Origin of the sequence: Enterococcus sp. (assembly GCF_022711995.1) — a bacterium.
GTDB lineage: Bacteria > Bacillota > Bacilli > Lactobacillales > Enterococcaceae > Enterococcus_D.
The window spans coordinates 1-43450 of the sequence record NZ_JALAHI010000139.1 but is presented as its reverse complement, the minus strand read 5'-3'; the positions used below and the strand labels follow the sequence as shown (position 1 = coordinate 43450).

The window sequence follows — 43450 nt, the reverse complement described above, 5'->3', positions numbered from 1 at the left end:
TAATAATTGTATACGTTCTTCTATAGAATCGAGGGATAATATGAAAATGCAAATACCTTTAGAAACCGAATATATGACGTTAGGACAAATGTTGAAAGAAGTCAGCGTAATCAGCAGTGGTGGACAAGCAAAATGGTTCCTGGCTGAACATACGGTACTTGTAGATGGAGAACCAGAGAATAGACGAGGCCGCAAATTGTATGCGGGAATGAGGATTGAGATACCTGATGAGGGTACTTTTTTTATGGTAAAGAAGGAAGCCTCAGATGCGTCTGAATAATCTTCAGCTAAAGAACTATCGTAACTATGAATCTTTGGAATTATCTTTCGATAAAAATCTTGTCATTTTTCTAGGCGAGAATGCTCAAGGAAAAACCAACGTTTTAGAAAGTATTTATGTTTTAGCAATGACGAAAAGTCATCGCACCACAAATGAGCAAGAGTTGATTCGTTGGGAAACGGCTGGAGCTCAAGTTAGCGGAGCTGTGTCTCGCGGGCATTCTACCATACCTTTAGAGTTATTTTTGACCAAAAAAGGTCGGAAAACAAAAGTCAATCACATTGAGCAAAAAAAACTTAGTAGCTACATAGGGCAATTAAATGTCATACTTTTTGCCCCCGAAGATCTCTCACTTGTTAAAGGAAGTCCTCAAGTAAGAAGAAAATTTATCGATATGGAAATTGGGCAGATTGATCCGGTATATTTGTATGACCTTGTGCAATATCAAGGCATTTTGAAACAGCGAAATCAGTATTTGAAGCAGTTATTTGAAAAAAAGCAAAAAGATGAACTTTATTTAGCAGTGTTGACTGAACAACTAATTGAATTTGGTAGCAAAATCATTTTTGCACGACAGCGTTTTGTAAAACGATTAGCATTTTGGGCTAATCAACTTCATCAAAAAATTAGTGATGAAAAAGAAGTTTTACAAATAGATTACCTATCTAGTATTGGTGCTGTAGGTGAATCTCTAGAGCAAATCCAGCAGCAATTCAAAGATGCGTTGGAACAAGTAAAAACGCGGGAAAAAATGAGACAAATTTCTCTAGTTGGGCCACATCGAGATGACCTGAATTTTTTGATCAATGATAGGAATGTTCAAACATTCGGGTCCCAAGGCCAACAGCGAACCACTGCATTAAGTGTAAAATTAGCAGAAATTGATTTGATGAAAGAAGAAACTGGGGAATATCCGGTTCTTTTGTTAGATGATGTGATGAGTGAATTAGATGATTCTCGTCAGTTACACTTACTAGAGACGATCGAAGGAAAAGTTCAAACATTTATTACGACAACCACGCTTGAACATGTAAAAGATAAAATGTCTGTTGAAGCAGAGATTTTTTACGTAGACCAAGGACACATAAAAGGAGAATAGACTGAATGACAGAAGAAGAAAAAAGTTTAGTTGAACGTGCCAAAGAATATGATGCCAGTCAGATTCAAGTCTTAGAAGGCTTAGAAGCAGTACGTAAGCGCCCAGGTATGTATATCGGATCGACCAGTTCAGAAGGGCTCCATCACCTTGTATGGGAAATCGTTGATAACTCGATTGATGAAGCACTTGCTGGCTTCGCCACAACGATTCAGGTGATTATTGAAGAGGATAATAGTATTACCGTTGTAGATGACGGAAGGGGAATTCCTGTAGACATCCAAGCAAAAACTGGCAGACCAGCTGTTGAAACAGTATTTACTATTCTTCATGCAGGAGGAAAATTCGGCGGTGGCGGATATAAAGTTTCCGGTGGTTTGCATGGTGTAGGTTCCTCAGTAGTAAATGCACTATCAACCACATTGGATGTCAAAGTATACAAAGAAGGTAAAGTTTATTATCAAGAATACCATCGTGGTGCTGTTATTGAAGATTTAAAAGTAATTGGCGAAACAGATCGCCATGGGACAACAGTCCACTTTGTACCAGATCCTGAAATTTTTACAGAAACTACTGTTTTTAATTTTGATAAGTTAGCTACACGTGTTCGAGAACTAGCTTTTTTGAATCGTGGCTTAAAAATTTCAATTGAAGATAAACGAGAAGAACAAACTCTTCTGAAGGAATACCATTATGATGGCGGGATTAAAAGTTACGTTGAACACTTAAATGCAAGTAAGACAGTTATTTTTCCTGAACCAATCTATCTTGAAGGAGAACAACAGGGTATCACTGTAGAAGTTTCTCTGCAGTACACAGATAGTTACCATAACAATTTGTTAAGCTTTGCCAACAATATTCATACCTATGAAGGTGGTACGCATGAGTCTGGATTTAAAACAGCTTTGACCCGTGTTATCAACGATTATGCACGTAAATCTAAGCTAATGAAAGAAAATGATGAGAATTTAACAGGTGAAGATGTTCGAGAAGGTCTGACAGCCGTTATTTCCATTAAACATCCAGATCCTCAATTTGAAGGTCAAACAAAAACAAAATTAGGAAATTCAGAAGTACGTACTGTGACTGACCGTTTGTTTTCGGAACATTTCACAAAATTTTTAATGGAAAATCCATCGGTTGGTCGTCAAGTAGTTGAAAAAGGACTGCTAGCCTCTAAGGCTCGTCAAGCCGCTAAGCGCGCTCGCGAGATGACTCGACGAAAAGGAGCTCTTGAAATTAGTAATTTGCCAGGAAAATTAGCAGATTGTTCAAGTAATGATCCTGAGAAATGCGAATTATTTATTGTCGAAGGGGACTCGGCTGGAGGATCAGCTAAACAAGGACGGAGTCGTGAATTCCAAGCAATTCTGCCTATTCGAGGAAAAATCTTAAATGTCGAAAAAGCAAGTATGGATAAAATTTTGGCAAATGAAGAAATCCGTTCACTATTTACAGCGATGGGTACAGGTTTTGGAGCAGATTTTGATGTTTCTAAGGCACGTTATCATAAATTAGTAATTATGACGGATGCCGACGTCGATGGGGCGCATATTCGAACATTACTATTAACTTTATTCTATCGTTATATGCGACCAATTGTTGAAGCTGGATATGTTTATATTGCTCAACCACCGCTTTATGGGGTGAAACAAGGAAAAAATATCCATTATATTCAACCAGGTAAAAATGCTGAGCAAGATTTGAAGAATACAATCGAATCTTTACCTGCGACACCTAAACCAAGTGTTCAACGATACAAAGGGCTAGGCGAAATGGATGATCATCAGCTTTGGGAAACAACGATGGATCCAGATAACCGGATGATGCTCCGTGTAAGTGTAGACGATGCAATTGAAGCAGATCAAATTTTTGAAATGCTAATGGGCGATCGTGTAGAACCAAGGCGTGCCTTTATTGAAGAGAATGCACATTATGTTAAAAATCTTGATATCTAGCCAATCGTAAAGGAGGAAATAGCTTGAGTGAAGCAAAACAAAATATTCATGATGTCAATCTGACAAGTGAAATGCGTGAGTCCTTTATCGATTATGCGATGAGTGTTATTGTTGCAAGGGCCTTGCCAGATGTTCGAGATGGACTAAAACCAGTTCATCGTAGAATTTTATATGGAATGAATGAATTAGGGGTTACACCAGACAAACCCCATAAAAAATCAGCCCGTATCGTCGGTGATGTAATGGGTAAATATCACCCTCATGGTGATAGTGCGATTTACGAATCAATGGTGCGGATGGCGCAACCGTTTAGTTATCGTTATATGTTAGTGGATGGCCATGGTAACTTTGGTTCAGTCGATGGTGATGGTGCTGCCGCGATGCGGTATACTGAAGCCCGCATGAGCAAATTAGCCATGGAGATGCTAAGAGACATTAATAAAGATACCGTCGATTTTCAAAGTAATTACGATGATACTGAAAGAGAACCTGCAGTATTGCCTGCTCGTTTTCCTAATCTGCTAGTCAATGGTACAACAGGTATCGCGGTTGGTATGGCAACGAACATTCCACCACATAACTTAAACGAAGTAATTGCGGCTATTGAGCTGTTAATGGAAAATCCTGAAGTAACAACGAATGAATTGATGGAAGTTTTACCTGGACCTGATTTCCCAACAGGCGGATTAGTTATGGGTAAATCTGGTATTCGACGAGCCTACGAGACAGGGAAAGGATCCATTACAGTACGAGGAAAAGTTGAAGTTACTGAGATGCCTAATGGTAAAGAAAGAATTCTAGTCACTGAATTGCCGTACATGGTTAATAAAGCAAAGTTGATTGAGCGGATTTCAGAACTTCATCGAGACAAACGAATCGAAGGTATTACTGATTTACGTGATGAATCTTCTCGAGAAGGTATGCGTATTGTGATCGATGTTCGTCGTGATGTTAGTGCTTCTGTTATTTTGAACAATCTTTATAAAATGACGGCTCTCCAATCGTCCTTTGGCTTTAATATGCTAGCGATTGAAAAAGGCGTACCAAAAATTTTAAGCTTGAAACGAATTTTAGAAAATTATATTGAGCATCAACAAGAGGTAGTAACGCGCCGCACTCAATTTGATAAAAATAAAGCAGAAGCACGGGCTCACATCTTAGAAGGTCTACGAATTGCTCTTGATCATATTGACGAAATCATTGCATTGATTAGAGCGTCTAATTCGGATGATGAAGCAAAAAATACGATGATGGAACGCTTTAAATTATCAGACCGTCAAGCACAGGCTATTCTAGATATGCGTTTGCGTCGTTTAACAGGATTAGAAAGAGATAAGATTGAAAATGAATATCAAAGCTTGTTGGAATTGATTACTGACTTAAAAGATATTTTAGCTAATCCTCATCGGGTCTTAGAAATTATTCAAACGGAATTACAAGAATTAGGTCAACGTTTTGGTGATAAACGCCGAACAGAATTACTTGTCGGAGAAGTTTTGAGTCTTGAAGATGAAGACTTGATTGAAGAAGAAGAAATCGTCATTACTCTGACAAATAATGGTTATATCAAACGTGTGGCAAATTCTGAATTTCGGGCTCAACGTCGCGGAGGACGTGGGGTTCAAGGAATGGGGATTCACGATGAAGATTTTGTTAAAACGCTGATTTCTTGTTCAACCCATGATAATTTACTTTTCTTTACTAATATGGGAAAAGTTTATAAAGCCAAAGGATACGAAATTCCTGAATATGGACGAACGGCTAAAGGAATTCCTGTAATTAATCTTTTGGGTATCGATTCAAATGAGCGAATTGAAGCCATTATCCCAGCTTCTGTAGAATCACAAGAAGGTCGTTATCTATTCTTTACGACAAAGCTAGGCATAGTAAAACGTACTTCCATCACTGCTTTTTCAAATATTCGTGCTAATGGATTAATTGCTATTGGCTTACGTGAGAACGATGAGTTAGTGAATGTAGTGGAAACTAATGGTCAAGATGTGATGATTATTGGTACACATAATGGTTATTCTGTTACATTTAAAGAAGAGTTAGTTCGGGACATGGGAAGAACTGCTGCTGGTGTAAGAGGTATCCGTCTAAGAGAAGATGACTATGTTGTAGGTGCTTCTGTAATCAAAGAAGATAGTGAAGTATTAGTCATTACAGAAAATGGCTATGGCAAGCGCACTAAAGGTTCCGAGTATCCTATAAAAGGACGCGGTGGTAAAGGAATAAAAACAGCGAATATTACTGCAAAAAATGGACCGTTAGCTGGATTGACTACAGTTTCAGGGAAAGAAGACATCATGCTTATTACAGATAAAGGTGTCATTATTCGGTTTAATGTTGAAACAGTGTCACAAACTGGGCGTGCAACTTTAGGTGTTCGCTTAATGAAGATGGAAAACGGAGCGAAAGTAGTTACGATGGCTACTGTAGATCCAGAAGTTTCTGAAGCAGAAGATGACTTGACCTCGGAAAGCCAAAGTGAAGAATAAGAAATAGAGTTAACTCCAACACGATGTTGTTGGAGTTTTTTCTACAAATGACCTATTTTTTGCGTACTTATTATTGCAAGCAAATTTACTGTCAAAAGTCAAAAATTAATCTTGTATTATGGATAGAAAAAATGTATAATTAGTATTTGTGAGTAGTCTAATCAGGCGACTCTCTCTGCTCCTAGAATACACTAGGGGCCTAAGACCACAGGGAGGTGAATAATCAATGGAAAATACGAAATATGAGATCTTATACATCATTCGTCCAAACATTGATGAAGAAGCAAAATCTGCATTGATCGCACGTTTTGACACGATCTTGACAGATAACGGAGCTGAAGTTATCGAGTCTAAAGATTGGCAAAAGCGCCGTCTAGCGTATGAAATGGATGGATTCCGTGAGGGTATCTATCACATCGTTAAAGTTTCTTCTCCATCAACTGCAAGTGCAATCAATGAATTTGACCGTCTTGCTAAAATCAATGATGACATTATCCGTCACATGATTGTTAAAGAAGAAGAATAAAATTGTTTCACATGAAACAAAGCGATGAGGAGATGATGAACTTTGATTAATAATGTTGTACTAGTAGGAAGATTAACCAAAGATCCTGATTTACGATACACTTCTAACGGCACTGGCGTTGCGTCTTTTACATTGGCTGTAAATCGTAATTTTACGAACCAAAGTGGAGAGCGTGAAGCTGATTTCATCAATTGTGTGATTTGGAGAAAGCCTGCAGAAACACTGGCTAACTATGCTCGTAAAGGTACATTACTTGGTGTGACTGGACGTATCCAAACACGTTCTTATGACAATCAGCAAGGGCAACGTGTATATGTAACTGAAGTTGTAGCAGACAATTTTCAATTGTTAGAATCTCGTAATGCTTCTGAACAACGTCGTACTAGCGATAACAGTGGAAACACTTCTTACAATACTAGTGGCTCTGCTGGATTCGGAAACAATAGCACAAATCAAAATCAATCCTCTCAACCATCAGGAATGCCTAACTTTGATCGAGATAATTCTGATCCGTTCGGAAACTCATCAATTGACATTTCAGACGATGATTTACCATTCTAATAAATTGATAGGAGGGAAATAGAATGGCACAACAAAGAAGAGGCGGACGCAAACGTCGCAAAGTGGACTATATTGCTGCAAATCATATCGAACATATCGATTATAAAGATACAGAACTGTTGAAACGTTTCATTTCAGAACGTGGAAAAATTTTACCACGTCGTGTAACTGGAACTGGAGCTAAAAACCAACGTAAACTAACTGTTGCAATTAAACGCGCACGCATCATGGGATTACTACCATTTGTAGGCGAAGAATAAGATATATTCAAAAGTTGACAAACGTCTTTGACATTTGTCAACTTTTTTTGTCATTTATGTTTGTTGTTTATTTTCTCTTATATGTTATTTAATCGCGATTTTAAATAACAATAAATTCATTTCTTTATTTGATTTATGATTTCCTGAAAAAAGTTTCACGTGAAACTTTTTTCAGGAAATCGCTTATTCGTATAAGATGTGGTAAAATATAAAAGTGTTTAATTTTCTATAGCAGTTTATTGAGGAGTTAAATTATGTCAGCAATCGGACTTATTTCAATTGATAACTATGATGATCTAATTGACAAAAAAGATGACAAGCAAATATCCTACTTGAACTCATTGATCACGACACTAATTTCAGATTGGGCCAGTGAAAATCATATCTTTTATAAGCGAATTAATTCTGAGCGCTTTCTTTTTGTTGCCAAAATTGAAGATATTGATAAGATGAAACAGGGAAATTTTGAGTTTTTGACACGTGTTCGCAATATTGCTGAAAAGAATGATTTAGCCTTAACTATCAGTATGGGAATTTCTTATGGGAAGGAATCTTTGGAGACAATAGGCGAAGTAGCTCAGAATAATTTAGATATTGCTTTAGTACGTGGTGGGGATCAAGTAGTATTGAAAAAAGCAGATGAAGAAGCAAAGCCTCAGTTTTTTGGTGGTAATACAGATGGTACTCCTAAAAGAACGCGTGTTCGCTCTCGTGCGATGAGTACTACATTAAAAAAAATATTTGCTGACAACAAAAAGGTGTTTATTATGGGACACAGGTATCCAGATATGGATGCTTTAGGTGCGGCCTTTGGAGTTGCTTATATGGCAATGATGAGTGAACGAGAATGTTACATTATATTAAATCCTAAAGAAATCACTGCAGATATTGAACGGGTATTAGCGGAATTGAAGAAATATCCTGATTTAGAACGCATTGTTATCTCCGGAGATGAAGCTGTAGCGTTATCCGATGAAGAGAGCGTCTTAGTAATGGTTGACTATCATAAGCCATCTATGTCGATTTCACAAAAAGTCTATGACGTCTTTGATAAAATTGCTGTGATCGATCATCACCGACGAGGGGATGAATTTCCAGATAAACCATTATTGACCTATATTGAATCCACAGCATCTTCAGCTTCAGAATTAGTCGCTGAATTAATACAGTATCGTTCTACTCGCAAGACGCAAATTCCAAAATTTATTACTACTTCTTTATTGGCGGGAATTTATGTTGATACAAAGAATTTTTCTGTTCGAACAACAGCTAGAACCTTTGATATTGCTGGATATCTTAAAAATCAAGGAGCAGATACTTCGCTTGTTCAATATATGCTTAGTACAGATCTGGATTCTTATTTAATGATTAGTGAGTTAGTTTCTAAAAGTAAACATTATAAAGAAGATATAGTTATCGCAGTAGCTGATGACAATAGAGTCTATGATAGTGTGACAGTCGCTAAGGCAGCGGATACTCTTTTATCAATTAATGGGATTCATGCTGCTTTTGTAATCACAAGGCAGCCTAGTAAGTTGATCGGTATTAGTGCTAGAAGCACAGGGAAAATTAACGTGCAAGTATTAATGGAATCGCTAGGCGGAGGTGGCCATTTCACAAATGCGGCGACTCAAATCAAAGATAAAAGCTTGGATGAAGTCAAAAAAATGTTAGTTCAAGAACTTAACAATTTAGAAAACGAATAAGGAGTGACTAATGATGAAAGTTATTTTCTTGCAAGATGTCAAAGGAAAAGGAAAAAAAGGAGACATCAAGGAGGTACCTAATGGTTACGCTCAAAACTTCCTAATTAAAAATAACTTAGCTAAACCTGCTAATAATGAAAGTATGGCCGAACTAAAAGGAAAACAAAAAGCACAAGAAAAACATGAAGCAGAGATATTGGCAGAAGCTGAGGAACTAAAAAAAATTCTTGAAAAAGAAGAAACTGTTGTTAAAATTAAAGCGAAAGCAGGAGAAGATGGTCGCTTATTTGGCTCTATTCCATCTAAACAAATTGCTGATGCATTAAATAAACAATACAGTATTAAGTTAGATAAACGAAAAATTGAGTTGGAACAGCCAATTCGAGCATTAGGGTATACAAAGGTACCCGTCAAATTACATTCTAAAGTAACTGCTACAATCACAGTGCAAACAGTACAAGAATAAAAAGGTTCCCAACAGTAAAATGTTGGGATTTTTTAAGCTGATATTTTTGTTATCGGGGTTCTCTTGTACTTTAATTTGATATCCTGTAGAATAAATGAACACTAGATTAGGAGAACAAGTCATGAATGAAGTATGGCAAAATCAAATTCCACCTCAAGACATTGAAGCTGAGCAGGCAGTTTTAGGCGCAATCTTTTTAGATGCGGATTCAATTATTGATGCGATGGAAATTATTGAACCACAAGATTTTTATCGGCGTAGCCATCAAATAATCTTTCAATCGATGATTCAACTCAATGATCGTAACGAATCCATCGACCTAATCACATTGAAAGCAGAAATAGAAAAAAGTAATAGCCTTGAAGATATTGGTGGATTTACTTATTTAACGGAACTTAGCCAAGCTTCTCCTTCAGCTGCCAGTATTGCTTATTATGCGAAAATCGTGGATGATAAAGCAACTTTGCGTAATCTGATACAAACAGCCAGTCGTATCGTGACAAAAGGGTTTGAACAAGATGAAGATGTTCAATCAATTGTTGATCAAGCAGAGAAAAGCATTTTAGAAGTTTCAGAGAAAAGAAATAGTAACGGATTTCAATCTATTGCTGATGTTTTAAATCGGACAATCGAAAATATTGATCAACTAGCACAAAATAATGAGGAAATTACAGGTTTACCCACCGGTTATGCGGCTTTAGATAAAATGACTGCGGGGCTTCAGAAAGAAGAGTTGATTATCTTAGCAGCCCGACCAGCTGTTGGTAAAACAGCATTCGCATTAAATATAGCACAAAATGTAGGGACAAAAACAGATCGATCAGTTGCCATCTTTAGTTTAGAAATGGGTGCAGAATCATTAGTCAACCGAATGTTATGTGCGGAAGGTTCTATTGAAGCCAGTCATTTGCGTACAGGGCAACTGTCAGAAGAGGAATGGCGTAATCTAATCGTGGCTATGGGTAGTTTATCGAATGCCAGTATTTATATTGATGATACACCTGGGATCAAAATTTCCGAGATTCGAGCAAGATGCCGAAAATTGGCACAAGAAAAAGGAAATTTAGGATTGATATTAATCGACTATTTGCAACTGATTGAAGGTACGGGGCGGGAAAATCGACAACAAGAAGTTTCTGAGATCTCTCGCCAATTGAAGAAATTAGCCAAAGAATTAAAAGTGCCAGTTATTGCACTCTCTCAGTTGTCCCGTGGTGTGGAACAACGTCAAGATAAACGCCCAGTATTAAGTGATATTCGTGAATCCGGATCAATCGAACAAGATGCAGACATTGTGGCATTTCTTTATCGCGATGATTATTATCAACGTGAAGGTGACGATGAAGATGGTGGGGAAGAACCACAAAATAATAATGTCATTGAAGTAATTATTGAAAAAAACAGAAGTGGCGCGCGGGGAACAGTTGAATTATTGTTTATCAAAGAATACAACAAATTTTCCTCCTTATCTCCACGTGTTGAGTTTGAATAAGATAGATTGCGATCGGTAGTATTATCGATCGCTTTTTTTATTCGTATTTAGCTTTCTACTAAAAAAATATTTGAATTATAGTTCGTTTTTTTAGGCTTTTTTTTATTTTATTCATTTGGATTATTCGATTTTAGATTGAATCCACGGTCGAATACTGGTACAATACTCATGGAGTGCAATATATAAAGAAAGAGGTCATTAAATGTCATCTGTAGTAGTAGTAGGTACCCAATGGGGCGATGAAGGAAAAGGGAAAATTACCGACTTTTTGAGTGAAAATGCGGAAGTAATTGCACGTTATCAAGGTGGAGACAATGCAGGACATACTATCAAGTTTGATGGAGTAACATATAAATTACATTTAATTCCGTCTGGTATTTTTTATAAAGATAAAATCAGCGTAATCGGAAATGGTGTAGTTGTGAATCCAAAGTCACTTGTTATGGAACTCGCTTATCTGAAAGAAAACAATATAATAACAGATAATTTGAAAATATCTGACCGTGCTCATGTTATTTTACCTTATCATATTAAATTGGATCAGCTACAAGAAGATGCTAAAGGTGAGAATAAGATTGGAACAACGATTAAAGGAATTGGTCCTGCATACATGGACAAGGCAGCGCGAGTAGGAATACGGATTGCAGATCTTCTAGATAAAGAAATTTTTGAAGAAAGATTACGTATTAATCTTGAAGAAAAGAATCGTCAGTTTGTTAAAATGTTTGATGATGAGCCGATTGCTTTTGAAGAAATTTTTGAAGAGTATTACGAGTATGGTCAACAAATTAAGAAATATGTGACTGATACATCAGTCATTTTAAATGATGCGTTAGATCATGGAAAACGTGTATTGTTTGAAGGGGCTCAAGGAGTTATGTTAGATATTGACCAAGGAACATATCCCTTCGTAACATCCTCGAATCCAGTCGCTGGTGGCGTAACAATTGGGAGTGGGGTTGGTCCTTCTAAAATCAATAAAGTAGTCGGCGTATGTAAAGCGTACACTTCAAGAGTTGGCGACGGTCCATTTCCAACAGAACTTTTTGATGCAACTGGGGATCATATTCGCGAAATTGGTCGTGAATATGGTACAACAACTGGTCGTCCCCGCCGCGTTGGCTGGTTTGACACTGTGGTAATGCGTCATTCAAAACGCGTTTCAGGTATTACAAATCTATCATTGAATTCAATAGATGTTTTGAGTGGTCTTGAAACTGTAAAAATTTGTACCGCATACGAACTAGATGGGGAATTGATTTATCACTACCCAGCAAGTTTGAAAGAACTAAATCGTTGCAAACCAGTTTACGAAGAGTTACCTGGCTGGTCAGAAGATATTACTGGATGTAAGACGTTAGCTGACTTACCTGAAAATGCCCGCAATTATGTGCACCGTATCTCTGAATTAGTTGGGGTTCGCATCTCAACCTTTTCAGTAGGACCGGATCGTAACCAAACGAATATTTTAGAAAGTGTATGGGCACAAATTTAATCTGAAGATTGAGTTTGTTTAAGAAGTATAAATGAAGAATAGATAGAACAAGGCAGAGAGAGTATTTAAGAAGAAAATCGATGGTTTTTTCGACTTCAAGTATGATTTCTTCTGCCTTGTTCTTTTTTTGTTATAATAAAGTTATCAAGGAGGTGTACCTATGTATCAAATCATTACAGATTCATGTTGTGATCTACCAGCAAAAAGATTAGCTGAACTAGGTGTTCAATATATATCTATGACAATTGAACTTGATGGAAAAGAATATATCGATGATATGGGTGAACAATTTGATGCCACATGGTTTTTAGAAAAATTAAAAGAGAACGCACAACCGACAACTTCTCAAATCAACGTAGGACGTTATGTTGAATTTTTTCGTCCATATGTAGAATCGCACACACCAATACTTTATCTAGGTTTTTCATCTGGAATGAGCGGTTCTTTTCAGAGTGCCGTTCAAGCGGTAGCTATTCTGAAAGAAGATTACCCACAAGCAGAAATTTTACTTATTGATACAAAGTCTGCCAGTTTAGGCGAAGGATTTTTAGTAGCGGAAGCGGCGAAAAGACAGCAAGAGGGATGGCCTCTTTATGAAGTCAGTCAATGGGTAGAAGAACACAAATTATCCTTAGACTCTTGGGTGACAGTAGATGATCTTCGCCATCTTGAAAGAGGGGGAAGAATATCTAAAACAGCAGCAATTGGTGGATTACTAAATGTTAAACCAATTATTACTGTTGATACAGAAGGAAAGTTAAAAAATATCGATAAGGTAAGGGGAAGAAATAAATCTATTCAAAAAATTGTCGATAAAACAGTCGCTAATCTGCGAGAATCACAAATAGAGATTGTTTATCTTGCAAATTCCGGTGATGACGAAGCAGCAGAAAAAGTTATAAGACTTTTAAAAGAACAGGTTCCAACGTTAGCTATTTATCACTATCCTTTAGGACCGACGATTGCCAGTCACACAGGATATGGTTGTTTGGCACTCTTCTCATTTGGAAAAATGCGCTTAATTAGTAAGTGATTTTCTCATCTAATCTACAAAAATAATTGAAGCACCTCAAAAGTTAGAATAAAAAATCTAGCTTTTGGGTGCTTCAATTTTTACTTGTAGTTGTCTTTTTTATTTGGAAATCAATTATAGAGTTCGCTCATTCGTTGTTGGACATCCTTGTTATCTAAGAACTCATCATAGGTAGTTTCTGCTCGATCAACAACGCCTTTGTTTGAAACGGCGATGATTCGATTTGCAAGTGTTTGGATAAATTGATGGTCATGAGAAGCAAAAAGTAATGAGCCTGTAAAAGCCATAAGTCCATCATTCAATGCAGTGATCGATTCTAAATCTAAGTGATTCGTTGGGTCATCTAAGACGAGAACATTAGCTTTTGATAGCATTAGTTTTGATAACATACAACGAACTTTTTCGCCTCCAGATAGAACATTAACTGGTTTTAAGACTTCATCACCGGAAAATAGCATCCGACCTAAGAAACTACGTAAGAATGTATTGTCATCTTCTTCTTTACTAGCATATTGACGCAGCCAATCAACGATTGGTGTATCTGTATCAAATTCACTAGTAGTATCTTTTGGCAAGTAAGCGTGTTGTGTAGTAACGCCCCAACGGACGCTACCAGTATCCGGCACGATCTCGCCCATAATGACTTTGAATAGGGTAGTCGTTGTGATGTCATTATTGGCAATAAAGGCAACTTTATCATCTTTGTTCAAAGTAAAAGAGATATTATCTAAAATCTTTTTACCATCAATAGTCACACTGACATTATCTACTTGTAATAAATCATTACCGATTTCACGTTCCGGTTTAAATCCTACAAAAGGATAGCGACGTGAAGAAGGTTGAATATCATCAAGAGTAATTTTATCCAACATTTTCTTTCGAGAAGTGGCTTGCTTTGACTTTGATGCGTTCGCACTAAAGCGTGCGATAAATTCTTGCAATTCTTTGATTTGTTCTTCTTTTTTTGCGTTTGATTGTGATTGTAATTTTGCTGCTAATTGACTTGATTCCAACCAAAAATCATAGTTTCCGACATACAGTTTGATCTTACCAAAATCCAGATCTGCCATATGGGTACATACTTTATTTAAGAAGTGACGGTCATGGGAAACAACGATAACCGTGTTATCAAAGTTGATTAAGAATTCTTCTAACCAGTTAATAGATTGGATATCCAATCCGTTAGTCGGTTCATCTAGGAGCAAGACATCTGGTTTTCCAAAAAGAGCTTGTGCTAATAACACTTTCACACGTTGACCAGCTGTTAATTCTTTCATTTGAACATGATGCAACTCATCAGGAATATTCAATCCTTGCAAAAGAACAGCAGCTTCTGGTTCCGCTTCCCAACCATCCAGTTCAGCGAATTCACCTTCTAGTTCAGCGGCACGGATACCATCTTCATCACTAAAGTCTTCTTTCATATAGATTGCATCTTTTTCTTTCATTACATCATATAATCGTTTATGACCCATGATAACTGTTTCAATAACAGGGTATTCTTCGAAGTCAAAATGATTTTGTTTTAAAACAGCCATCCGTTCATCTGGGCCCAATGAAACATTTCCTGTAGATGGTTGGATTTCTCCAGATAATATTTTTAAGAAAGTTGATTTACCAGCACCATTTGCACCAATCAAACCATAGCAATTGCCAGGCGTAAACTTAATATTAACATCGTCGAACAGTTTGCGATCTGAAAAATGCAAACTTACATCACTTACTGTAATCAATTCTTTTCCTCACTTTATATATATTGACATTGAGTCTCCTAGCATTATAGCGATGAATGTTGAAAGTTTCAAGTAAACTCAAGGATTTCCCTACAATCAAAACAGAAGTTCAAAATTATTTCGGGTAAAACAAAAGGCTAGAATCAAGCGTTTTCCTATGCTAGAGTAAAAGGGAGAAGATAGGAGGAGAGAAATGTTTTGGTTGAATGGTTAATGCAACTGTCCCCGTGGCAGCAGGCTTTGGCTGGTACTTTATTTACATATGCTATGACTGCTCTAGGTGCGGCACTTGTTTATTTTTTTAAAGATATCAATAAAAATGTTCTGAATACAATGTTGGGATTCGCTTCTGGTGTAATGATCGCTGCGAGTTTTTGGTCATTACTAGATCCTGCTATCGCTCGTGCAGAAGAAAATGGGGATATACCATGGCTTGTGGTTAGTATTGGTTTTGGATTAGGTGGACTATTTTTATATGCTGCAGATAAAACATTGCCCCATATGCATTTTGGTCCTAACCACGAAACAGAAGGTTTTCCTAGCCACTTAAAGCGAACGATTCTGCTGGTCTTCTCCATTACATTACACAATATTCCTGAAGGATTGGCTGTGGGTGTGGCTTTTGGAGCAGCAGCCAGCTCGGAAGATCCTCGAGCAGCAGTTTTAGCAGCTATTTCAGTAGCTATTGGTATTGGGATCCAAAATTTCCCCGAAGGAGCTGCTGTATCCATTCCTTTAAGACAGGAAGGATTGAGTCGTAATAAAGCCTTTGTCTATGGACAGGCGTCTGGGATCGTTGAACCGATTGCGGGTGTTATCGGCGCTTTGCTAGTAACAAGCATGAACGCAATTTTGCCATATGCTTTAGCATTTGCAGCAGGAGCGATGATTTATGTTGTTGTAGAGGAACTAATACCGGAAGCACAGCAAACAGCCAGCAGTCGACGACATTTCGCTGTCTTTGGTGTCATGATAGGCTTTATTCTGATGATGGTTTTAGATGTTGCATTGGGCTAATCAAAAAGGAGCTATGACAAAAGTCTTGTCATAGCTCCTTTTTCTGAATAAACGGTTAGAAGTAACTTCTTCGGAAATAAGCCGAAATTTCTTGAAGCTGACCACTTTTGGCATAACCTCTTTTTGTTAGTTATAATATTTTTTGGGTCGTTGTCGAACGTTTGTCAACCATCGAACAATTAGGACAGCTAGTAATAAAGGAATACCAAAACGGAAAATCAAACCGATCAATCCACCAATTAATCCTAAGATGAGAGATAAGAGCAATGAAGCTAAGACTAAAACTGCTACGACAGTTACGATTCTACCTAACAAACTTTGTGTGTTCATAATGAATCCTCCTATGCCTTTTATTAAACTCATCTTATCAAGAAAGAAGAAGAGACACATCCATCTTAAGGCGGAATTTTTCCTCAGTCGGTAGTCAAAGAGCGGTTAGTGAGGTAAACTAGAAAAAAAAGCAGGTGAGAATATGAAAGCAATTATCAAAAGTAAACATTTTATCACGGAAGGAGGCTGTAATGCTTGTCAAGCCTTCGAATTAGAAACATTGACGTTACACTTAGAGAATGGAAAAGAAGTTTCTTTAGAGAACTTGGATGTAGCCTCATTAGTAACGCCATTTATTCAAAATGAACAATGGCGGACAACATTATTATTGGATGAGGATGAAGGCTATCTTTATCAAAAAGGAAACCAAGAAGTGACATTTATCGATAATCATGCTACCCAAGTGTTTGTTTCAGAGGATAAAAAAATTGTTTGTCAAAAAAAAGCTTGTGAACAGGAACTGTTTGTAAAAGCAAATGATGTTTTGCAACAACTCTTTTCTATTGAACCAGTGGAATTTGCAATTGAGCAAGCATAATCAATGAAAGAACTGCTTGAAAAAGAAACCTTTCAATCAAAAGTAAAAGTCACTTAAAGATTGAAGGTTCTATAGTCAAGCAGTTTTTATTTACGTATTTGGCCTTCTCCGTAGATAATGTATTTGATGGAAGTTAATGCTTCGAGCCCCATCGGACCTCTAGCATGCAATTTTTGAGTAGAAATGCCAATTTCTGCTCCAAAACCAAAAACAAACCCATCCGTGAATCTTGTAGATGCATTGACATATACTGCAGCGGCATCAACCTCCTGTAAAAATTTCTGGGAAGCGAAGTAATTGTCAGTAATGATTGCTTCAGAATGTTTCGTGTTATAGCGATTGATGTGAGCAATTGCTTCGTCGATGGAATCTATAACTTTGACGGCTAAAATAAAATCTAAAAATTCTGTCTGCCAATCTTCTTCAGTAGCGGGGTGTGCGTTCATTAAATACTTTCGTGCACTTTCGTCAGCTCGTAGCTCTACGCTATTTTTCAATTCTTTTTCTAACAAAGGTAGAAATTCTGCTGCACAATTTTTATGAACGAGGATCGTTTCGATTGCATTGCAGACGGAAGGACGCTGGGTTTTAGCATTGACCACAATGTCAACAGCCATCGGAAGTTGCGCATCTTTATCAATAAAGATGTGATTGTTGCCAGTTCCTGTTTCAATGACAGGAACGGTTGCGGTTTCTTTGACACGACGAATGAGGTTAGCACCCCCTCGTGGAATCAATACATCCAAGTACTCGTTTAAGCGCATCATTTGCTCAGCAACGGCATGACTGGTGTCATCAACAAATTGAATAGAGTAGGGCGAATAGCCTTTAGCACTTAATGTCTCTTGTAAAAGTTTTACAAGAATTTGATTGGAATAGAAGGCTTCTTTTCCTCCTCGCAGAATAACAGCATTTCCAGACTTAAAGCATAAACTAGCAGCATCTGTTGTCACGTTGGGTCTTGCTTCATAAATGATTCCTATAACGCCTAATGGTACACGTTGTTTGCCAATTAACAGGTTATCACTATTGCGCCACATTTTATCCACGACTCCCAGAGGGTCAGGTAGCTGAACGACTTCTCGAATGCCATTCGCCATCTCATTGATTCGTTCCTCAGTTAATTCCAGGCGATCAATTAAGGAAGGTTTTAAGGCATTTTTTTTGGCAGTATCTAAATCTTTTTTATTTTCTGTTAAAATTAGCGGACGATTTTTTTCCAATGTTTCGGCCATAGCTAAAAGTAATTGATCTTTTTCAGTAGCTGTTAGTAAACTAAGTGAAACAGCACTTTTTTTCGCCTGTTTGCCTATTTTTATTAAGTCGATCATAATGTTTCCTCCTTGTAAAAATAAGTACCAATCTTTTTACCAGCTAAAATATCAAAAATAATTTTAGGCTGTTTCCCATTTGCCAAGATCATTTTGGTATCTGTTTTGAGGATACGATCCGCAGCTTTTAATTTACTAGACATACCACCCGTTCCATAGGGACTACCTTTCCCAGTTGCTTGTTTCATTAAGCCGGGTGTAATCTCAGTAATCTCATCATAGAGTAGCGCAGTTTTATTATGCAACGGATTATCAGTGTAAAAGCCATCGATGTCTGATAGCATAATCAGTAGATCCGCATGAACTAACTGAGCGACAATGGCAGATAATTGATCATTGTCACCAAATTTAGTAAGATGGTCCAACTCATCTATAGCAACGGTATCATTCTCGTTGATTATTGGAATGATCCCCATAGTTAAGAGTTGCTCCAATGTGTTACAGACATTTTGTCGACTTTGAGGAAACTCAATAATATCTCGTGTCAACAATAATTGTGCAGTTTTTTGATTGTAGACTTGAAAACGATGATTGTAAATATTCATTAATTCTGCTTGTCCTACAGCGGCGATTGCTTGTTGTTGGGGGATTTCTACAGGACGCTGTGAAATATTTAGTTTATTCATTCCCACTCCAATAGCTCCAGAAGAAACGAGAATAATCTCTTTTCTTTGATTCCTTAGATCGGATAAAACAAAGGCAAGTTCATCAATACTTGAGAGGTTGATATTTCCATTGGGATAAACGAGGGAACTTGTACCTATTTTGATAACGACTCGATTTGCTTTTTTTAGCTTCTCTCGCATTTTATAACCACCTCTTCTGAATTTCATAATTAATATTTTGTCCATTGTACTAACAAAATAGAGATTCGTCATGCTCTTTTTCTATTTTCTTGCTTTTTTTGACTAAGGAAGCGAAGAAAATATAAAGAGTTTCTGATAATTTTGTTTTCATTAAAGAAAATAGGCGTTACTATGCTAAAATAACTATAAGTTTACCAATTGGAGGAAAAGATGAAAACACGTGGATTTGAAATTGTTTCAGCGTATAAAGATAAAAATATAACTCTTCCCCAACGCGCAACTCATCATGCGGCAGGGTATGATTTTGAAGCGGCTGAAGAAATCGTGATACCTAGTATATGGAAAGCAGGATTGATGAATGGCATTCAAGCATTGACCACTAAAGATGTTCAAAAATTAATTAAACCGACGCTCATTCCGACTGGTATCAAATCATATATGGGAAAAGAAGAGTATTTACAATTAACGAATCGTTCGAGTAATCCGCTCAAACGTTTTTTGTTACTGACAAATGGTGTTGGTATTATTGATAGTGATTATTACAATAATCCAGACAATGAAGGACACATCATGTTTCAATTTACAAATTTTGGCCCTAGCGATTTGATCATCAAAAAAGGAGAGCGAATCGGTCAAGGAATTTTCTTGCCGTTTTTAAAAGCGGATCAAGATACAACGAATCAATCACGCTCTGGAGGATTTGGTTCCTCTGATCAGTGACTGTTCGATGTATAAGCACAGTCAGTTATCCTAGATAGCGAATTGGAGGTTTGCAATGGCTAAGAAAGCGAAGAGTCAGTTTGTCTGCCAAAATTGCGGGTATTCTTCCCCAAAATATTTAGGGAAGTGTCCCAATTGTGGTAGTTGGAATTCGATGGTAGAAGAAGTAATTCAAGAAACAGCAGATCGCCGTGTACGAACTACTCTAACAGGTCAACGAATGCAGCCAACAAAAATTGCTGACGTTATACCTAAGAAAGAACCACGCGTACAAACCAAGTTAGAAGAGCTAAACCGAGTGTTGGGCGGTGGTGTTGTTCCGGGATCATTAATTTTGATTGGTGGCGACCCAGGGATCGGCAAGTCAACTCTTTTGCTACAAGTTTCGCAGCAGCTTGCAGCTATTGGGGGCAAGGTATTGTATGTTTCGGGTGAAGAAAGTGCAGAGCAAATAAAAATGCGCGCCCAGCGCTTAGGGGCAATCGATACGGAATTTTATTTATATCCGGAAACGGATATGGCTGAGATAAGCAAAGCCATCGAAAATCTAACACCGGATTATGTCATCATTGACTCGATACAAACAATGACACAGCCTGATATTACTAGTGTTGCAGGTAGCGTGAGTCAGGTTCGAGAAACAACAGCTGAACTTCTGAAATTGGCTAAAACCAATGGAATTGCTATTTTTATTGTGGGACATGTAACCAAAGAAGGTTCGATTGCTGGTCCAAGAATGCTGGAGCATATGGTAGATACCGTTTTATATTTTGAGGGTGAAAAACATCATAGCTTTCGTATTTTACGTGCCGTCAAAAATCGATTTGGTTCGACAAATGAAATTGGAATTTTTGAGATGGAAGCAGGTGGCTTGAAAGAAGTCGCCAATCCCTCGCAAGTGTTTCTCGAAGAACGATTAGAAGGAGCTACTGGTTCGGCTATTGTTGTGGCAATGGAAGGGAGTCGGCCAATTCTAGTGGAAATCCAAGCTTTGGTGACTCCAACAATGTTTGGTAACGCTAAACGAACAACTACTGGATTGGATTTCAATCGAGTTTCATTGATTATGGCAGTTCTAGAAAAACGTGCGGGATTACTTTTACAGAATCAAGATGCTTATTTGAAAGCAGCTGGTGGTGTGAAATTAAATGAACCTGCAATCGATTTAGCAATTGCAGTCAGCTTAGCTTCAAGTTATAAAGAAAAAGGAACCAGCCCTACAGAATGTTTTATTGGTGAGATTGGTTTAACGGGTGAAATTCGGCGTGTTAATGCGATTGAACAACGGGTAAAAGAAGTGCAGAAATTAGGATTTACTAAAGTATATTTACCTAAAAATAATCTTACTGGGTGGCAACCGCCAAAAGGGATCGAAGTAGAAGGTGTGTCAACTTTATCAGAAACTCTGCGAAAAGTTTTTCGCTAATTCTGATAAGGTGCTAACTACAAAAATTGAATAAATTTGAAGATGAGATGAAATTATCGGAACGAGAATGAAGGCTCTTTATTGGAATCTATATTGAGAAATACTTGCATCAGAAGATGCAATCTTTGATCAACTTTTTCTAAAAGAGATGCTTTCCTTCAATCTCAGCTTCATACTAAATTAGGGTGGAGGAACGTGTATGCAGAAACGAGTCATTACTGCGCTAATGGTCCTTGCTGGAGCAAGCTTGGGTATCTCATTGATGCCTGTTGCGTGGCAAACCATTGGTCAATCAAAAAATGAATGGCTGAACAATAATATCACTAATAGCTTGCTTGGAGCCCTTATTTTCTTTTTATTATCTTTGCTATTAGCGAAATATATTGCAGCTGGAATTCGCAAAATTGAAGAAAAATTAAGTGAATTGAGTCTCACGTATTTGTTATTTGGGGCAATCGGATCAATTATTGGATTGATGATTGGGGTTATTGTATCGATTCCTTTTTATAATTGGGATATTCCTTTTATCAATGGAATCGCGCCAATTCTAGTAATGGCATTATTAGGATATCTTGGCTTTCAAATTGGAACGACTCGAATTGAAGAGTGGAAAAAAATTTTTTCTTCCAAAAATAAGAAAACAGAACCCGTTGAAGAACAACAGATGCTTGATCGTAAAATAGCGGATCATTTTCATAAGTATAAAATTCTCGATACAAGTGTCATTATCGATGGACGGATTTACGACATTGCTAAGACAGGTTTTCTTGAAGGAGTGCTGTTGATTCCCAATTTTGTTTTGTATGAATTACAATATATCGCAGATTCGGGAGATAGCTTGAAACGGGTTCGAGGGCGACGGGGGTTAGATATCTTGAATGCTTTACAAAAAGAAGAAGGTATCGCTGTTGAAATGTATGAAGGGGACTTTGATGAGATTTCTGAAGTTGACAGTAAACTGATCAAATTGGCAAAAATCCTTGATGGTATTGTTGTTACAAATGATTACAATTTAAACAAAGTTTCAGAATTTCAAAATGTTCCTGTGTTGAATATCAATGCTCTTGCGAATGCCGTTAAACCAGTAGTGATTCCTGGAGAAACGATGAATGTATTAGTTGTAAAAGCTGGAACAGAAAGACAGCAAGGTGTAGCTTATTTGGACGACGGAACGATGGTTGTTGTTGAAGACGGTCAGCACTATATGAATGAACATATTCAAGTAGTTGTTACAAGTGCACTGCAAACAGCAGCAGGACGAATGATATTTGCCAAACCGGCTCATTCAAGTCGGGGGATAGATAATCAAGAAAACACAAAAAATTAGTAATAATCAAGGGCAATTGGCGGATTTTATGCCAGTTGCCTTTACTATTTCGCTTAATGATTGTACAATTCTAGCTGAGCGAACTATTTTATTAACGGGGATTTTCCCTTTAAATTTAGAAGGTAAAAACCGAACAACAAAGGATTGTTTGCAAATCAGATGAAGGAAGAGGAAAAAGATGACTAAAGTGCGAGTACGTTATGCTCCAAGTCCAACAGGACATTTACACATCGGAAATGCCCGAACAGCATTGTTTAACTATTTATTTGCACGTCATAATGATGGCGAATTTATTATCCGTATTGAGGATACGGATCAAAAAAGAAACATTGAAGATGGTGAAAAAAGCCAGTTAGAAAATCTTGCATGGTTGGGCATTGATTGGGATGAATCTCCTGCAAATCCTGGAGAATATGGCCCATACCGTCAATCAGAACGCGGAGAACTTTATCAGCCGTTGATTGACCAATTGCTAGCAAGTAATCGTGCCTATAAATGTTACTGCACGGAAGAAGAGTTGGAAGCAGAGCGTGAAGAACAACGTGAACGTGGTGAAATGCCTCACTATGGCGGAAAGTGCGCTAATCTGACACCAGAAGAACAAGCAAAAAAAGAAGCGCAGGGCATCCAGCCAGTTATTCGTTTCCGGGTTCCAAGAAATACTGAGTACAAGTTTCAAGATATCGTAAAAGGCGAGATCGTTTTTGAATCAGATAATGTTGGTGGGGATTTTGTCATTCAAAAACGTGATGGCATGCCTACGTATAACTTTGCAGTAGCAGTCGATGATCATCATATGAAAATCACTCATGTGTTGCGTGGGGACGACCATATCGCCAACACACCGAAACAGTTGATGATCTATGAAGCGTTTGGCTGGCAAGCACCCCAGTTTGGACATATGACACTAATTATCAATAGTGAAACAGGGAAAAAATTAAGTAAGCGCGATGAGTCGATTTTACAATTTATTGAACAATATCGTGAATTAGGATATTTACCAGAAGCAATGTTCAATTTTATCGCACTTCTTGGATGGTCACCTGTAGGAGAAGACGAGTTGTTTTCTCAAGAAGAACTGATCCGAATGTTTGATCCGGAACGCTTAAGCAAATCCCCAGCGGCTTTTGATGCTAAAAAACTAGAGTGGGTCAACAACCACTATATGCGGCAAATGGATCTAGAACAGCTGACAGAAATGTGTCTGCCGTATTTAGTTAAAGCAGGTCGTATTGAGGAAGAGCCTTCCGCAGAAAAAAGAGATTGGCTGAAAAAGATCGTTTCACTATATCAACCACAAATGAGTTATGCTGCACAAATTGTGGAAGTTTCTGAGTTATTCTTTAACGAACATCCTGAATTGGATGCTGCGGCTAAAGAAGTCTTGGCTGGTGAAACTGTTCCAACTGTCCTTCATGCTTTTAAAGAAAAATTGACTGCTATGACTACAGTTGACGCACCGACCGTTAAGGCTGCGATCAAAGAAATTCAAAAAGAAACTGGCATCAAAGGCAAAAACTTGTTTATGCCGATCCGTGTTGCTGTCTCTGGACAAATGCATGGGCCAGAATTACCGGATACAGTAGAATTGCTAGGTAAAGAAAAAGCACTTGATCATTTAAATAATGTATTGTAAACACGAAGAATAGACGAAGTACTTACCTTTTTTTTGAAGAGAGATCACGGGTGGTGAAAGTGATCAAAAAAAGTAAGGAAATGCACCTAGGAGTGGTTTTGGCGCAAGTCAAAAACGGTCGCAGACGTTACCTGCATCAAGGCAGAAAATTCTGTGAACAAAAGTGGGACCACGTGGGTGAGCGTCTTTTGAATAAGGAAACTTATTTGAAAGACGCTTTTTTGTATGTTAAGTAATCAATAGGAGAAGCAGGTGAGAAGATGGCTTGGGTTCAAAAAGCAATTGCAGCAGCGAAAAAAAATGATCCTTCTGCTCGATCAACATTGGAAATCGTATTGTCCTATCCGGGCTTTCACGCGCTATTTTGGCATCGCTGGTCGCATTTTCTATTTCAAAAAAGACTTTTTCTTCTAGCTAGACTCACATCTCAATTTTGGCGGTTCCTAACGGGGATTGAGATCCATCCTGGTGCTCAGATCGGCGAAGGGGTTTTTATCGATCATGGTATGGGTGTCGTGATTGGAGAAACGGCTATTATTGAAGATGACGTCGTATTATTTCATGGCGTCACATTAGGCGGAACAGGCAAAGAAAAGGGAAAACGGCATCCGACGATTAGAACTGGAGCATTTATTTCAGCTCAAGCACAAATTCTTGGTCCAATCACAATAGGAGAGAATGCTAGAATCGGAGCCAGCGCGGTGGTTCTTAATGATATTCCTGATGGAGCGACTGCTGTAGGAATACCGGCTAAAGTTGTAAGAATCAAAGGAAAGAAGGTTAGTCAAGATGATCAAAATTTATAATACACTGACACGTGAAAAAGAGGTTTTTCAACCTATCGAAGAGGGTAAGGTGAAAATGTATGTCTGCGGACCAACTGTTTATAATTATATCCATATCGGCAATGGTCGCAGTGTTGTATCCTTTGACACGATTCGCAGATATTTAGAGTACCGCGGGTATGATGTTGATTATGTTATGAACTTTACTGATGTTGATGATAAAATTATTCGCACAGCAGAAGAATTGCAAACGACAGCTCCAGCGATAGCCAATCGTTTTATCGAAGCATTCAAAGAAGATACAGCGGCATTAAATGTTCAACCAGCTACACTAAATCCTCGAGTGATGGATCATGTTGAAGATATTATAGCCTTTATTCAAGCATTGATAGATAAAGGATACGGATACATAGCGAAAAATGATGTTTATTATCGTACGCGTAAATTCAAACATTATGGTCAGCTGAGTGATCAATCGATCGATGAGTTAGAGATTGGTGCTAGTCAACGAACGGGTGAAGAACAAAAAGTTAAAGAAGATCCGTTAGATTTTGCTTTGTGGAAAGCAGCTAAGGAAAACGAAATTGCTTGGGATTCACCCTGGGGACAAGGGCGTCCGGGCTGGCATATCGAGTGCTCAGTTATGGCGACGAAACATTTAGGAGAAACGATAGATATTCATGGCGGCGGACAGGACCTCACTTTCCCTCATCATGAAAATGAAATTGCACAGAGCGAAGCGAAAACGGGTAAGACGTTTGCGAATTATTGGATGCACAATGGGTATGTCACGATTGGCGAAGAAGAAGAGAAAATGAGTAAATCGTTGGGTAATTTCGTTACCGTCCATGAGATGGTTCAAAAAATTGATCCGCAAGTTCTGCGCTTCTTTTTGGCTACTACCCAATATCGGCGCCCAATCAAATACAGTGAGACGACATTGAAAGAGGCAGAAACAAATCTGCAAAAATTGAGAACAGCCTTGGAGAATGCACAATTTCGTTTGCAAAATAGTAAAGAAGAATCCCAAGAAGGAACGGATCATGCTCTCTTAGCAGAATTTGAAATGCGCTTTATACAAGAGATGGATGACGATTTCAATGCAGCAAATGGCATCACAGTAGTATATGAACTTGCAAAATGGTTGAACACTTACAGTGAAAGTGCATCAATCGACGTAGAATTATTGACTGCTGCAATTGAAAAATTCAAGGAATGGCTAGCCATCTTTGGGATTTACTTTGTGGGTGAGAAACTTTTAGATGAAGAGATCGAACAATTAATCGAAGAACGCATTCAAGCAAGACAAGCAAGAGACTTTGCTCGAAGTGATGAAATTCGGGATGCGTTAAAAGAAAAAGGGATTATCTTGGAAGATACAGCACAAGGTACTCGGTGGAGAAGAGACGCATGAGAGATTATAAACAATTAAATGGCTTAGCTTTGGCCTATATTGGGGATGCTGTTTATGAAGTATACATTCGGGATCACTTGATTGCCCAAGGACAAACAAGGCCTAATCAGCTTCATCATCTGGCAACTCACTATGTATCTGCAAAAGCTCAAGCAGCATTGATCCAAAAAATGCTTGATGAAGAGATAATGACTGAAGAAGAATATGATTTTTATCGTCGTGGACGAAATAGTAAAAGCCATACTAGTGCAAAAAATGCCGATATAACCACCTATCGCATCGCTACAGGCTTTGAATCATTAATCGGGTATCTTCATTTGACAAAACAACAGGATCGTTTAGACACGCTTGTAGCGTGGTGTATCAAGAAAGTAGGGGAAGAAGATGAGAGAAAAGAAACAAAGAAAACCGTCGCGTCAAAACACGCCAAAGAATAAACAGAACACGAGGAAAAATTTTCGTGAAGACCCCATCGAAGTAGCTGATGAGAATTTTGTATTTGGCTATCATGCCGTGATCGAAGCGTTGAAAGAAGGACGTGGAAATAAATTATTTATGGCAGAGGATGCTCGAGGAGAAAAAATCGATGGGTTAAAAGAAGCAGCAAGGATTCAGTCAGTTCCAGTCAAATGGGTGCCAAAACAAAAGCTTGATCAGATGAGTAATCAAGGTGTCCATCAAGGGGTGATTTTAGCTGTCACTCCCTATGAATATCTCTCTCTTGATGAGTTATTAACGCAGACAAAAGAGCAGCCGTTTTATTTGATCTTAGATAACTTAGAAGATCCGCATAACTTCGGTTCAATCCTGCGTACAGCAGACGCTAGCGGTGTAGATGGGATCATTATTCCAAAACACCGTGCGGTAGGAATTACTCCTGTTGTGGTGAAGACATCTACGGGAGCTGTGGAACACATTCCGATTGCCCGTGTCACTAATGTGAACCAAGCGATTCAACAGCTAAAACAAGCGGGTTTTTGGATTTTTGGAACAGATATGAAAGGAACAGATTACCGTGTGTGGAATGCTCAAGGAGCCGTTGGATTGATTATCGGCAATGAAGGACGCGGAATGAGTGAAGGATTGAAAAAAGAAGTTGATGAGATGCTAACGATTCCGATGACTGGTCATGTACAAAGTTTGAATGCTAGTGTGGCAGCTGGTTTATTAATGTATCAAGCATTTACTAGTCGAAATGGGGCGCCGCAATGAAAACGCCCCTGCTGATTGTCGATGGCTATAATATGATTGGAGCCTGGCCTGAATTAGTCTTATTAAAAAAACAAGACCGTTTAGAGGATGCAAGAGAAGCTTTGTTGCATCGTTTATCCAATTACTCAAAGTATGAAGGGATAAAGATCATAGTGGTATTTGACGCACAGTTAGTTCCAGGGATTACTCAAAGCTACAGCAAATACCAGTTACAAGTTATCTTTACTGAAGAGGGTGAAACTGCGGATAGCTATATTGAACGCATCGCTGGACAATTGAATGACCGTTTGACACAAGTAACAGTTGCAACAAGTGACTTGGCCGAACAATGGGTTGTTTTTTCTCAAGGTGCGTTGCGAACTTCTGCTCGGGAGCTCTATAAAAGTATTGAAAAAACAGAAGAAGCAATCCATCAGCATCAAACGGATATCAAATTTGAAAATTTTCGCAGAAACTCCCCATGGACACCTGAACAATTAGCAGAATTAGAAAAAAAACTGCATGATTTGAGTTAGGGACAAAGTTGGCTTGGAAAATGAGAAACTAATGAACGAGAATATGTTACGCTCTTTTTGTACCAAAAATTAATCATAAAAGGAGCGTAACGAAATGAAATCAGAAAAAGAATCGGTCACTAGGAGTTCAGAAGAATTCGAAGCAATGTTTTTTAAGTATCGCCCTGTGGTAGAGATAATGTACAAAAAATATTATCTCAAGGATTATGATTTAGATGACTGGATGCAAGAAGGACGCATTATTTTTGACAAGTGTTTGCAAGCTTATGATGAGAATCGAGGAACGACACTAGGGGTTTTGTTTAAGCGCTCATTTGAAAATCGAATCTGTAGCTTGTTACGGTTGCAGCAAGCGCAAAAAAGAAAGGCGCAACTAAATTCGTCTTCTCTTGAAGAAAAAATTTCTCATGAAGGACCAAACTTTCTTTCGGATCAAAATGAACAGACTGAAAAAGCAGAAAAGTACTTGATGCTTCAAGAAACTATGAACAAATATGACTCTCCATTTTCAAAGTTGGAACAAATTGTTATTATGAATTATTTAAAAGGATTAGAACTTGAGCAAATCGCAGCACAAACGAATCTTCCAATCCAACAAATTAAGAGCGCTTACAATCGTGGGAAAAAGAAAATGAAAGCAATTCTTATGAACACTTAGAGAAAATCTTATTGAAAGAATAATTCTTTTGTGGTAAACTTGAAATTTTCTGTAAATTAGAGTATACTATTGCTTGAGGTGAATGCGATGCCAACAACTTTAGCAACAATCAAAAAAGATCTAGAAGGTCGTATCGGCAGTGAAATTATGCTAGTTGCTCAAACCGGGCGTAAACGTCAAACGGAACGCCGTGGCGTTTTGACAGAAACATACCCTTCTGTATTTGTAGTGGACTTAGATCCAAACGAAAATTCGTTCGAACGTGTTTCCTATAGTTATTCGGATATTCTAACTCGAACGGTTGAGATTGAATTTTTAACAAAAGCTGTTTGATCAGAAAAGGGCTGACAAAATGTTGGCTCTTTTTTTGTTTTTTAAATATTGAATTAGTTAGGAGAGAAAAGAATGATTACTAGGATAAAAGAATTGCATGAGATGTCCGGATTAGAATTTCACCAAATTGCCTCTTTACGAACCCAAGTATTTGTCGTGGAGCAAGATTGCCCTTATCAAGAAGTAGATGCAATTGATTTGATTGCTAAGCATCTTTGTATTTTTGATGACCAGCAACAAATTGTCTCCTATGCTCGAATATTTTATGAGGAAGAAATGGTTCATTTTGGTCGAGTTTTAGTGAATCCTTTGTTTCGAGGTCAAGGGTATGCGGATAAATTACTACAAGAGATTATCAAATACTTAGATCATTTTTATCCAGGCACTTCTATTCAAATCGAAGCTCAAGCGCATTTGCAGAAATTTTACGGAAAATATGGCTTTGTCACTGTTTCCGATCCTTTTGATGAAGATGGAATTTTACATGTGGTTATGAGAAAAGAGAAATAAAAGCAGTCATATTACTTATAAAAAAAGACGAACAAATCATGAATAACTCTTTGCTCTGACATATATTTGTCAGAGCTTTTTTGATTTCAAGAGCTATCCATTATTGTTCGAATCATTCTAGCGAAATATCTAGTTAAAAGGATCGCGATTCACGTCATTAGTTGTGATATTTGTACGGGCTTCTGTTTGTACTTTCAATAAGTCGCGAATTTCTTGAAGATAATCTTCGGCGGTAATTTCTGGTTCTTCTTCAACTGGTTTTTGATGAAGATTGCGCAATTTATTCACAGCTTTAACGATTAAGAATAGAACAAAAGCAGTAATCAAGAATGTAATAATTGCAGTTATCACTTGACCAAAATTAAAGACGACATTTTTTTTAGGTTCCCAAACAAGCCCTGAAAATGTATCTTCGCTGCCGAAAAGTGAAAATACAAGCGTAATTAAAGGTGTTAAGAGCCCTTCTACCAAGCTGGTGACAATCGCCGTAAAAGCACTACCGATGACAACCCCAACAGCCAAGTCAATCACATTTCCGCGCAAAATAAATTCTTTAAATTCTTTGATCATAAATAAGCCTCCTTTAAATTTATTCTTAGTATAACGAATAAACGATGATTTATAAAAATATACGCCCGTAAACTAAGTAATTTTTCTGGAAACATTCTGCATTATGCTATAATTAAAGGGATGATTCTTGAGAGAATAAGGGGTGCATTATGGCAATTGAACTAAAAAAAAATGTTCGACTTACAATTTTACCGACTAAAAAATATAAAACAATCCGCGTTTTTATTCGTTTTACTTCGCAATTAGCTGCTGAAACAATTGCGAAGCGCACACTATTGACGAGTTTATTAGAGACCTCTAGTTTACGTTATCCCACTCAGACAGCCTTTAGTACGCAGCTAGCAGCACTTTATGGGGCAAGCTTTGGCATGAATGTCAATAAAAAGGGTGATCTTCATCAAGTCAATGTAGCGATGTCATTTGTTAATGGCAAGTATGTAGCAGATGAGAAACTATTTGCACAAGCAATTTCTTTTTTAAAAGAAGTCCTATTTTCTCCAAATATCATTCAGAACGAATTTGAGACAAAGAACTTTTTGATAGAAAAAAATAATTTAATTGCTTATATGAGAAGTATCGCAGAGGACAAACAAGCTTTTGCTTCATTAAGTTTACAAGAATTATATTTTTCGCAAAGTAGTAATCAAAAAATTCCAAGTTTTGGTCGTCCTGAAGATCTGGTAGATGTGACGGCAAAAGAATTAGTAGAAACATATACTTCGATGATAAAGGAAGATCCAGTAGATATATTTGTTATTGGAGATGTTGAAGAAGCTCAAGTAGTTGAAGTAATGGAGGGACTGCCGTTTGCAGATCGTCCTGAGAAAGATCTCACTGTTTTTTATCAACAAAAAACTGAAAATGTTATCCGTGAGAAGATTGTCCGAGAACCTGTGACTCAAGCGAAACTAAACTTAGGTTATCACACGGGAATTTATTATAACCAACCGGAACGTTTTTCTCTCATGGTTTTTAATGGACTATTTGGAGGTTTCCCTCATTCAAAACTATTTATGAATGTGAGAGAGAAAGAGAGTTTGGCATACTATGCTTCAAGTAATGTGGATACATTCCGCGGTTATTTGTCTGTTCAAACAGGAATTGATGGCAATAATCGAGATCAAGTCTTTGCTTTAATTGAACAACAACTTCAAAGTTTGCAAAAAGGTGAAATTACAGAAGCTGAATTAGCACAGACAAAAGCCATGCTCAAAAACCAGTTTTTATTATCGCTAGACAGCCCGCAGTCTTTGATAGAAACAGAGTATCTCAATCAATGGGTACCAAATACTGAAATGAGCGAAGAACAGTTTATACAGCGCTTGGAAGAGGTATCTGTGACAGACGTTCAGAAGATCGCTCAAAAGATCGAACTTCAAGCTGTATTCTTTTTAGATAAGGAGCCTGGTCATGAATAAAAAACATTATAACCAAATAAATGAGGTCTTATATAAGGAGACATTACCTAATGGACTGACAGTTTATTTATTACCGAAAGAAGGATTCCATAAAACTTATGGTCTGTTCAGCACAGACTATGGCTCCATTGATAATCATTTTGGCTATGTTGATGGAACGATGCATACTGTACCAGATGGTATTGCACATTTTTTAGAACATAAGCTTTTTGAAAAAGAAGATGGTGATGTCTTTCAAAAATTTGGGCAGCAAGGAGCATCCGCCAATGCTTTTACCAGTTTCACAAAAACAAGTTATCTTTTTTCGGCAACAGATCAAATTAAAAGGAATTTAGAAACTCTTTTAGATTTTGTACAGATGCCATATTTTACGAAAGAAACGGTTGAGAAAGAGAAAGGAATCATCGGACAAGAAATACAAATGTACGATGATGATCCTAATTGGCAACAATTTTTTGGTATCATTAAAAATTTGTATCCAAAACACCCATTGCATATTGATATTGCAGGAACGATTGAAAGTATAGCAGCTATTACAGCAGAAGACCTCTACCTGTGTTATCACACGTTCTATCATCCAAGTAATATGACTTTGTTTATAGTTGGAAATATTGATCCGGAAGAGACCATGAGATGGATTAAAGAAAATCAAGAAGCTAAAGATTTTTCTGTTGCAAAAGAGATTCGACGTGAATTTCCAGAAGAATCAGTGGAAGAGATCATTCCAGAAAGTACCATGAGGATGCCTGTTACGCGACCAAAAGGTGTCTTGGGTATTAAAGGAGATATGGAAAAACGACCGACAGAAGGTCGGGAATTGCTACAATACAAACAATCGTTGAATTTATTGTTCCAACTACTTTTAGGCAACACTTCTGCTAACTACTTACGGTTGTATGATCAAGGGGTAATAGATGATACGTTTGGTTTCGAAGTCAGTCTGGATCGCAGTTTTTATTTTGCAGATTTTTCTGGAGATGCTGAATCCCCTGAAAAAATGCTTCAAGCTGTTGAAGAAATTTTACTCAATTACCAAAATGATCCTGAAATAAACGAAGAAAATCTTGAATTGCTTAAGAAAAAAATGCTTGGAAAATATTTTCAATCTCTCAATTCATTAGAATTTATTGCTAATCAATTTACGCAAAGCTTATTTGGCGAAACTACACTCTTTGATTTGCCAGATGTCATCCGTTCCATTACGTTAGATGATGTTCGATCTGCTGCTAAAGTATTCATCGATCAGAAAGCATTCAGTCGTTTTTACTTGTTGCCAACTAAAACTAGTTAATTTATTGTTGTAGTTTAGGATGCCGTCTATGCATTTTTTGCTAGAGGGCTCTTGTTTTTGCGAAAAAATGAGGGATGAGATCAAAAAGTATTAAATTTTGTTTGCGACTTGCTTGAATGTTATCCTCAGTCAATTTTTTTTATGGTATTCTTTAACTGATACTGATCGAAAAATTTTCATTTCTGCTGAAAAATCAAACATAAAAATGTTATATTTAATAAACACCCCATTAATAAAGCAATCTTAGGATGTAGAGGAGAAAAGAAATAGATTCTTCCATCCAAGTGTTTGCCTACCATAAAATGAATAGTAAAGACTGGAGTAGATGATCGAGTGGCCAACGAAACTACGATTGGAGCAAAATTACGGCAAGCCCGTTTAGATAAACATATTTCATTAGACGAGTTACAACAAATGACAAAAGTCCAAAAAAGATATTTGGAAGCAATTGAAGCAGATCGATTTGAACAATTGCCTGGGACTTTTTATGTTCGTGCATTTATTCGCCAATATGCAGCAGCTGTAGGTGAAAACGGTGATAAGTTAGTTGCAGTATTTGACGGAAAAGATACATTGACTGAACCATTGCCTAAAAGGCCTCAGCCTGAGACCGTAAGCGGATCGCGAAAAGCCATGCATGTGGAAGAAAAAGATGGCTCTTTTCTGTCACGCTATTTACCCATGATCTTATTAGGTTTAGTAGCAGCTACTATTATCTGTATTGTTGGATATATGGCTTGGCAAGACCGACATTCAACCCCAATGATTCAAGGCAGCTCAACTCCAGTTGTTGAGAATTCAGCTTACTCGTCTAGCACAAGCACGAGTGAATCAAAAGAAAGTAAAGAAACCAGCGAGTCAGAAACGCAATCTTCAAGCAGTACTGCATCTAGTGAAAAAGAAATGACTATGACCAAAGGGGAGTCTTCTCAATCAGACATCACTATTTCAATTAAAGATGCAACTGACCCAATCAAATTAGAATTAACAGGACTAGATGCTTCATGTTGGGTAGGTATTCTTGTGAATCATGCTTATGTTTATCAGTATACGTTACAAGCTGGTGAGGTCCAATCAACGACATTACCAGAAAATGCTACAAATGCGACTATCGTTCTTGGTGCAAGTCAAAATATCCAAATTAAAGCAAATGGTCAAAAAATAGATTTTGATGATCCTCAGTATAAATTGCTACAAAAAAATGTGCATTTGGCGATTGAGTATCAAGAAACGAACTAATTAAACGAATCACTAGTTATTAGAAACATAACATTGTTCCTACGGCAAGTGTTGTAGTAGCATGATTTCCGTTTTTTTCGTACAATATTTGTCAGAGAGGAGTATATTTTGTGAATTTACCTAATCAATTAACAGTACTACGTATCATAATGATTCCTATATTTATTTTAGTTTTGGCGTTACCAATCGATTTAGGAACATTAAACGTTGGAGGCGCCGACTTACTCACAACGCATCTGATAGCAGCCATATTATTTGCTGTTGCAAGTATTACGGATTGGCTAGATGGAAAAATTGCTCGTTCCAGAGGATTGGTGACCAACTTTGGGAAGTTTGCAGATCCATTAGCGGATAAAATGCTAGTGATGACTGCATTTATAATGTTAGTCGAATTGGATAAAGCGCCAGCTTGGGTAGTATCTATCATTATTTGTCGCGAATTAGCAGTCACTGGTTTGCGACTGTTGCTGGTTGAGCATAATGGAGAAGTCCTTGCAGCTGCTTGGCCCGGGAAAATCAAGACAGCGACTCAAATGGTTGCCATCATTTTCTTGTTTATTAACAACCTTCCTTTCTCACTCATAGGGATTCCATTTGATCAAATCATGTTGTACTTATGTTTGATCTTTACAATTTATTCCGGAATCGATTATTTCATAAAAAATGCGAGTGTTTTTAAAGGCTCAATGTAATTTCTAAAAAGTTCAGAGAAATTCTGAACTTTTTTTGTAAAAAAAATCAATTATAGCGTAGTTGATAAATGAAGGAGTAATGACATGAAGGCAGAGATTATTGCAGTAGGAACCGAATTACTTTTGGGACAGGTGGTGAATACCAATGCAACTTTCTTATCGGAAGAATTAGCTAGTCTTGGAATCGAAGTATACTACCATAGTGTTGTAGGAGATAACCCACAACGTTTAGAGGAATTAGTAACACTTGCGGAGAACCGCAGTGACTTGATTGTCTTTTGTGGCGGACTCGGACCTACAGAAGACGATTTAACCAAGCAAATTGTCGCAGAGCATGTGGGACAAGAACTAGTTCGTGATGAAGCAGGTTATGAGCAAATGTTGACCTTTTTCAAAAATGGTCAGCGTTTTATGACAGAGAACAATTTGAGACAGACGTTGGTATTTAAAGAAGGTACAGCGTTACCCAATGCAACGGGTTTAGCCATCGGTATCTTCTACCGGACAGCAACAGCAGCATATCTCCTTTTACCTGGACCGCCAAGCGAACTGAAACCAATGTTTGTTCATCAGGCGCGTCCTATTTTACAAAAAGAGTTTCCTTCAGAAGAGCAGTTGATTTCTCGAGTTTTGCGATACTATGGGATCGGAGAATCTGCGTTAGTGACTGAGCTTGCAGATCTCATTGACTCTCAAACCAATCCTACGGTAGCTCCCTATGCTAAACCGAATGAAGTTACCTTACGCTTAACGGTGAAAACGGCTGATGAATTGGAGGGACAAGCCCAATTAGATGAATTAGAACAAAAAATCCAAGCAAGAGTGGGTGAATACTTTTATGGCTATGGGGAACATACATCATTGGCCCAAGTAGTTGTTGATTTGCTGAAAGAAAAGAGAAAGACTGTGACAGCAGCAGAGAGCTTGACAGCGGGGCTCTTTCAAGCAACTTTAGGAGATATCGCAGGCGTATCTCGTATATTTTCTGGCGGATATGTTACGTATTCCAAAGAAACAAAAAGCAAGATGTTAGGCATCAACGAAGATTTGTTGACGACTTATGGAACTGTCAGCAAGGAATGCGCAGAAGCGATGGCGCTCGCTGCAAGAGACAAAGAAAAAACCGATTATGCACTTTCTTTTACAGGAGTTGCCGGCCCTGAAAAGCTTGAAAACCAACGGCCAGGGACGGTCTGGATTGCATTAGCAACTGATGAAGGTGTAAAAAGCAAATGCTATCATTTCACCAGAGACCGAGCATACATTCGTCATAGTACCGTGATGGCAGGATTAGACCTATTACGTAAGGAATTATTAAGGTAATGCGAATGTTTGTTCGTTTTTTCTTGCATTTTTATAAAAGAAGGACTATTATTAATTTAGTAATTGACACACGAAAGTGATGAGAATAAGGAGGATTATCCGTTTGGCAGATGATCGTAAAGCAGCTTTAGATGCTGCACTGAAAAAAATTGAAAAGAACTATGGTAAAGGGGCCATTATGAAACTTGGTGAGAAAGTCGATCAACAAATTTCGACGATTCCAAGTGGTTCATTGGCTTTGGATGTTGCTTTAGGTGTAGGTGGTTACCCACGTGGACGTATTGTTGAAGTATATGGACCAGAAAGTTCTGGTAAAACGACAGTTGCTTTACACGCAATCGCTGAAGTTCAAAAAGGTGGCGGAACAGCAGCCTTTATTGATGCTGAACATGCTCTAGATCCTCAATACGCGCAAAAATTAGGCGTGAATATTGATGATTTGTTGTTATCTCAGCCGGATACAGGTGAACAAGGCCTCGAAATCGCTGATGCCTTAGTATCAAGTGGAGCTGTTGATATCGTTGTTATCGACTCAGTGGCGGCTTTAGTACCACGAGCAGAGATCGATGGTGAAATGGGGGATACCCACGTTGGGTTACAAGCACGGTTAATGTCCCAAGCATTGCGTAAATTATCTGGATCAATCAATAAGACCAAGACGATTGCGATCTTCATCAATCAAATTCGTGAAAAAGTTGGGATTATGTTCGGAAATCCTGAAACAACTCCTGGGGGACGTGCACTTAAGTTCTATTCAACGATCCGTTTAGAAGTTCGTCGTGCAGAACAGTTAAAATCCGGAACTGATATTATCGGAAATCGTACCAAAATAAAAGTTGTAAAAAATAAAGTAGCGCCACCTTTCAAAGTTGCCGAAGTTGATATGATGTATGGACTAGGAATCTCTCAAGAGGGAGAACTACTTGATATGGCAGTAGAACAAGATATCGTTGATAAAAGCGGTGCTTGGTATGCCTATAAAGGTGATCGCATTGGTCAAGGGCGTGAAAACGCAAAGAACTATATGCGTGAGCATCAAGAAATGATGATGGAAGTTTCAGCTCGCGTTCGTGATGCATACGGTATTGGAACAGGAGAAACCGTTGTAGAAACAGAAGAGGCGCAAGAAGAACTACCATTAGACGAATAAGAACTTTTATCGATTTCACAAGGCCAAACATTTTGTTGTTTGGCTTTTTTGTGCGAAAAAACATGGTTTCTTATAAAAATTGCACGTTAAAACGAAACATATAGGGGTTGGTATGCACAGGATTTAAAGTTGACACTCTTGTACACAAACATTAGAATAAACTTATGTGGGTTTCCACATAGCAGTAGGCAACTTGATAATTTATTTTAATTTGTTTATCAAAACTACAAAATATTGTAAAAAGATAGTATGGAGGTGGATTCATTGGAACAACTTTACATTCTCCTCGCTATCATCGGTTTAATTGTCGGTCTTGGATTAGGAGTTTTTGTCACCAAATCTCGCCATGAAAAAGAGATCAATGGTGCAAAAAATTCTGCAACTGGAATTATCGAAAGCGCTAAGAAAGAAGCAGAAACTCTAAAAAAAGAAGCATTGTTAGAAGCTAAGGAAGAAAATCAGCGTTATCGGTCAGAGATTGAAAGTGAGTTGAAAGAAAGCAAACTTGATTTAAAATCACAAGAAAATCGCTTGCTCCAAAGAGAACAAGTACTTGATCGCAAAGATGATTCTTTGGAAAAACGAGAGCGCTCACTGGAAGAAAAAGAAAACAGACTTAGTGAGAAACAACAATTAATTGACGAGCGAGAAAAAGAAGTAGAAAAACTAATCGATGGACAACAACAAGAATTAGAGCGCATTGCAGCTTTGTCTAGAGAGGATGCCAAAGAGTTAATCATGAAATCAACAGAAGAAGAGTTGAATCATGAATTAACGATTATGGTAAAAGAATCAGAACAACGAGCAAAAGAAGAAGCAGATCGTAAAGCGAAAAACTTATTGTCGTTAGCGATTCAACGTTGTGCTGCAGACCAAGTATCAGAAACAACGGTATCTGTTGTGTCATTGCCAAATGATGAGATGAAAGGTCGAATTATTGGGCGAGAAGGACGTAATATTCGGACATTAGAAACATTGACTGGTATTGATTTGATTATTGATGATACTCCAGAAGCAGTTGTTCTATCGGGATTTGACCCAATTCGTCGAGAAATTGCGCGAATGACATTAGAAAAACTGATTCAAGATGGACGAATCCATCCTGCGCGTATTGAAGAGATGGTTGAGAAGTCTCGTAAAGAAATGGATGAACATATCCGTGAATATGGAGAACAAGCAGCCTTTGAAGTTGGTGCACATACCCTACATCCTGATTTGATCAAGATATTAGGACGTTTACGCTTTAGAACCAGCTATGGTCAAAATGTATTGAATCATTCAATCGAGGTGGCAAAACTTTCTGGTATTCTGGCTGCTGAACTAGGTGAAGATATTCAGTTAGCAAAACGGGCCGGACTTCTTCATGATATTGGGAAAGCACTTGATCATGAAATTGAAGGATCCCACGTCGAGATTGGTGCCGAACTTGCTGCCAAATATAAAGAAAATTCTGTAGTCATTAATGCAATTGCCTCCCACCATGGAGATGTAGAAGCCACTTCTGTTATCTCTGTTTTGGTAGCTGCAGCAGATGCTTTATCCGCCGCTAGACCAGGTGCACGTAGTGAGTCTCTAGAAAATTATATTCGTCGATTACAAAACTTAGAAAACATTGCAAATGGATTTAAAGGTGTGGATTCTAGTTTTGCGGTTCAAGCAGGAAGAGAAGTCCGCGTTATGGTTAAACCTGAAGAAATCTCCGATTTAGATGCGGTGCGTTTAGTACGTGATATTCGTAAGAAAATTGAAGATGATCTTGATTATCCAGGACATATTAAAGTGACAGTTATTCGTGAAACGCGAGCAACTGATTACGCGAAATAGCCAAAGAAGCCCCCCAATTCAAAAATCGGGGGGCTTCTTTTTCAAATAAATTAGCGCAGGATACCGAGATACTGGATAATCCTAGATAGAACACTAGATTTTTCTTCTACGAGCAAAATCTACAAATCGAAACTTGTCTAAGCGGTGAATGGATTCAGTGTACTCAAAACAACGAGTATCTTCAAGATAAACCAAACTACGTACTGTGACGACATGTTGATCTTCAGGATGAAGATCCATTAAATCTCTTAATTCTTTATTGACTGGATCTACGGTGATTTCTTTTTGTGCGTAAGCAATTTCCAAACCAAGATCATTCTCAAAATAATCATAGATTGAAACTTGTGCGCGATGCTTAGGCAATTCTTCAATAATCGAGGCGTCTAAATAGTCTTTATCCAGAATGACGACTTCACCATCGATCTTTCTTTGGCGTATCAATTTCCAAGCTTCCGAAGCAACCGGCCAATCAGTAATACCATGCAGTTTCGGTGAAACTGCAATCTTCCGAATTTCGACCACTGTTGTTTCACTAGGAATGCGTTGAGTATCTTGTAATTCTTTAAAACTGGTTAGACCAGAGATAGGAAAATCAAAGCGATTTAAATCTAATACAATCGATCCTTTTCCTTGTTTTTTTTGAATGTAACCGGCATCCTTCAAAAGGTTCAACGCTTTTCGAACAGTTTCGCGAGACACATTGTACATTTTTATCAATTGGTTTTCACTCGGTAAAAGCGAGTGCGGTGGATATTCGTTTGATAGGATCTTTTGTTCAAGATCCAAAAATATCTCTTTGAATTTATTCATGGGATTGCCTCCTCTTGCCTATTATAGCGAGGGCATTTTTGAAAAGCAATCGGCTATTTAGCTAATAATTCATCAATCGAAATATCCGTTAGTTTTTCGACGATTGTATCTGCACCGTGCAATTCTTCACCCGAATAAACACCAACGGCATACATACCAGCAGCTTTAATACCATCAATTCCTGCTTGAGCATCTTCAAAACCAACCGCATCACTAGGTTTAATCGCTAACCCCTTTGCTGCTTGAACAAAGATTTCTGGATCGGGTTTGCCTTTAGAAAGAGTAGCTGGGTCGATGATTATGTCAAAATCTTGCATAACCCCTAATTTATCTAAAATAAAAGGGGCATTCTTAGAAGCCGATGCGATGGCACAAGGAATTCCTTTTTGTTTTGCTTCATCTAGAAAGGTTTTGACACCAGGAAGAAGATCATCCGGAGTTAGACTTTGAAGTAATTGAACATAGTGAGTATTTTTTTTGCTTGCTAACGCTTCTTTTTCTTCTAAGCTATACGCATCATTTTTGTTTCCCAAAGTTAAGATACGCTCTAAGGAATCCATCCGACTAATCCCTTTCAATTGTTCATTGAATTTCAAGTCGATTTCAATACCAATTTCAGCAGCAAGTTCTTTCCAAGCGATGTAGTGATATTTGGCTGTGTCTGTAATTACACCATCTAAATCAAAAACAAATCCTTTTTTCATAATGGTACGCTCCTTTAATAGTTGATAGATTGTTCTTTATTGGCTTCTAATTCATGAGTAGCGCCGGAAAGAATAATCCTTGTATTTTGGTCAGCTGAAACTGTCAATGTTTCATGTGTAACATTAAAATGATAATTAACGCCTCTGACTTGAATAGCAAATTGAATAGCTTGCCATTGTTTAGGCAGATTTGGATTAATACGCATGACATCTTCACGAAAATCAATTCCAGCAAATGTTGTTAATGGAATGTAAAGAGTTGCCGCCATTACACCAGCATGGATTCCTTCGGCAGTGGTGCCACCTTGTATATCTCGGTAATCTGAATAGAGCGCCTCTTGATATAAAGACCAAGCAAGGTCTTGCTGATCCACCATTGCAGCTAATTGGGCATGTACAACTCGAGAGAGGGTGGATCCATGGGAAGTTCTGTCTAGATAGTAATGTAAATTTTTTTCTACATAGTCGTCAGGTAAGCGATAGGCAAGATCATCTAAAATTTGCTGTACTTGCGTGGCTGAGAAATTGTAGAAAATCATTAGACTATCCGCTTGTTTGGCTACTTTATAAGCATCTGCGCTTTTTCCTTCAGCATTTAAGATACGGTCCATACGATAAATGTTTCCATATTTTTCTTTGTAGTGATCCCAATCTAAGTCTTTTAAATCGAAATACCCTTCAAACTGAGCAATAATTCCTTCGGGATTGATTTCCAAACATAGATTTTTGCGAATTTCGGACATTTGAGCAAAATTTTCTTCTGAAAGACCAACCTTAACAGCTACATTTTGGAAGATTTCTGGAGAAATTTGGGTGCGTAATTTTTCCACTTCCTCAAATAACCATACTACCATCATATTGGTATATGCATTATTTTTCAAGCCGCCTTTTGTACTATCAGGATAACTTTCATGAAATTCATCAGGTCCCATTACTCCTTCGATCGAGTAACGCCCAGTATCAAAATCTAAAATAGCTGCACTTTGCCAGAAATGGGCAATCTCTAAAATCAATTCTAAGCCATATTGCTCCATAAATGAGCGGTCGCGAACATTGTGCCAATATTGCCATACATTATAGGCGATTGCTAAGGACACATGACGTTGCAATCGGCTATGGTCTTCCTTCCATTCACCACTAATTGGATTTAAATGAAGTTCTTGAGATTGCTCCGTTCCGTCTAGCCCTGACTGCCATGGGAACATGGCTCCTTGATAACCTACCTCTTTAGCTGCCTTCTTCGCTGCAGCCAAGCGTTGATAACGGTAAAGCAGTATCTCTCTGGCAGTCTCAGGAAAACGAAGAATATAAAAAGGCAAGATGAACAATTCATCCCAAAAAATGTGGCCTCGATAAGCTTCTCCATGTAGTCCACGTGCTGTAATACTAGCGTCAATCGATTGCTCATAAGCATTGGGAGCTGCTGATACTAACAAATGATAGGTGTGAAGATTCAGCATTTTTTGGGACATTAGATCGCCTTCAATGGTAATAGCAGCTTTTTCCCATAATACATCCCAAGCAGCTTTTGATTCGGTATACATATCTTCAAAGCGAGGCAGTGATAGTAGAGCCAAATCGCTCGCAGCTACTTGCTCTTCATGTTGATATTTATCGACAGTAACTGATTTTTCTAAAGAATAAGTTTTGTCCTTCTCAGCAAAAATTATTAATTTTTGAATGACTTTTTCCGCAGTTTTCTCTGATATTAGTGTTTCAAGAGGAAGATCATCAGAAAATAGGGACGAAGCTTGCCAAACTGTGATGTTTGATTGATTGGTTCGAGCAATTAGCAGAGCGATATTTTTGTGAAATTTAGTTTTTTGAATGGTTAAGTGTTTATTCGTCAAGCTTCGATAACGTTCGACATTATAATTAGTGACTGTACCATCGGCTTCACTTACTACTTCAATTTCTCCAGAAAAATTAAGTGGCGTAAATCGATAACGAATGGAATAGTAGTGACTGTTTTGCATATTAGCAATTTTTTCTGTCTCAATTCGTAATTTCTTTTTTGTTTTTGTCTCGATTTCCGCAAAGGCGGTAAATAGGCCAGTTTTTAGATCTAATTGGCGCTTGAAAGACACAAGGGTATTTTGTTCGATATCAATCTTTTCATTGTCAATGACTAAATAAATTTTCTGTAGATTTGGTGCATTGACAAAATCTTCATTTTCAATTGTTCGATTAGAGACATTTGATTGAGTTGTATTGTAGAGACTTGCCAAATAAAGACCTGGATAGTTGGCATCAGAAATTTCCATTTCAGGCGTGGTACCTCGTAATCCAATAAAACCATTTCCTACTGTTAACAAAGATTCGACAGAGTATTCATCTTTACCTGGGGTGTAACCATAATATTCTAATTTCCAAGGGATCTCCAGACTTTTTTCTTCAAAGGTTTCTTCTGTTCCGCATACAAAAGCCCGATTTAATTTTTCGGTTAACCATTGATCTAATGAGAAGGTTCCTTCTTCGTTTGTAAATACGAGTGAAGAAGATAGTACTCCTCCGTATTGATTCTTCTCAAGCTGTTTGATTAAGGCTGTTATTCGTTCACTAATCGTTCCTGTAAACGTAAATGCAGTACCTGTGGGGGTAGTCAAAATCCATTGATCTTTAGAAATCTCAATTTTATTCACAGTATTCTCTCCTTTTTACTTGTCTATACATGCAAGGAGATTATAACTTATATTGTAAGCTTTTTCAATTTAATATGAATGTTTTTTAAAATTTTCCATACAAATTGAGATGTGATTATTTC

Annotated in this window: 41 protein-coding genes and 1 other annotated feature; of the genes, 33 read left to right on the top strand and 8 right to left on the bottom strand. The window is 37.8% G+C overall.

What is annotated here, in order from left to right; genetic code table 11:
• Positions 1–40: 40 nt before the first annotated feature.
• The 12 genes from yaaA to Q0A12_RS13825 all read left to right on the top strand — a co-directional run bounded on the left by yaaA (position 41) and on the right by Q0A12_RS13825 (position 13374).
• Positions 41–280, top strand: coding sequence for a S4 domain-containing protein YaaA (gene yaaA / locus Q0A12_RS13880; RefSeq protein ID WP_003129246.1), 240 nt, complete (start codon positions 41–43; stop codon positions 278–280).
• Positions 267–1379 (top strand): DNA replication/repair protein RecF, encoded by a 1113-nt coding sequence (gene recF, locus Q0A12_RS13875; protein WP_291293221.1) that lies wholly within the window; start codon positions 267–269, stop codon positions 1377–1379. The genes yaaA and recF overlap by 14 nt, the downstream gene beginning before the upstream one ends.
• A gap of 5 nt (positions 1380–1384) precedes the next feature.
• Positions 1385–3334 carry a DNA topoisomerase (ATP-hydrolyzing) subunit B gene (gene gyrB, locus Q0A12_RS13870; RefSeq protein WP_291293220.1) on the top strand — a complete coding sequence of 650 codons (1950 nt, stop codon included), beginning with the start codon at positions 1385–1387 and terminating at the stop codon, positions 3332–3334.
• 23 nt (positions 3335–3357) lie between these two features.
• Positions 3358–5835 (top strand): DNA gyrase subunit A, encoded by a 2478-nt coding sequence (gene gyrA, locus Q0A12_RS13865; RefSeq protein ID WP_291293219.1) that lies wholly within the window; start codon positions 3358–3360, stop codon positions 5833–5835.
• Positions 5836–6061: 226 nt separating this feature from the next.
• Positions 6062–6361, top strand: coding sequence for a 30S ribosomal protein S6 (gene rpsF / locus Q0A12_RS13860; RefSeq protein ID WP_291293218.1), 300 nt, complete (start codon positions 6062–6064; stop codon positions 6359–6361).
• A gap of 42 nt (positions 6362–6403) precedes the next feature.
• The gene (gene ssb / locus Q0A12_RS13855) at positions 6404–6922 is read left to right on the top strand and encodes a single-stranded DNA-binding protein (RefSeq protein WP_291293217.1); all 519 of its coding nucleotides are present in this window, start codon (positions 6404–6406) and stop codon (positions 6920–6922) included.
• 23 nt (positions 6923–6945) lie between these two features.
• Complete coding sequence (rpsR, locus tag Q0A12_RS13850; protein ID WP_003129253.1) at positions 6946–7182, top strand: 30S ribosomal protein S18; 237 nt, start codon at positions 6946–6948, stop codon at positions 7180–7182.
• Between the two features lie 254 nt (positions 7183–7436).
• Entirely contained in the window at positions 7437–8888 is a 1452-nt protein-coding gene (locus Q0A12_RS13845; RefSeq protein ID WP_291293216.1) for a DHH family phosphoesterase, read from the top strand.
• 13 nt (positions 8889–8901) lie between these two features.
• Positions 8902–9354, top strand: coding sequence for a 50S ribosomal protein L9 (rplI, locus tag Q0A12_RS13840; RefSeq protein ID WP_291293215.1), 453 nt, complete (start codon positions 8902–8904; stop codon positions 9352–9354).
• A 121-nt stretch (positions 9355–9475) separates the two neighbouring features.
• A complete protein-coding gene (dnaB, locus tag Q0A12_RS13835) occupies positions 9476–10846 on the top strand; it encodes a replicative DNA helicase (RefSeq protein WP_291293214.1) in 1371 nt (456 codons plus the stop codon).
• A 202-nt stretch (positions 10847–11048) separates the two neighbouring features.
• Entirely contained in the window at positions 11049–12341 is a 1293-nt protein-coding gene (locus Q0A12_RS13830) for an adenylosuccinate synthase (RefSeq protein ID WP_291293213.1), read from the top strand.
• Between the two features lie 160 nt (positions 12342–12501).
• Complete coding sequence (locus Q0A12_RS13825) at positions 12502–13374, top strand: DegV family protein (RefSeq protein WP_291293212.1); 873 nt, start codon at positions 12502–12504, stop codon at positions 13372–13374.
• A gap of 110 nt (positions 13375–13484) precedes the next feature.
• On the opposite strand, the gene Q0A12_RS13820 is transcribed toward Q0A12_RS13825, so the two are convergent.
• A complete protein-coding gene (locus tag Q0A12_RS13820) occupies positions 13485–15107 on the bottom strand; it encodes an ATP-binding cassette domain-containing protein (protein WP_291293211.1) in 1623 nt (540 codons plus the stop codon).
• Positions 15108–15305: 198 nt separating this feature from the next.
• Here Q0A12_RS13820 and Q0A12_RS13815 point away from each other — a divergent pair, with 198 nt between their 5' ends.
• A complete protein-coding gene (locus Q0A12_RS13815; RefSeq protein ID WP_291293210.1) occupies positions 15306–16124 on the top strand; it encodes a ZIP family metal transporter in 819 nt (272 codons plus the stop codon).
• 126 nt (positions 16125–16250) lie between these two features.
• On the opposite strand, the gene Q0A12_RS13810 is transcribed toward Q0A12_RS13815, so the two are convergent.
• Positions 16251–16454: a hypothetical protein gene (locus tag Q0A12_RS13810; protein ID WP_291293209.1), complete on the bottom strand. Its 204-nt coding sequence runs from the start codon at positions 16452–16454 to the stop codon at positions 16251–16253.
• Between the two features lie 142 nt (positions 16455–16596).
• Here Q0A12_RS13810 and Q0A12_RS13805 point away from each other — a divergent pair, with 142 nt between their 5' ends.
• Entirely contained in the window at positions 16597–16992 is a 396-nt protein-coding gene (locus tag Q0A12_RS13805; RefSeq protein WP_291293208.1) for a DUF4809 family protein, read from the top strand.
• Positions 16993–17078: 86 nt separating this feature from the next.
• On the opposite strand, the gene Q0A12_RS13800 is transcribed toward Q0A12_RS13805, so the two are convergent.
• Positions 17079–18323 (bottom strand): glutamate-5-semialdehyde dehydrogenase, encoded by a 1245-nt coding sequence (locus tag Q0A12_RS13800; RefSeq protein ID WP_291293207.1) that lies wholly within the window; start codon positions 18321–18323, stop codon positions 17079–17081.
• Positions 18320–19129: a glutamate 5-kinase gene (proB, locus tag Q0A12_RS13795; protein WP_291293206.1), complete on the bottom strand. Its 810-nt coding sequence runs from the start codon at positions 19127–19129 to the stop codon at positions 18320–18322. The genes Q0A12_RS13800 and proB overlap by 4 nt, the downstream gene beginning before the upstream one ends.
• A gap of 210 nt (positions 19130–19339) precedes the next feature.
• On the opposite strand from proB, the gene Q0A12_RS13790 reads away from it, so the two are divergent.
• From Q0A12_RS13790 to Q0A12_RS13735, 12 genes are all read left to right on the top strand, one after another.
• On the top strand, positions 19340–19849 hold the full coding sequence (locus Q0A12_RS13790) for a dUTP diphosphatase (RefSeq protein WP_291293205.1): 510 nt from the start codon (positions 19340–19342) through the stop codon (positions 19847–19849).
• 55 nt (positions 19850–19904) lie between these two features.
• Positions 19905–21275, top strand: a complete 1371-nt coding sequence (gene radA, locus Q0A12_RS13785) for a DNA repair protein RadA (RefSeq protein ID WP_291293204.1) — start codon at positions 19905–19907, stop codon at positions 21273–21275.
• Positions 21276–21474: 199 nt separating this feature from the next.
• The gene (locus Q0A12_RS13780; protein ID WP_291293203.1) at positions 21475–22602 is read left to right on the top strand and encodes a PIN/TRAM domain-containing protein; all 1128 of its coding nucleotides are present in this window, start codon (positions 21475–21477) and stop codon (positions 22600–22602) included.
• Between the two features lie 178 nt (positions 22603–22780).
• A complete protein-coding gene (gene gltX / locus Q0A12_RS13775; RefSeq protein WP_291293202.1) occupies positions 22781–24238 on the top strand; it encodes a glutamate--tRNA ligase in 1458 nt (485 codons plus the stop codon).
• Positions 24235–24430: a binding site (T-box leader), on the top strand. (Overlaps the previous gene by 4 nt.)
• A 68-nt stretch (positions 24431–24498) precedes the next feature.
• Positions 24499–25044 (top strand): serine O-acetyltransferase EpsC, encoded by a 546-nt coding sequence (gene epsC / locus Q0A12_RS13770; protein ID WP_291293201.1) that lies wholly within the window; start codon positions 24499–24501, stop codon positions 25042–25044.
• Entirely contained in the window at positions 25028–26437 is a 1410-nt protein-coding gene (gene cysS, locus Q0A12_RS13765; RefSeq protein ID WP_291293200.1) for a cysteine--tRNA ligase, read from the top strand. The genes epsC and cysS overlap by 17 nt, the downstream gene beginning before the upstream one ends.
• Entirely contained in the window at positions 26434–26874 is a 441-nt protein-coding gene (locus Q0A12_RS13760; protein WP_291293199.1) for a Mini-ribonuclease 3, read from the top strand. The genes cysS and Q0A12_RS13760 overlap by 4 nt, the downstream gene beginning before the upstream one ends.
• On the top strand, positions 26822–27649 hold the full coding sequence (gene rlmB, locus Q0A12_RS13755; protein WP_291293198.1) for a 23S rRNA (guanosine(2251)-2'-O)-methyltransferase RlmB: 828 nt from the start codon (positions 26822–26824) through the stop codon (positions 27647–27649). The genes Q0A12_RS13760 and rlmB overlap by 53 nt, the downstream gene beginning before the upstream one ends.
• The gene (locus Q0A12_RS13750; protein WP_291293197.1) at positions 27646–28164 is read left to right on the top strand and encodes an NYN domain-containing protein; all 519 of its coding nucleotides are present in this window, start codon (positions 27646–27648) and stop codon (positions 28162–28164) included. The genes rlmB and Q0A12_RS13750 overlap by 4 nt, the downstream gene beginning before the upstream one ends.
• A 94-nt stretch (positions 28165–28258) precedes the next feature.
• Positions 28259–28822, top strand: coding sequence for a sigma-70 family RNA polymerase sigma factor (locus Q0A12_RS13745; protein WP_291293196.1), 564 nt, complete (start codon positions 28259–28261; stop codon positions 28820–28822).
• Positions 28823–28909: 87 nt separating this feature from the next.
• Positions 28910–29155: a Veg family protein gene (locus tag Q0A12_RS13740; RefSeq protein ID WP_003128972.1), complete on the top strand. Its 246-nt coding sequence runs from the start codon at positions 28910–28912 to the stop codon at positions 29153–29155.
• 72 nt (positions 29156–29227) lie between these two features.
• Entirely contained in the window at positions 29228–29665 is a 438-nt protein-coding gene (locus Q0A12_RS13735; RefSeq protein ID WP_291293195.1) for a GNAT family N-acetyltransferase, read from the top strand.
• A 129-nt stretch (positions 29666–29794) separates the two neighbouring features.
• Here the strand turns inward: Q0A12_RS13735 and mscL are convergent, their stop codons facing one another.
• Positions 29795–30235, bottom strand: a complete 441-nt coding sequence (gene mscL / locus Q0A12_RS13730) for a large conductance mechanosensitive channel protein MscL (RefSeq protein ID WP_291293194.1) — start codon at positions 30233–30235, stop codon at positions 29795–29797.
• 149 nt (positions 30236–30384) lie between these two features.
• Between mscL and Q0A12_RS13725 the strand changes: the two genes are divergently transcribed.
• The 7 genes from Q0A12_RS13725 to rny all read left to right on the top strand — a co-directional run bounded on the left by Q0A12_RS13725 (position 30385) and on the right by rny (position 39172).
• On the top strand, positions 30385–31653 hold the full coding sequence (locus Q0A12_RS13725) for a pitrilysin family protein (protein WP_291293193.1): 1269 nt from the start codon (positions 30385–30387) through the stop codon (positions 31651–31653).
• Positions 31646–32944 carry a pitrilysin family protein gene (locus Q0A12_RS13720; RefSeq protein WP_291293192.1) on the top strand — a complete coding sequence of 433 codons (1299 nt, stop codon included), beginning with the start codon at positions 31646–31648 and terminating at the stop codon, positions 32942–32944. Before Q0A12_RS13725 ends, Q0A12_RS13720 begins: the two co-directional genes overlap by 8 nt.
• 333 nt (positions 32945–33277) lie before the next feature.
• Positions 33278–34183 (top strand): RodZ domain-containing protein, encoded by a 906-nt coding sequence (locus Q0A12_RS13715; protein WP_291293191.1) that lies wholly within the window; start codon positions 33278–33280, stop codon positions 34181–34183.
• 110 nt (positions 34184–34293) lie between these two features.
• Positions 34294–34875, top strand: a complete 582-nt coding sequence (pgsA, locus tag Q0A12_RS13710; RefSeq protein ID WP_291293190.1) for a CDP-diacylglycerol--glycerol-3-phosphate 3-phosphatidyltransferase — start codon at positions 34294–34296, stop codon at positions 34873–34875.
• A gap of 84 nt (positions 34876–34959) precedes the next feature.
• Complete coding sequence (locus Q0A12_RS13705; protein WP_291293189.1) at positions 34960–36198, top strand: competence/damage-inducible protein A; 1239 nt, start codon at positions 34960–34962, stop codon at positions 36196–36198.
• A 103-nt stretch (positions 36199–36301) separates the two neighbouring features.
• Positions 36302–37348, top strand: coding sequence for a recombinase RecA (recA, locus tag Q0A12_RS13700; RefSeq protein WP_291293188.1), 1047 nt, complete (start codon positions 36302–36304; stop codon positions 37346–37348).
• Positions 37349–37597: 249 nt separating this feature from the next.
• Positions 37598–39172 (top strand): ribonuclease Y, encoded by a 1575-nt coding sequence (rny, locus tag Q0A12_RS13695; protein WP_291293187.1) that lies wholly within the window; start codon positions 37598–37600, stop codon positions 39170–39172.
• A 93-nt stretch (positions 39173–39265) separates the two neighbouring features.
• Here the strand turns inward: rny and treR are convergent, their stop codons facing one another.
• The 3 genes from treR to Q0A12_RS13680 are packed head-to-tail and all read right to left on the bottom strand — an operon-like array spanning position 39266 to position 43328.
• Positions 39266–39982, bottom strand: coding sequence for a trehalose operon repressor (gene treR, locus Q0A12_RS13690; protein WP_291293186.1), 717 nt, complete (start codon positions 39980–39982; stop codon positions 39266–39268).
• Positions 39983–40035: 53 nt separating this feature from the next.
• Positions 40036–40686: a beta-phosphoglucomutase gene (gene pgmB, locus Q0A12_RS13685; protein WP_291293185.1), complete on the bottom strand. Its 651-nt coding sequence runs from the start codon at positions 40684–40686 to the stop codon at positions 40036–40038.
• Between the two features lie 14 nt (positions 40687–40700).
• Positions 40701–43328 carry a glycosyl hydrolase family 65 protein gene (locus Q0A12_RS13680; RefSeq protein ID WP_291293184.1) on the bottom strand — a complete coding sequence of 876 codons (2628 nt, stop codon included), beginning with the start codon at positions 43326–43328 and terminating at the stop codon, positions 40701–40703.
• Positions 43329–43450 lie beyond the last annotated feature (122 nt).

Excerpts from the sequence above, each read along its gene's own strand:
- mscL (WP_291293194.1), bottom strand. The coding sequence starts at position 30,235 with ATGATCAAAGAATTTAAAGAATTTATTTTGCGCGGAAATGTGATTGAC.
- Q0A12_RS13750 (WP_291293197.1), top strand. The coding sequence starts at position 27,646 with ATGAAAACGCCCCTGCTGATTGTCGATGGCTATAATATGATTGGAGCC.
- Q0A12_RS13740 (WP_003128972.1), top strand. The coding sequence starts at position 28,910 with ATGCCAACAACTTTAGCAACAATCAAAAAAGATCTAGAAGGTCGTATC.
- Q0A12_RS13735 (WP_291293195.1), top strand. The coding sequence starts at position 29,228 with ATGATTACTAGGATAAAAGAATTGCATGAGATGTCCGGATTAGAATTT.
- rpsF (WP_291293218.1), top strand. The coding sequence starts at position 6,062 with ATGGAAAATACGAAATATGAGATCTTATACATCATTCGTCCAAACATT.
- recF (WP_291293221.1), top strand. The coding sequence starts at position 267 with ATGCGTCTGAATAATCTTCAGCTAAAGAACTATCGTAACTATGAATCT.
- gltX (WP_291293202.1), top strand. The coding sequence starts at position 22,781 with ATGACTAAAGTGCGAGTACGTTATGCTCCAAGTCCAACAGGACATTTA.
- Q0A12_RS13780 (WP_291293203.1), top strand. The coding sequence starts at position 21,475 with ATGCAGAAACGAGTCATTACTGCGCTAATGGTCCTTGCTGGAGCAAGC.
- rpsR (WP_003129253.1), top strand. The coding sequence starts at position 6,946 with ATGGCACAACAAAGAAGAGGCGGACGCAAACGTCGCAAAGTGGACTAT.
- Q0A12_RS13800 (WP_291293207.1), bottom strand. The coding sequence starts at position 18,323 with ATGATCGACTTAATAAAAATAGGCAAACAGGCGAAAAAAAGTGCTGTT.
- radA (WP_291293204.1), top strand. The coding sequence starts at position 19,905 with ATGGCTAAGAAAGCGAAGAGTCAGTTTGTCTGCCAAAATTGCGGGTAT.
- cysS (WP_291293200.1), top strand. The coding sequence starts at position 25,028 with ATGATCAAAATTTATAATACACTGACACGTGAAAAAGAGGTTTTTCAA.
- proB (WP_291293206.1), bottom strand. The coding sequence starts at position 19,129 with ATGCGAGAGAAGCTAAAAAAAGCAAATCGAGTCGTTATCAAAATAGGT.
- Q0A12_RS13790 (WP_291293205.1), top strand. The coding sequence starts at position 19,340 with ATGAAAACACGTGGATTTGAAATTGTTTCAGCGTATAAAGATAAAAAT.
- Q0A12_RS13805 (WP_291293208.1), top strand. The coding sequence starts at position 16,597 with ATGAAAGCAATTATCAAAAGTAAACATTTTATCACGGAAGGAGGCTGT.
- rlmB (WP_291293198.1), top strand. The coding sequence starts at position 26,822 with ATGAGAGAAAAGAAACAAAGAAAACCGTCGCGTCAAAACACGCCAAAG.
- Q0A12_RS13705 (WP_291293189.1), top strand. The coding sequence starts at position 34,960 with ATGAAGGCAGAGATTATTGCAGTAGGAACCGAATTACTTTTGGGACAG.
- Q0A12_RS13720 (WP_291293192.1), top strand. The coding sequence starts at position 31,646 with ATGAATAAAAAACATTATAACCAAATAAATGAGGTCTTATATAAGGAG.
- Q0A12_RS13825 (WP_291293212.1), top strand. The coding sequence starts at position 12,502 with ATGTATCAAATCATTACAGATTCATGTTGTGATCTACCAGCAAAAAGA.
- rny (WP_291293187.1), top strand. The coding sequence starts at position 37,598 with ATGGAGGTGGATTCATTGGAACAACTTTACATTCTCCTCGCTATCATC.
- Q0A12_RS13845 (WP_291293216.1), top strand. The coding sequence starts at position 7,437 with ATGTCAGCAATCGGACTTATTTCAATTGATAACTATGATGATCTAATT.
- Q0A12_RS13725 (WP_291293193.1), top strand. The coding sequence starts at position 30,385 with ATGGCAATTGAACTAAAAAAAAATGTTCGACTTACAATTTTACCGACT.
- Q0A12_RS13745 (WP_291293196.1), top strand. The coding sequence starts at position 28,259 with ATGAAATCAGAAAAAGAATCGGTCACTAGGAGTTCAGAAGAATTCGAA.
- rplI (WP_291293215.1), top strand. The coding sequence starts at position 8,902 with ATGAAAGTTATTTTCTTGCAAGATGTCAAAGGAAAAGGAAAAAAAGGA.
- Q0A12_RS13760 (WP_291293199.1), top strand. The coding sequence starts at position 26,434 with ATGAGAGATTATAAACAATTAAATGGCTTAGCTTTGGCCTATATTGGG.
- treR (WP_291293186.1), bottom strand. The coding sequence starts at position 39,982 with ATGAATAAATTCAAAGAGATATTTTTGGATCTTGAACAAAAGATCCTA.
- gyrB (WP_291293220.1), top strand. The coding sequence starts at position 1,385 with ATGACAGAAGAAGAAAAAAGTTTAGTTGAACGTGCCAAAGAATATGAT.
- pgmB (WP_291293185.1), bottom strand. The coding sequence starts at position 40,686 with ATGAAAAAAGGATTTGTTTTTGATTTAGATGGTGTAATTACAGACACA.
- yaaA (WP_003129246.1), top strand. The coding sequence starts at position 41 with ATGAAAATGCAAATACCTTTAGAAACCGAATATATGACGTTAGGACAA.
- Q0A12_RS13830 (WP_291293213.1), top strand. The coding sequence starts at position 11,049 with ATGTCATCTGTAGTAGTAGTAGGTACCCAATGGGGCGATGAAGGAAAA.
- epsC (WP_291293201.1), top strand. The coding sequence starts at position 24,499 with ATGGCTTGGGTTCAAAAAGCAATTGCAGCAGCGAAAAAAAATGATCCT.
- dnaB (WP_291293214.1), top strand. The coding sequence starts at position 9,476 with ATGAATGAAGTATGGCAAAATCAAATTCCACCTCAAGACATTGAAGCT.
- Q0A12_RS13810 (WP_291293209.1), bottom strand. The coding sequence starts at position 16,454 with ATGAACACACAAAGTTTGTTAGGTAGAATCGTAACTGTCGTAGCAGTT.